This is a genomic window from Candidatus Steffania adelgidicola, from assembly GCF_020541225.1.
Classification (GTDB): Bacteria; Pseudomonadota; Gammaproteobacteria; order Enterobacterales; family Enterobacteriaceae; genus Steffania; species Steffania adelgidicola.
In genome coordinates this window covers 173,015-230,685 of record NZ_CP045889.1, presented here as the reverse complement: position 1 = coordinate 230,685, position 57,671 = coordinate 173,015, and the positions used below count along the sequence as shown (strand labels likewise).

35 protein-coding genes and 3 tRNA genes (2 of these 38 running past the window's edge) are annotated in these 57,671 nt (G+C 36.5%); 19 read left to right on the top strand and 19 right to left on the bottom strand.

Annotation, left to right across the window (positions count from 1 at the left end; translation table 11 throughout):
- The 4 genes from rof to lolC form a co-directional block, all read right to left on the bottom strand.
- Positions 1–137, bottom strand: the 5' portion of a protein-coding gene (rof, locus tag GFK82_RS00590; RefSeq protein ID WP_226811316.1) for a Rho-binding antiterminator. It extends 124 nt beyond the left edge of the window; only the first 137 of its 261 coding nucleotides appear in the window; the start codon lies at positions 135–137; its stop codon lies off the left edge, out of view.
- A gap of 2,241 nt (positions 138–2,378) precedes the next feature.
- A complete protein-coding gene (gene lolE, locus GFK82_RS00585) occupies positions 2,379–3,620 on the bottom strand; it encodes a lipoprotein-releasing ABC transporter permease subunit LolE (RefSeq protein WP_226811010.1) in 1,242 nt (413 codons plus the stop codon).
- Complete coding sequence (gene lolD, locus GFK82_RS00580) at positions 3,617–4,306, bottom strand: lipoprotein-releasing ABC transporter ATP-binding protein LolD (protein WP_226811009.1); 690 nt, start codon at positions 4,304–4,306, stop codon at positions 3,617–3,619. Before lolD ends, lolE begins: the two co-directional genes overlap by 4 nt.
- Entirely contained in the window at positions 4,299–5,501 is a 1,203-nt protein-coding gene (gene lolC / locus GFK82_RS00575) for a lipoprotein-releasing ABC transporter permease subunit LolC (protein ID WP_226811008.1), read from the bottom strand. Before lolC ends, lolD begins: the two co-directional genes overlap by 8 nt.
- Positions 5,502–5,712: 211 nt before the next feature.
- Between lolC and mfd the strand changes: the two genes are divergently transcribed.
- The 3 genes from mfd to tyrS all read left to right on the top strand — a co-directional run bounded on the left by mfd (position 5,713) and on the right by tyrS (position 12,893).
- Positions 5,713–9,165, top strand: coding sequence for a transcription-repair coupling factor (mfd, locus tag GFK82_RS00570; protein WP_226811007.1), 3,453 nt, complete (start codon positions 5,713–5,715; stop codon positions 9,163–9,165).
- A gap of 1,671 nt (positions 9,166–10,836) precedes the next feature.
- Entirely contained in the window at positions 10,837–11,487 is a 651-nt protein-coding gene (gene pdxH, locus GFK82_RS00565) for a pyridoxamine 5'-phosphate oxidase (protein WP_226811006.1), read from the top strand.
- Between the two features lie 128 nt (positions 11,488–11,615).
- Entirely contained in the window at positions 11,616–12,893 is a 1,278-nt protein-coding gene (gene tyrS, locus GFK82_RS00560; RefSeq protein WP_226811005.1) for a tyrosine--tRNA ligase, read from the top strand.
- 1,203 nt (positions 12,894–14,096) lie between these two features.
- On the opposite strand, the gene GFK82_RS00555 is transcribed toward tyrS, so the two are convergent.
- The 9 genes from GFK82_RS00555 to proQ form a co-directional block, all read right to left on the bottom strand.
- Positions 14,097–14,181 (bottom strand) — tRNA-Leu (locus GFK82_RS00555).
- Positions 14,182–14,195: 14 nt separating this feature from the next.
- Positions 14,196–14,269 (bottom strand) — tRNA-Cys (locus GFK82_RS00550).
- A 1,715-nt stretch (positions 14,270–15,984) separates the two neighbouring features.
- On the bottom strand, positions 15,985–17,001 hold the full coding sequence (gene gpsA / locus GFK82_RS00545; RefSeq protein ID WP_226811004.1) for an NAD(P)H-dependent glycerol-3-phosphate dehydrogenase: 1,017 nt from the start codon (positions 16,999–17,001) through the stop codon (positions 15,985–15,987).
- A gap of 4 nt (positions 17,002–17,005) precedes the next feature.
- A complete protein-coding gene (secB, locus tag GFK82_RS00540; protein WP_226811003.1) occupies positions 17,006–17,476 on the bottom strand; it encodes a protein-export chaperone SecB in 471 nt (156 codons plus the stop codon).
- Positions 17,477–17,543: 67 nt separating this feature from the next.
- Positions 17,544–17,792 carry a glutaredoxin 3 gene (gene grxC, locus GFK82_RS00535; RefSeq protein ID WP_226811002.1) on the bottom strand — a complete coding sequence of 83 codons (249 nt, stop codon included), beginning with the start codon at positions 17,790–17,792 and terminating at the stop codon, positions 17,544–17,546.
- Between the two features lie 1,451 nt (positions 17,793–19,243).
- The gene (gene htpX, locus GFK82_RS00530; RefSeq protein ID WP_226811001.1) at positions 19,244–20,128 is read right to left on the bottom strand and encodes a protease HtpX; all 885 of its coding nucleotides are present in this window, start codon (positions 20,126–20,128) and stop codon (positions 19,244–19,246) included.
- Positions 20,129–20,706: 578 nt separating this feature from the next.
- Positions 20,707–21,108 (bottom strand): S41 family peptidase, encoded by a 402-nt coding sequence (locus tag GFK82_RS00525; protein WP_226811000.1) that lies wholly within the window; start codon positions 21,106–21,108, stop codon positions 20,707–20,709.
- A 344-nt stretch (positions 21,109–21,452) separates the two neighbouring features.
- Positions 21,453–21,767 carry a hypothetical protein gene (locus GFK82_RS00520; RefSeq protein WP_226810999.1) on the bottom strand — a complete coding sequence of 105 codons (315 nt, stop codon included), beginning with the start codon at positions 21,765–21,767 and terminating at the stop codon, positions 21,453–21,455.
- Between the two features lie 525 nt (positions 21,768–22,292).
- Positions 22,293–22,964: an RNA chaperone ProQ gene (gene proQ / locus GFK82_RS00515; protein WP_226810998.1), complete on the bottom strand. Its 672-nt coding sequence runs from the start codon at positions 22,962–22,964 to the stop codon at positions 22,293–22,295.
- A 2,841-nt stretch (positions 22,965–25,805) separates the two neighbouring features.
- Between proQ and trmA the strand changes: the two genes are divergently transcribed.
- From trmA to pcnB, 6 genes are all read left to right on the top strand, one after another.
- The gene (gene trmA / locus GFK82_RS00510; RefSeq protein WP_226810997.1) at positions 25,806–26,918 is read left to right on the top strand and encodes a tRNA (uridine(54)-C5)-methyltransferase TrmA; all 1,113 of its coding nucleotides are present in this window, start codon (positions 25,806–25,808) and stop codon (positions 26,916–26,918) included.
- A gap of 2,035 nt (positions 26,919–28,953) precedes the next feature.
- Positions 28,954–29,886, top strand: a complete 933-nt coding sequence (gene rfaD, locus GFK82_RS00505; protein ID WP_226810996.1) for an ADP-glyceromanno-heptose 6-epimerase — start codon at positions 28,954–28,956, stop codon at positions 29,884–29,886.
- A 31-nt stretch (positions 29,887–29,917) separates the two neighbouring features.
- Positions 29,918–30,982 (top strand): lipopolysaccharide heptosyltransferase II, encoded by a 1,065-nt coding sequence (gene waaF, locus GFK82_RS00500; RefSeq protein ID WP_226810995.1) that lies wholly within the window; start codon positions 29,918–29,920, stop codon positions 30,980–30,982.
- Positions 30,970–31,941, top strand: coding sequence for a lipopolysaccharide heptosyltransferase RfaC (rfaC, locus tag GFK82_RS00495; RefSeq protein ID WP_226810994.1), 972 nt, complete (start codon positions 30,970–30,972; stop codon positions 31,939–31,941). The genes waaF and rfaC overlap by 13 nt, the downstream gene beginning before the upstream one ends.
- Before the next feature lie 1,006 nt (positions 31,942–32,947).
- A tRNA-Val gene (locus GFK82_RS00490) sits at positions 32,948–33,021 on the top strand.
- Positions 33,022–34,012: 991 nt separating this feature from the next.
- The gene (gene pcnB, locus GFK82_RS00485; RefSeq protein ID WP_226811315.1) at positions 34,013–35,407 is read left to right on the top strand and encodes a polynucleotide adenylyltransferase PcnB; all 1,395 of its coding nucleotides are present in this window, start codon (positions 34,013–34,015) and stop codon (positions 35,405–35,407) included.
- Between the two features lie 2,030 nt (positions 35,408–37,437).
- On the opposite strand, the gene pyrF is transcribed toward pcnB, so the two are convergent.
- Entirely contained in the window at positions 37,438–38,190 is a 753-nt protein-coding gene (pyrF, locus tag GFK82_RS00480) for an orotidine-5'-phosphate decarboxylase (protein ID WP_226810993.1), read from the bottom strand.
- Between the two features lie 1,154 nt (positions 38,191–39,344).
- A complete protein-coding gene (gene trmB / locus GFK82_RS00475) occupies positions 39,345–40,064 on the bottom strand; it encodes a tRNA (guanosine(46)-N7)-methyltransferase TrmB (protein ID WP_226810992.1) in 720 nt (239 codons plus the stop codon).
- Positions 40,065–40,234: 170 nt separating this feature from the next.
- On the opposite strand from trmB, the gene mutY reads away from it, so the two are divergent.
- The 10 genes from mutY to ihfA all read left to right on the top strand — a co-directional run bounded on the left by mutY (position 40,235) and on the right by ihfA (position 51,382).
- Positions 40,235–41,275 (top strand): A/G-specific adenine glycosylase, encoded by a 1,041-nt coding sequence (gene mutY, locus GFK82_RS00470; RefSeq protein WP_226810991.1) that lies wholly within the window; start codon positions 40,235–40,237, stop codon positions 41,273–41,275.
- Positions 41,276–41,324: 49 nt separating this feature from the next.
- The gene (locus tag GFK82_RS00465) at positions 41,325–41,597 is read left to right on the top strand and encodes an oxidative damage protection protein (RefSeq protein WP_226810990.1); all 273 of its coding nucleotides are present in this window, start codon (positions 41,325–41,327) and stop codon (positions 41,595–41,597) included.
- A 57-nt stretch (positions 41,598–41,654) separates the two neighbouring features.
- The gene (gene mltC, locus GFK82_RS00460; RefSeq protein WP_226810989.1) at positions 41,655–42,749 is read left to right on the top strand and encodes a membrane-bound lytic murein transglycosylase MltC; all 1,095 of its coding nucleotides are present in this window, start codon (positions 41,655–41,657) and stop codon (positions 42,747–42,749) included.
- Positions 42,750–44,211: 1,462 nt separating this feature from the next.
- On the top strand, positions 44,212–46,143 hold the full coding sequence (thrS, locus tag GFK82_RS00455; protein ID WP_226810988.1) for a threonine--tRNA ligase: 1,932 nt from the start codon (positions 44,212–44,214) through the stop codon (positions 46,141–46,143).
- 3 nt (positions 46,144–46,146) lie between these two features.
- A complete protein-coding gene (gene infC, locus GFK82_RS00450) occupies positions 46,147–46,695 on the top strand; it encodes a translation initiation factor IF-3 (RefSeq protein ID WP_226811314.1) in 549 nt (182 codons plus the stop codon).
- 77 nt (positions 46,696–46,772) lie between these two features.
- The gene (gene rpmI, locus GFK82_RS00445; RefSeq protein ID WP_226810987.1) at positions 46,773–46,970 is read left to right on the top strand and encodes a 50S ribosomal protein L35; all 198 of its coding nucleotides are present in this window, start codon (positions 46,773–46,775) and stop codon (positions 46,968–46,970) included.
- A gap of 46 nt (positions 46,971–47,016) precedes the next feature.
- Positions 47,017–47,373, top strand: coding sequence for a 50S ribosomal protein L20 (rplT, locus tag GFK82_RS00440; protein WP_226810986.1), 357 nt, complete (start codon positions 47,017–47,019; stop codon positions 47,371–47,373).
- Between the two features lie 311 nt (positions 47,374–47,684).
- On the top strand, positions 47,685–48,668 hold the full coding sequence (gene pheS, locus GFK82_RS00435; RefSeq protein WP_226810985.1) for a phenylalanine--tRNA ligase subunit alpha: 984 nt from the start codon (positions 47,685–47,687) through the stop codon (positions 48,666–48,668).
- Between the two features lie 16 nt (positions 48,669–48,684).
- Complete coding sequence (pheT, locus tag GFK82_RS00430; protein WP_226810984.1) at positions 48,685–51,078, top strand: phenylalanine--tRNA ligase subunit beta; 2,394 nt, start codon at positions 48,685–48,687, stop codon at positions 51,076–51,078.
- Between the two features lie 4 nt (positions 51,079–51,082).
- Positions 51,083–51,382, top strand: coding sequence for an integration host factor subunit alpha (ihfA, locus tag GFK82_RS00425; RefSeq protein WP_226810983.1), 300 nt, complete (start codon positions 51,083–51,085; stop codon positions 51,380–51,382).
- A gap of 1,337 nt (positions 51,383–52,719) precedes the next feature.
- On the opposite strand, the gene ychF is transcribed toward ihfA, so the two are convergent.
- The 4 genes from ychF to ilvC all read right to left on the bottom strand — a co-directional run.
- Positions 52,720–53,811, bottom strand: coding sequence for a redox-regulated ATPase YchF (gene ychF, locus GFK82_RS00420; protein ID WP_226810982.1), 1,092 nt, complete (start codon positions 53,809–53,811; stop codon positions 52,720–52,722).
- Positions 53,812–53,926: 115 nt separating this feature from the next.
- Positions 53,927–54,511 carry an aminoacyl-tRNA hydrolase gene (pth, locus tag GFK82_RS00415; RefSeq protein ID WP_226810981.1) on the bottom strand — a complete coding sequence of 195 codons (585 nt, stop codon included), beginning with the start codon at positions 54,509–54,511 and terminating at the stop codon, positions 53,927–53,929.
- Between the two features lie 588 nt (positions 54,512–55,099).
- On the bottom strand, positions 55,100–56,245 hold the full coding sequence (locus GFK82_RS00410) for a glycosyltransferase family 4 protein (RefSeq protein ID WP_226810980.1): 1,146 nt from the start codon (positions 56,243–56,245) through the stop codon (positions 55,100–55,102).
- 1,370 nt (positions 56,246–57,615) lie between these two features.
- On the bottom strand, positions 57,616–57,671 hold the 3' end of the coding sequence (gene ilvC, locus GFK82_RS00405) for a ketol-acid reductoisomerase (RefSeq protein ID WP_226810979.1). The gene runs 1,423 nt beyond the window's last position; only the last 56 of its 1,479 coding nucleotides appear in the window; its start codon lies off the right edge, out of view; the stop codon is at positions 57,616–57,618.

The window sequence follows — 57,671 nt, the reverse complement described above, 5'->3', positions numbered from 1 at the left end:
CGGATTTCGCATGCTGCGCCGCTAATAGTTTCCCCAGTACGAAGCGTGAGATGCAATACCCAATGACGCGTACAAGCGAGCTCAAGATTATCGTAATCATCACAGTTAATGGGTTGATATTCTTCATTCATAGTCATCATCGCTCACCTACATTATATTGGGCGGTAATGCCGCCTATTCCCTGAGGAAAAGATAACCCGAGATTTTCCCGGTTATCCTGTACATCAATTAACAATTATTACTTAAATCACTATACCATAAAGCACCTCCCTGTCTGAAAGAAAAGGGAAAGCTTCATAGGAAAACAGCTCAATAACAGTGATCTTACCAAGCAATAGGATATAGCCTAATTACGTCTTTGCAACAAAGAGACATACATCGAAAACAGCATTTTTATTTTAAAACAAACATTTTATTCACTCTCATCTATTTCTACTCACATTTTTAACATATAGCTAAGACACTTGATTTAGATTAAATTATTTATATAACCCATTTAATTAACATTCGAATTTGATGTAATGTTTATATGGAAAGACCGAGGTTTTAAATTCTCTAATAGAAGAATGGATTTATTGTTTTCATAGTATTTAAGTTACCTAAAAAAGTGTACAATATCTCTATACAACAAAGAAGACCCATTAATCTAAATTGAAAATCATTACATAATATCCAGATACTTAAAGGAATCAGAACACTTATTTAGAACTTGTAATAATATAACTTAAAAGTCTTGTAAGAAGATGAGATTCACCCTAAATATCCTTATCCAGTTTGAAACGAAAAAGTGATAATTTCTCTAAACTAAAAGTTTAGAGAACCATATTATAATGTAATAAACTCAATTTAATTTAATGAAAGATCATAGCATCTTAATGATATTTTTCTGTTATTAATATAAATGGCTATCCTAATGCTTTATGAAAATCACATTTATTGTGGTGAATCATTCTGTATTTTATAAAGAAAATGATATTTAATAATTTATTATTTAATATGAAAATCTGGTAAATAATTTCTTATACACTTTCTCATTTTACTTTTTTACAATATATTATATGCAATAAAAGAGAGAACTTTATTGTGATACAGGGTTCTATACTCAGTATATATCATTCATTTTAAATCAATCTGCTAAACCATGGTTAAGAACCATTCCAATAGTTCCTTTATATAGCACAAAACATACCTACCTAGTTAATTTTAACTATTCTCTACAAGAACAAGCTGAGAATTTAAACGCTAGAATATCAATTCTTTACCACGGTTATAAGATATTCCGTAAATTTTACTCTCTGTAAATATTATTAATTTTAGTATCAGCCGACCGTCAATATTTTTGATGGGATATATGATTTTTATCATACTTACAACATAGTAAAAATAGATTAACGTTTCAGCTAAAGATATATAACTTGGATTCATAACAGGATAACCTCTATGTCTCTCTATTCAGTCTATAACGAGAATAAAATTAATTAAATCGTTTATCTAATGTCTGAAAGGTTCTTAAATTATAGCCATATGACTCAGCTGGTTAATTTTTTATTACATCACACCAGCTGAGAATACAGTTTTTATCTCGTAATGCAGCACTCTTTTCATCTTCACTTATAACGCTTGCACTAAATAAATATAAGGAATAAAAAAACACAAAGATAAGTACCGTACTTTTCTGATGAAGCATTATATTATTTCTCTAAAATTAGAGATATTCGATATCTAAAATAATTCACAGTGTTCATATAAATATATATATTCAAAATGAAGGAATATGGTTATATATGTCATAGGATGAGATAAATTTTTATCATTCTATAAATCAAAACCCTAATTAACATATAATAAAATATCGTAAGTTTAATTAAATATCTTCTATAAGCAGGAATCAGCTACTGATAACACATTAAAAATATTCAAACTATTTTCTGCTCTGTAAAAACTCATCGATAAAAAAATCTAGATATCAAAATATCGGCTACATCTAAAATAGAATGCATAGTAAAACACTATCCTTTCTATCTTAATACAGTGATTGAGATCAGAGTAGTATGTTGAACTCGTACCATACTTGACTGATCTTCATCAGTCTGGAGGGGAAACATACTATTTTCTCTTCATACTAGACGAAATAAAATAAGAATTGAACTTTAAAAAAATCATTCTGCTTTCTTAAAAGTGATACTGGATTGAAACTAATTAAGTATAACTTATCGATAGAAAAAAGAAGAATACTTGCGGGATTTATGAAAAAATGTAAAGGTCAATGCAGGATGTAGAATACATACTACATCATCTTGAAGCGATCCTATTATTTCAATAGGGAAATAACATCACACATGAATACAAGCATGAGTAAAATATAAAACATATCTATGTTAAGTGCTTAATGCCTTGGCTGGTGAAATGCGGCTTGCACATCGTGCTGGATACCAGCTCGCGAATAAACTAAGCAACAGCGCAGTCGCTAACACGCTGATAACATCTACCAAATGCAATTCACTAGGTACAAAATCAATAAAATAAATATCACTAGATAATAAATGGCAGCCTAGAATCTGCTCAATCTCCTTCACTAATATCGTTAGGTTAAGGGAAATTAGCACACCAACTATTGTACCGATTACACTACCTGTTAGACCCGCTAGCAATCCGTACCAAATAAAAACACTACGGATAAGTCCATCTTGGCTACCCAGAGTGCCTAAAATTGCGATATCGACGCTTTTATCTTTAACCGCCATCACCAACGTAGAAATAATATTGAAACAAGCAACACCTATTACCAAGATAATCGCTACATACATAATGCCACGGATTGTTTGAATATCATGGTACATATAACCATAGCTATCCATCCAACTGCGAATTTTAACATAAGTATTCGTTACCTTTCCCGCTTTCCTAACAAGATTAGACGCATCAAATACATCATTGACCTTGATGGCTATACCTCCTATATCCTTGCCATAATTCAGATACTTTTGAGCATCCGCTAGCGGTACTATAGCAACACCGTGATCCATCTGGGTAGTTAGTGCTAAAATGCCACTAACCTGGAGGTGAATCCATTTTGGTTGTAAAAGCTGCATCTGGGGATTGGTATTAGGAATCATCACCGTCAGCCAGTCTCCAGGCTTAACTTTTAACATTTCTCCGACCTTTTTACCAATAATGATTTTCTTCCGTCCAGCTTGAAAATCTGACCAAGCATTATTTTGTACATAATCGGGTAACCCGCTCAATTTCATTTCTAAAACCGGATCAACACTTTTTATCTGTATAGCCTGGAACTTATCGTCACGCTCTACTAGGCCACTAAAGTTTAGATAGGGTGCTGCAGCGAGAATACCGGGTACCTGTCTAATACGTTTCAAGACTCTCTCCCAGTTATCAAAGTGAGAGGTCATTGGCTCAATCTCTCCATGAGGGACCACTGACAATATACGGTCCTTTAGCGCACGCTCGAATCCATTCATAGTACTCAGACCAATAATCAAAGCTGCAACCCCCAGTGCGATTCCGAGAGTGGAGATTATAGAAATCAATGATGGCATATCACCCCATTGACGCCCCTGACTAAAACGAAACGCGATCTTTAAGGATAGCGGTATTTTCATGGAAGTGTTTCTATCAGTTGCCCATCGTGCATTTCCATCTTCCGATTTAACCTCTCAGCTAGCTGAATATCATGGGTTACCACTAAAAAGGTAGTGCCATGATGCATGTTCAGCTCACACAATAATTGAAAAATACTCTGAGCATTAGGTTGATCTAAGTTGCCGGTCGGCTCATCGGCCAGCACCAGTGAAGGGTGATTTACTAGTGCACGCGCAATTGCTACCCGCTGCCGCTCACCCCCAGAAAGCTCTGCTGGACGGTGCTTGGCTCGTTTTTCAAGCCCTACTGCTGCCAGTATTTCCCCTGCTGCTGTTTTTGCTTGACTCGAACGCATACCGCCAATCAGTAATGGCATTGCCACATTTTCAAGCGCGTTAAAATCAGGTAAAAGATGATGAAATTGATAGATAAAACCTAAACGCCGATTACGTATCAGTGCACGATCGGTAGAAGAAAGTTTATTTAATAACTGACCCTCAAAAATAACCTCGCCACTAGTCGGTTTATCTAGTCCACCTAATAAATGAAGCAATGTACTTTTACCGGAACCCGAACTGCCGACAATCGCCATCATTTCGCCGTACTTCAGCTCAAAACTCACCTTCCGCAAGACATCAATGTAAACTTGCCCCTCCTGATAACTTTTACTGAGTTGGGAACACCGCAGCAACACAGTATTATTCATATCGTAAAACCTCAGCGGGATGGACGGATGCGGCATGCCAAGAAGGATAAATTGTAGAAAGCAGTGACATAGTTATTGTCGAGAACGTAATGGCTGCTACCTGTAATGGTTCGATGACTACTGGCAGAACAGCAGTACCAATTAATGGCCCGAGACCTGGTATGAAATAATGCAATTGACATGACAACAAAACCCCAAGACAGGTACCCAATATTGCGCCGACAATGCTACGGAAGGCGCCCTGAGCAATAAATACCAGAATCACCTGTTGGCGAGTCATCCCCTGGGTTTTTAGAATTGCTACTTCAACCTGTTTTTCCATTATCACCAACCCTAGAGAAGTGATAATATTGAATACTGCCACTATGATAATTAAACTTAACAACAACCCCATCATATTCTTTTCCATGCGAACCGCCTGGAATAATTCGCCTTTACGTTCTCGCCAATCGTGCCACACTAACCCATGAGGTAGCAATTGAGTACATAATTGATCTACTGCCAGCGGTTTCTTTAACCATAAACGCCAACCAGTAATATGGCCAGATGGATAACGCATCAAGCGAGACGCATCATCCTGATTAACTAGCAATTGGTATCCATCAACTTCACTGTGGGCAGTAAAGGTACCGATTACAGTGAATAAACGCTGAGTGGGAATGCGACCTACGGGAGTAAATTGACTCATCCCCGGCATAATCAACCGTAATCTGTCGCCACGCTTCACATTGAGCGTATTGGCAAGTTCATAGCCCAAGATTACCCGGTATTGGCCAGCTATCAAGTCATCCTGGCGAACTTTTAAGAAATAATGAGATAAGGGTTCAGGATCGTTTTGGTTTATACCTAACATCACGCCCATCGCTACGCCACTGGCGCTTTGCAACATCACATCGCTGGTGGTTAGCGGTGATACATGCGTCACACCCAAAAGAGCATTGAGTCCTACAGCTTTAATATTTTTAGGATCTAGTCCACCTTGAGGACTTGTCAGCAACGCTTGGGGGATTAAGCCAAGAATGTTTTTTTCTAGTTCTCGTTCAAACCCATTCATGACGGATAATACGGTTACCATCGCCATGACCCCAAGCGTTATAGCAATGGTAGAAAGCCAGGAGACAAAACAAGCAAAGCTACCTGGTTCCTTTTCACGCATATATCTAAAACCAATATACAATACCACAGGTTGATACATTAATGTCTATCTCAGCACGATTTCAAAAGAGAAAATATCCGAAGATATTAAAAGGTTATTTCAAACAACAAAACTATTCAGCGCTATAAGCACCAACTTTTATTCTTGAAAGCGCTGACATTTTTACTATTTCCCCCGCTACTAAGCTATTCTAGCGCGGGTTATCCCGCCACACTCCACTCATATGAGAACAAGAGATGTATTATTAGCCATGTTAGAACGAGATTGTTATACCTTACCAAACCAAGCTAATCAAAAACTAGTTTTGGGTGAACTGGAAGGCGCCGCCTGTTCCCTAGAGTGCGCCGCGATCGTTAATCGTCACCCAGGACTGGTGTTGCTCATCGCTACAGATATGAAAAACGTCCGTCGATTACATAATGAGATTCAACATCTCACGCCTCATCCCGTATTAACTCTGCCCGGTTGGGAAACGTTCCCTTACGATGTTCTGTCGCCTCATCAGAAAATTGTTTCAAAAAGAATCACCGCACTATACTGGCTTCCGACACTTAAACGCGGCATTATCATCATGTCTGTAAACACTCTAATGCAACGAGTGTGCCCCCATTCTTTTTTACATCGACATACACGATTAATGACAAAAAATCAGCACTTATCAAGTGATATATTACGAAATGAACTAGAACAAGCCGGTTATCACAGTGTCTTTCAAGTGATGCAGCACGGTGAATTTTCTATCCGATGTGCATTGCTGGATCTCTATCCCATGGGCAGTGACAATCCTTACCGTGTCGATTTTACTAATGAAAAAATTCATGATATTCGTATCTTTGATATAGATACACAACGCACACGACAAGAAGTTTCTTCTATTAGTCTGATGCCAGCTCATGAATTTCCAACCGATAAAATCGCGATAGAACGGTTTCGCCGTCAGTGGCGAGAACAGTTTGATGTACGCCGCGACGCTGAACATCTTTATCAGCAAGTAAGCAACGGTAACCTCCCGGCAGGAATTGAATACTGGCAACCATTATTTTTCAACGAACCCCTGGTTTCACTGTTCCGATATCTACCGATGACGACACTGATACTCAACACCGGAGAGCTTGAGGCTGACGCCGTTCATTTCTGGGATGATACCTGGATGCGATTTAAAAGTAGACGTCTAGATCCAATGCGCCCACTTCTACCACCCGAAAGTCTATGGCTAGAAGTGGATACCCTCGTCAGAGCACTTAAAAAGTATCCACGCGTTCAGCTTAGCACGAAAACACTATTGGAAAACTCTAATCAGCATAATATGAATTGTCGAACGCTACCGAATTTATTAATAGATGCAAAAAACAAAGCTCCCATGGAAAAACTATGCCGGTTTTATAAACAGTTAGACAGTTCAGTGATCTTCTTGGTAGAAAACCAAAGCCGATTAGAAATCCTTAGTAAACTTCTTGCTAGGATAAATATCCTGCCCAAACAAATATACCGTCTTGAAGATTCTGTTGAACGAGGTGCTTATTTTATTATCGGTGCTAGCGAACACGGTTTTATCGATATACGACGAAATCGAGTTGTAATTTGCGAAGGCGATCTGATGAAAGAACGAGGTGGTTACCATTGCCAAGATACTCACTACACCACCAAGAATGGTGTCTTAATCCGCAATCTAACAGACCTTCATGAAGGTCAGGTAGTAGTACATCTAGAGCATGGAATTGGTCGCTATGCTGGCATGACGACACTAGAAATCAGCGGCATCAAAGGTGAGTATTTAATACTAATATATGCCGATAACGATAAACTCTATATCCCCGTTTCTTCCCTACATCTTATCACCCACTACGCAGACGCTACCTCTAAACATGCGCCACTGCATAAACTGGGCGGGGGCGTCTGGGCAAAGACCCGAAAAAAAACAGCTGAGTGTGTTCGTGACATAGCAGCAGAGCTTCTTGATATTTATAGTCAGCGTGCAGATAAAAGTGGCTTTCCCTTCCAATATAACCAGGAACATTATCAAATATTTTGCGAAGGTTTTCCGTTTAAACTCACAACAGATCAAGCTCAAGCGATCAACGCAGTAGTACAAGACATGTGTCAACCTATAGCCATGGATCGTTTAGTGTGCGGCGATATCGGATTCGGTAAAACAGAAGTTGCAATACGCGCCGCTTTTCTAGCTATTGAAAACCAGAAGCAGGTAGCTATCTTAGTGCCCACTACCCTGCTTGCACAACAGCATTTCGATAATTTTTGTGACAGATTTAATAACTTGCCAGTGTGTATTGAAATGATTTCGCGCTTTCGCTCTACCCAGGATCAGGCTCGGGTACTGAAACAAACTGCTAAAGGTAAAGTGGATATACTGATTGGTACTCATAAATTACTGCAAAACGATGTCAAATGGCATGATTTAGGTCTTCTTATTGTAGATGAGGAACACCGCTTCGGCGTACGTCATAAAGAGTTTATTAGAGCGATGCGTGCCAATGTCGATATTCTGACTTTGACGGCCACGCCTATACCACGTACGCTCCATATGGCAATGTGTGGAATGCGCGATCTATCGATTATAGCTACCCCACCAGCACGCCGATTAGCGGTAAAAACATTTGTGCGCGAATATGATGCAGTAGTGATACGTGAAGGTATCCTACGCGAAATACTGCGCGGCGGCCAAGTTTATTATCTTCATAATGATGTGAGGAATATTGAAAAAGTTGCCTACCGCCTAGAAACTCTAGTGCCAGAGGCACGCATCGCCATCGCGCACGGTCAAATGCGTGAGCGCGATTTAGAAAGAGTCATGAGAGATTTTTATCATCATCACTTTAATGTACTTGTATGTACTACAATCATCGAAACAGGTATCGACATCGCTAACGCCAACACCATTATAATTGAGAGGGCAGATCATTTCGGATTAGCGCAGCTCCATCAACTTCGCGGACGTGTTGGCCGTTCACATCAGCAAGCCTATTGCTATCTGCTAACACCAGCGCTAAACATTTTAAGCCAGGAAGCACATAAGCGCTTAGAGGTAATTAAATCACTGGAAGATCTAGGAGCCGGATTTACGCTAGCAACACATGATCTTGAAATCCGCGGCGCTGGAGAATTATTGGGAGAAGTTCAAAGTGGTCAAATAGAAACAGTTGGCGTGTCCCTCTATATGGCACTGCTAGAAAAAGCGTTAGATGCTCTCAAGGCAGGCCGGGAGCCATCTTTAGCTGATCTACGAAACCAACTCAGTGAGGTTGATCTCCGAATATCTACAATCTTCCCCGAAGAGTATATTCCGGATGTTAACACCCGTCTATTACTATATAAACGGATTACTAACACCCGTAACGACCGTGATATTCAAGACCTCAAAGTTGAGCTTATCGATCGTTTTGGTCTACTACCTGAATCGGTATATTATTTACTGGCGATAACCAGTCTTAGACTACGGGCCACAAACCTAGGGATCCAGCGTATCGAGGGGGGAAATAAAGGGGGCTTTATAGAATTTAGCGAAAGTCATCGTATTGACCCAACTTATCTTATCGATTTGCTACAGAGAGAACCAGAGACTTATCGCTTAGAGAGTCAGACTCGATTAAGATTTATCTGCAATCTGTCGAATAATAAAACACGCCTAAACTATGTCGACAAATTATTGGGGGGACTAGAGCAAAATATATTAACAACAGTATAACGGGAGAAGCATGACAGAGAAAAAAATACATCTAAGACAGATAGATATAATGGCAGACCCTACACATCTAGAATCTATTAAGTGATACACTTTAGTTTATGTATCTCTAGTTAACTTAAACCAATGAAATTTAGGCGGGATTAACAGTATCCCAGGATAATTCTTTGAATTTAATGTTATTGTTCACAACAAGTTGCATTTACAATGTATTATTTGGTTGTAGAGATTAATGATATTGAAATACTGAACATTAATTAACTCACACATTAGTTTTATTTTATGACTTAAATGACACATAGTTATATGAACTGTTATGACTATAACATGCATCTTTTCTGATCTTTAAAATGATATTATTTTATCTTTTAAATCTGTTTGTATCAATTTTATGCATATTGATTAATCGATAATATGCACTATAGCTCATGCGTTCATAACACGCAAAACAGTTACGGAGGATGATCTTTTTCACGAAATCTGAAAAATATTTCTTTTTTCAGTAATCTCTTGATAGTGCAGGAGTTTCATTTATATTACTGATTTCATACTGCGAATCAAATCTTGATATTGCATCACACATATCTTTGTGCAATTTCTCTTATAATCATTTCTACTCAATTAGTCTTAGCTCTAGAAAATATATACAAAAATACTTTATTTAATATCCACCATTGATCATGCGTTATAAACCAATATACCTGAAGGTACCAAAGATCTCTTCCAGTATGATTATGCTCTTTTAAATCGCCTACTACGCGAAGAATTAACATCATGTGTACCCTTTCTAGAAAAACATTTTCTAATGCGATACGCTATCTAAAAATTATTCACTGAACATTCATGATTATTTTACTACATGGGCAATAAATGATTTTTGATAGAGATAGCAGACTGATCATCTTCCGATACATAGAATCAAAGGGGGGAGTACATATCCATACCTATGTGTAATCTAATGCTGAATAAACATTAATAATGTTTCAGTAGTTCTTTTTTTCTCAAAAAATTAATTACTGAACCAGTATTCTGTAAATCATTACATCAAAAAACTATTAAAACTACAGCATCTATCTGAAATAGATAAATTCTTCTTTTAAGGATCTCTGCTATATTTTGATATGATAAAAATCATAGTTGATTTACAAGGAATTTTAAGATTCTCATCATCTATTTCCTATTGAGGATTAATATCAATTAAGGCTAGTCACTTGATAAATCTACAAAGAAAATATCCTTAAATAATTTAAATAGAGTATAATATATATTTTCAATAGCCACCATATTACTCTTCTCGCAAGAATCATGAGATTCTGCTGCAAATCACGTATCAAACTTTATTAATAAATTAATACTCTAAAAGATATAAACTAACATAATACCATTTCAGTCTGTCCGGGATGAATCACAGTACAAAACTCAACTCTTAAAAAGAAGATCTCTATAGATTTTGAAAAGCTTTAATTCTTAAAAAGAACCGATAATCTTTATAAAATGCCCCCTTCCTGGATCTAGATATATATCTAGTTGCAAGACGAATTTCTTTTATTGCACTCCAGGATGCAATCCTTTTAAACTATATATGTCACTTAGAGAGAAAAAATATAAATATTTGCGATTTTTAAGATCACAGGGCACACTAATAACTTGATATAATATTTTTATTCACACAACATGATAAAACAATCAATCGATATCTCTACTTTACGTAGAGAATATACACAGCGTGGATTACGCCGCACTGATTTAACATTAGAACCCATGCAGCTTTTTGAACAGTGGCTAAAAGAAGCCTGCCTTGCACAGCTTCCCGATGCCACAGCGATGAGTCTGGGTACTGTAGATACTAATGGTCAGCCCTATCAACGTCTGGTTCTCCTTAAATATTTTGATCATCATGGGATAGTATTTTATACCAATCTTACTAGTCGCAAAGCGACCCATATAGCATATAATCCGCGTATTAGCCTACACTTTCCCTGGCACGCGCTAGAAAGGCAGGTGTTAATGCTAGGGCAAGCGGAACAGCTCTCATTTAACGATGTAAAAAAATACTTTCGCAGTCGCCCTCGCGATAGCCAGATTGGCGCTTGGGTCTCGCGACAATCCACCCCCATTTCTTCGCGCGACGTACTAGAAAGTAAATTCTTAGAACTAAAAGGAAAATTTTTTCAAGACGAAGTTCCAGTACCAAGCTTCTGGGGTGGTTATCGAGTAACTATTGATACGCTAGAATTCTGGCAGGGTGGTCAACACCGACTGCATGATAGGTTTCTATATCGATGGGAGAATGACGGGTGGAAAATTGACCGACTAGCCCCATAATCAAAACAGAATGACTCTTAACGATCCGAAATCATGGAATGACCGCGTTTTTAAAAAAAATTCTTCGCTCAAAACCGTCTATCCAGATCAAGATATATTGTTAGTTTTTCTTAAAAATGGAGTCTTTGATGGTAAATCGTAACCTAATAAAAGAATTACGGGAGCGGGGGCTGATTACCCAGGTCACAGATGAAAAGGGACTGAATGAGCGCCTCACAGCAGGACCGATCGCTCTGTATTGTGGTTTTGATCCTACCGCTAATTGCTTACATCTAGGGCATTTAGTGCCATTACTATGTCTTAAACGCTTCCAGCTAGCCGGTCACCGTCCATTCGCGCTGATAGGTGGTGCAACCGGTCTTATCGGAGATCCGAGTTTTAAAACAAACGAACGTATGCTAAATCCTACTACAACCGTTAAGGGATGGGTGGAAAACATTAAATCCCAGGTGGCATCATTCCTTGACTTTCATTCCGGCGACAACAGCGCTGTCATGGCTAATAATTATGACTGGTTCAGCTCCATGAATGCACTGATGTTTATTCGCAATATCGGAAAACACTTTTCTATCAATCAAATGATTAATAAAGAAGCAGTGAAACACCGATTGCACCGAGATGATAGCGGTATTTCCTTTACGGAATTTTCTTATAATTTATTACAAAGCTATGATTTCGCATACCTGAATAAAAAGCACGGTGTAGTACTACAGATTGGTGGTTCTGATCAGTGGGGTAATATCACTTCTGGTATCGAGTTAACACGCCGACTGTATCACACTACTGTCTATGGCCTCACGTTGCCGCTTATTACTAAAGCAGATGGTAGCAAATTTGGAAAGACAGACGGAAGCGAAATATGGCTAGATCCCACAAAAACCAGTCCCTACAAGTTTTATCAATTCTGGATCAATACAACTGATCGCGATGTCTATCGCTTTTTGAAGTTCTTTACTTTTTTAGAACTTTCCACTATCGAATCGCTGCAACACGAGGATCATCTTATTAACGATAAAGGACCGCGTGCCCAATCTGTATTGGCAGAAGAAGTAACCCGTATCGTACACGGTGAACAGGGATTAGGTGCAGCGAAGCGTATCACTGCTAGTTTATTTACCGGTATACCCGCAGATCTTACGGAGAATGATTTCAAACAACTAACCCAGGATGGCATGCCGACAGTAGTTATTAAGCGAAGCTCAGATTTACAACAGGCGCTAATAGCAGCGGGCTTAGTTCCCTCGCGCAAGCAAGCACGCACTATCATAAGTGCAAACGCCGTAACAGTAAACGGAGAAAAACAGCTATCAGCTGAATATGTGTTTAACGATGCTGACCGGCTATATGGCCGTTATACTTTATTACGACGGGGAAAAAAACACTATTGCCTACTTGAATGGCAATAGTGCGCTTTTAGAATTTTATATACATGTTCTCAACATGGTAAATTTTATGTATGCTCGTAAGAGCACATGGTTTTTTAAAATCCGTAGTTATTTTTATTTTTTATGGATTTTAATGATTTTTTTATTATTGCATAATGGTTTAATCAAAGGAGAACATTTTCTTGGATTACAAGACAGTCTCTAAATTCTTTTTGATTTTTCATAAAAAACCTTGTTCATACTTAAAATAACAATGTTAATTCCACTCTTATTCCTTTACTCATCCAGTGCTCTAATATAGACCTAATTTACCTGGTAAAATAAATGCATAAATATTCTTTATATTTAAAAGAAATTATATTTTATATCATGTATCTACCTACTTTATTAGCGATAATGAAAATAACAATTTTCCTTCATAACTGCATCATATGAATATCTATTTTTTAAACGATTTGTTTATCAAGAAAGAGGGGGAATTTGGATAATTAAATTATATCCCTAGGATACCGCTATTGGTATCATTTACGATGATTCTAAAATTCAATCAGTCCAATATAACTTTGTAAAGTTATGATCTATTAATCCTATTATAATAGATTTTTAAATTTGTCTGAGAGTCTTTCTTGAGATGTATCAATGTCAAAAATAAACATGCGCACTCATATTTATCTAAGAATAGATGTAAAATATCTAAAAAACTCAATCTTATTTAATAGGGTTGCAAACCGTATACTCATACCAGCCTATCTTTCTATTGGAGCATAGGTCGTTTGGACGACTTATTATAAGTGGCGTTATTCAGCAGCATCAAGCTGGCTTCTCTTTCATATAAGATGTTATCTTTAGTAATTGCTTGTTTATAGAGCATTCCAGTTTTTACGAAAACCATAAGGATCTAAGTTACTAACCAAATCTAATAAAGAAGATATCCAAACCAAAAATATCCTGTATAATACGGATACACTGCTTTTTGTTTACAGCATTTTATAAAAATGCTAGTGCGTTAGGTATATTTTTGCGAAAAGTGAATAAAATTTAATATAAACGATAGTCTCCAGTATGGAGATATGAAATTTTTGAAGTTTAAAATAACGATGAATTTGAAATAACGATGAAACATAAGGAAGCATTATTTTAGGTAGTATTCCCTTGTATAAAGTATCAATATTAACACTATTGTACTAGTAAATATAATATAGTTATATTCATAACTTTTCTGTTTGGTGCCCGGGACGAGATTTGAACTCGTACAGCCAAAGCCGAGGAATTTTAAATCCCTTGTGTCTACCAATTCCACCACCCGGGCATTTCGCTATAAAATGGAGGCGCGTCCCGGAGTCGAACCGAGGTAGGCGGATTTGCAATCCGCTGCATAACCACTCTGCTAACGCGCCTTATTTTATCTTTCCTGTCTTCGTAAGACTTACGACACTCGCCTTATACTCTAGTATCTTTAAGATACTAGGAAACATTTCCTAGTAAATGCATTCTTATACCAAAATTTGATGAAATATATCATAAAAAAATTAATTTCACAATAAAAATTCCAATTCCAAATGGGATAACTTGAATAATTCTCATGTCGAAATCTTAACATTCTTAAAGTGAAGACTTAACCTGAGTTTTCTATCAAAAAAAAGAACCACCAAATATTTCTCAATACAAATATATAAAATTTATTTCCGTCTAAAATGACGCATTAACTGTATACTAAAAACACTTTAAATATTTATATAAACAACACTGATTTAGTAACTTATACTTTCTTACTAATAATTTGTTGTAGTATATATTAATGCATTGAATCATCACTGTAATAAATTAAAAGAGAAGTTTAGACTTTATCTAATGTTTTATATTCTCCGTATTTTTATTAATACACTCAACTATACCATATTTTTTTGTTCTGGAATTAGACTAAAATCGTCTTGTATATGTATTACTAAACACATATAAGCTATATTGGTTTTACTCCATTTTACCTAAATTTTTACTATATATCTATAAATTAGACTCCATGAATACCTTATAAACTTTCAGCAAAATCTACGATAAAGCATCTTCAATACGTCATTAATCTTCAATATTACCATATTTGTAATATTTATCAACTATTAGATTACAGTGTTTATAAAATGCCTAGTTGAAACTTATACAAGGTTGTGATTTAGCCAAAGTAAACTGCTAATCGTGGGAGTGGCGATGGTTTAATATAAAGGAAAATTATTAAAAGAAGATGCCTTCGGCATCTTCTTTAGCACACTTTGCATACAAATGGAAAAAAGAGAGATTAAAGAACTATAAGAAAGTTTACTTGTGATTGCTTATTCCGGAATTAGTAACTGTACTACTATAGTAGTACACTGATTTTTATGACTATTAAATCCTTATAAAAACACGACACTAAATACCTATTAGCTAATGAGGAGTTACTAAATATCATGACCATAATAATTAAAACAAATCTTCTTAGAAAGATTAAGATGATAAAAATTTAAAATAATAAGTGCATATCTGGCTATTCTGTAATAATTGAGGGAATAAAGTTCGAAAACAAATATCATCCCCAAGCGATATAGTATGACTTATTTCATACGATTTCGATGCGTATTTATAATATTTATTACCTACGAGACTGCATTGGCTGGAGAGATATAGTTTAATGCTATATCGCTACGTTCGATATTTAAGGTGCAAAATAAAACACCTTCTCTAATTTCTTCTGCCAAATGATTTTTATCGGAATAATTTATTATTTTCACTATTGAGATTCCTCGAATCCTTTAGGACACAAAAGCTACATTAATGCTCTCTTCCAGAATGTCACGCATAGAAGATAAAATTCTAACTAGATCGGTGAAATAATGCTTGTTGAGTACTTGTCTGATAGTAATAGCTGAAAGAATAGAATTCTGAAGTGAATGACTCTAAAGATAACTTAATAAATCACGAAGATTTTCTTGCAGTAAAGAGATTATGTAAAAATAAGCCTAGATAGGTGTAGTGTAATCTACCAATCACACTTCGACTTGAATATTATACAGGTATAAGTTGCATCCTACTCTCCCTATATCTCCATCTTTTTCTCTATTGCTAACCCCCCCTTTTTTTAGCCACGGCTATTTTCATCTTCCTGTGCGCAACCCAGGAGTGTTAGCGCCGCTTGATACGCATTTTTTTTCTGATAAAGCACCTGATAAATCTGCTCGGTAATAGGCATTACTACTCCATACCGACCAGCTAACGCCAATACTTCCTTGGTATTACGGTAACCTTCTACTACTTGCCCTATTGTTGCCTTTGCATACTCAACACTGGCGCCCTGCCCTAGCAGCATACCAAAACGGCGATTACGTGATTGATTGTCAGTGCAGGTAAGTACTAAATCACCCAGTCCTGCCATTCCCATGAACGTACTGGATTCGGCGCCCATTGCCTCACCTAAACGTGACATTTCTGCCAACCCTCGAGGGATTAATGCAATGCGCGCATTGGCGCCAAATCCAATCCCATCAGAGATACCAGCACCAATAGCGATAATATTTTTCACCGCTCCCCCTAGTTGAACACCGACGAGATCAGGATTACTATAAACCATAAAATTTTTTCCACAATGTAACAACCGCTGTAAATCGTCGCTAAATTTAGTATCAGTGGCCGCCAACGCGATAGCGGTAGGTAAGCCGGCTGCTAATTCATGTGCAAAAGTTGGCCCAGATAAAACAGCAAGAGGTATCTGCTCTCCTAGAACCTCCCGTGCTACCTCCTGCAACAATCGACCAGTGTCCGATTCCAGACCCTTAGTGGCCCAAACAATTCGAGCATCCTGACGAAGATGCGGTTTAAGTTGCAAAAGTACGCTGCCGAATACATGACTTGGTACCACAATCATTACATCACGGCTAGCCGTTAACGCTTTCTTCAGCGAAGATTCTAAATAAAGAGTTGGTGGAAAAGGCACATTAGGTAAAAAAGCTTGATTGCAACGCGCCACTGCTAGCCTTTGAATATGAACCGGATCATATCCCCACAACAAAACTTTATGACCGTTGCGTGAAAAGGTAATGGCTAGAGCAGTGCCGTAAGAGCCAGCACCGATAACAATTATGGAAGCATGGGTAGACATACCCTTACACTTCCTGAAACGGATAGGTATCGTTATCAGTACACGTATTTTGAAGATAATGCACAAACAGTGCATCAAAGTTAACAGGTGCTAAATTTAATTGCGGAAAGGTACCGCGGGACACCTGACTGCTAATACACTCGCGCGCATAAGGAAATAAAATATTTGGACAATACGCACCTAGACAGTGTGACATCTGTGTGTCCTTAACCGAGGAGATACTAAAAATTCCCGCTTGGTGCACCTCGCATAAAAAAGCAATATCTTCTCCTAGCATTACCGTTACAGTAACTCTCAGCACGACTTCATAGATATCTTGCGCCAACTTGCTAGATTCTGTATTGATATCTAATTTAATATCGGGCTGCCATTCTTTTTGAAAGACACTAGGCGCATTAGATGTTTCAAAGGAAACGTCTTTTATATAAATACGCTGAATCTGAAAGGTCATCTCGGTATTATTTTTCTCTGACATTGAAAGCTCTTCGGTTAAAGTGCAGTAGATGAATACCAAGGTGACTGATAATGTTATTTTTGTTTACTTAGAAACAGAATTTCAGTCCACCATTCTCATCTAGCTTGTATAAATCGTCACAGCCACCGATATGTTTTCCACTGATAAAAATCTGCGGTACTGTAGTAGAGCCACTACGTTTTATCATTTCTTCCCGGAGATCTATGTCACTTTCGATAGAAATTTCTTGAAAAGAAATTTTTTTACGCGTAAACAAAACCTTAGCTCGATGGCAATAAGGGCAAGTTGCTTGGGTATAAATTTCAATTTTAGTCATCGTTTATATGTAAGTGCATCCCCTTAATACAGATCTCTTAATCTGATGTTGATAAATAAATTAGCGTATCATACTCAATGTTTTCATCTTAATCAGTGCTCGATTTTATATGATTATCTTTTTTCTTGGGAGTCTTTAGAAAAGAGATTATTAAGGTTAGATATACTTGCCTTGTCTATATCATCAAAATAGCACCCAAGAAGATTTTTCTACATTCACCTTTTACGTACATGAATGACAACAGACATTGTTGCCTCAACAGTTAGTGAGGTTCTATATGGTTTTGTATAGTATCATATTCTACATATTCTCTATCTAATATACTATTCGGACCAATTTATTAGACTTTTAGTCACCAATTATTAGATGGATTATTCAATATTATTGATGACAGAATAGTGTACTAAAAAAGATTATTAAAAGTACAATGTCATTTTTTTATTTTCATAGCAAGCAAAATAGTTAAATTTTAACTATATTTCATAATAACAGTACTGGAATGTAATTCCATATTCTTCAAAATAATAATCAGCATACTTTATGTCGATTAGTTAGTGTGATTAACAATATTTTACATGATTTTCTAATTCTATTTAGAATATAAATAAACAACCCTGGTCTATTCAACGCTAGAATAGCCTTGAAGCATTGACTCATAACCTTCGCTAACATATGAAGAGAGATAAAGACATTAGGTTGCTTCACGTCAATAAGCATGCATCTTAAAATAAGAACAGTCGTCAGCATCTTAATAATTATAAACGTTGCTATATTTTGCACTATTATATTTTTACATTTTCTAAAACTCAGATTTTGAAAAAGCTTGCTAAGGAAAGCTCAGATTGAGCCACACTAAAGTGAAGTAAGAATATAGAAATTAATAGTCATGTTATATAGAAACTCAGTATTACAATATATTATTATATATAACTTAGCAAGTACCCTGTTATATATAAAATTGAATAATAAGAAATAAAGACACTAAATGATATAATCATGATGGGCAGTAGGTTTTATAATAAAAGGAATGATATTCTATAAGATCTTGTCAATAATCTGATCTCTACTATCACACTAGTAGATATATTCACTATATCTCACGCCTATAAAACATAGGAGAAAAAAATAAAACTAAAGATGTTTTTTTCTTTAAAACATAAACCTTATTCTTAATCTATATAAGACAAAAAAATAATGTTTATTCTGAGAATTTCCATCATAAAATGCTAACTATTTTAAGTATGAATGTTACTCCAACTAAGATTATGTCTAATCTATTAGGGTATCTCGGAAGCGTTGTAAAAATCAGTAGGGTAAATGAGAAGTAAATAAGAACCTCACATAGTGAGGTTCAGGTTATGCATTAGTTAATTGAAGATAATAAACATCACGTAAATTTTTAGCTCTTAAGAATAACCACCTGTATTCTATTATTCTCTTTCTGTGCCTACTTACTTTAGATACACCCCTAAACGCAATGCTTCAATCCGTTTATCTAGAGTAGGATGAGACATAAATAATTCACTCCATGTCTTTTTTTTACGGCCATGAATATAAAAAGCCATCATGCTACTCTCTTCTTTCGGTTCATAACTGGTTTTCAACCGTTGTAATGCCGCAATCATTTTCTCCCTTCCTACTAATTTAGCTGAGCCGGCATCAGCATAAAATTCTCGATGACGTGAGAACCAAAGGGTGATAATACTTGCTAACATGGTAAACACAATTTCTAATATCATAGATACAACAGAATAGACCAGTGGGTTTCCGTTACTATTTTCATCTTCCTCGCGGTCTGATGATAGCATCCTTGTCGTCAGCTGTGCTAAGAGACGAGATATAAAAATAGTAAAGGTATTTACCACCCCTTGCATTAAAGTCATGGTAACCATATCTCCATTGGCAATATGGCTGATTTCATGCGCAATAACAGCCTCCGCTTCAGCACGGTTCATATCCTGTAATAACCCCGTACTAACGGCTACCAACGATGCATCACGGCGTGCACCAGTGGCAAAAGCATTCATATCATGGGCGTGGTAAACCACTACTTGCGGCATAGTGATATTGACCCGTTGAGCTTGATGTCCCACAGTATTTAATAACCAACGTTCTGTTTCATTGTGCGGCTCTTGAATCACGTCCCCGTTGACCGAGCGTATCGCCATGGATTTTGACATCAATAGGGATACAAACGCTCCACCGAAACCAAACAGACCAGCCATAATAACTAAACCAGCAGTACTAGAAGACTGAATCCCAGTAATATTTAATATAATACTGAGCACGATCATAACCGCTAGATTAGTGAGAAGAAAAAGAGCGATACGCATCATAAAAGGCTTACTTCCTTAAAATCACCATGCTTGTTAAATAATGTTTATTCTAAGGTCTTGGCGGCTATTTTCAAGTATTCGAACCCGATAAGTCGATAGAAAAACATAACTTTAGATTTCATTGGGTTTTTACAGATATTTTATTAAAACCACTAATCAAATATATACTTTAACCAATGCTATTTCATACATATTAATAACGCAGGGTACTTAACCTTAGCATAAGCACGATCCAAAACAATCTGCATTGTTTCATCTAAATATAGACCCGGCTCTTTATAATTCTTTGAAACAAATTCTAGATCCTTCACTGATTACTTACCCTGATGTATTAAACATTCAATAATGCGTACAAACGCACAGCGTTTACCTCCTTTGTTTCCTTCTCTCTCTGAGAAAAATTCAGGGATAACAAGTGACGCTTATTCTGAATATCATAAAAACTTGCGATATCCTGTCATATTATACTGAAATTCAATATCTTTCACGATACGTGCTAAATGTAGTGTTATTATTTTAGAAGAAATCTTCTGTAAATTACCGCGTTTGGTATAGGTAGGCGCTTTAATACTGTCTCATCACCGGGAGTTATTTTTACATCTCTTGCTAGTTTCGATACTCTCGGTACCAGTAGGGATAATAATACCCGGAAGCGCCCCTTGATGCTGGGTGCTCCCGCTATTAACCCGATGAAATTTCTGAATTGTATACTGGATAACTCCCAATCTTGCCCATGCTGGACTCAACATCTGATCGTAGATACGATTTAATCCACAATATTTCTGAACAGTTCCTTTACCTAAAATCAGCTCTTTCACCACGATGCCCCAACCATAATCTTGTATTGATAAAGCAAAAATCTCTGACGCGGAGGCACTAAAGCGATCAACTAACAATACCAGCGGTCTTTTATAACAAACAACCCAGGTAACGATACAGATTAACTTAGTGCACCCCCCTACTCTCAGAGCGAAGATCAATAAGAATACTCAATATATTCTGTTTTTTAACTCCTTTAACTGTACTTTTACATCCTCGGTAAAGCCAACGTAAAAACCAGGGATATTCAGAATACCAATATTTTCCTTACGGATAGTGTGTATCGAAATTTGCACTTCCTGATATTTAAGGCGGATACGCTTTCGGTAAAAATAACAAGATGTATTTTAGTATCTTGACTAATTGGTAAAATTTTGAGTCGTACTTTATACCTTGCGGTCCCTGCAATAGGGACACAACGTGATCGAGACACCAATCACTAACATCTAGAATGGATTCTCCCGTTTAACCTATACCAATGACTATATCTTCCTCGGTAATAGATTTACTTTTTTTCCGGGCCGAGTGGGGGGGTAAGCGTATGTATTAGTGGACAATCGTCATTCATCTGTAGTGCCGCACCGATGTCATCCAGTAACAAACTCAAATTACTGTTGAATTGCTCGGTATTACTCAGCGACAGGTAATTCATATGCGGATCGATCTCATTAGCACAGGCATTCATGAACAATTTAAAAATATCTTCACTATTATTTCTTAGGAGTCGTCGCATGCTTAACTGATAGCGCTTGGTTAACATATTGCAGATCTTTTTTTCGTCTTTTCCGCGAAGCTTAAGATTTAGTGCGTCATACTTCACCTTAGCGTCCTATAACATCTCTAGCTCAGTGAGCGTTTTAGACCAAGAGGTTTTGCTTGAGTTAACTTCAATACTTCTATTTCCATTCAAGTTTATGGATTTATGCAATTATGCTAGAGAATAATTATAATGCTCAACCTGTTGTTTGTTTACCAAGTTGCACTTTACGTCCGGAAGGTCTGATTTTCCACTGTATTAGCGCATTTGCCAATATTGATTTTTAAGTGGCAAACTTCGCAATATCCGAAACCCAAAAAATATCGTATCTATAATCAAACATATTGAGATAACGATTAAAAATCTTACGAACGAAAACTACGTCAAGATTAAATGGGAAATAATGGACATGTGTAAACATGCACTGATTCATCGAGTTACCATTTTCTATTGTAAATCTTCTTTTAATACTGGAACCGGATGCAGGTGGATGATCTCCTTTTTTGTCAGAACATCTCCTACCACCCATAGTATCCTCATCATCATAACTACTCTATAAATATATCCACACCCTAGTTAGCCTCCGTATTAAAACTCTAGGTGTTCTGGCCGGATTATGAAATCTATCCCAGAAGGAATCTGTACACGTATTCCTTCTTTAGCTATATTAATAACAGTTGCGTCTATAGGATTATTACCCACCTTTACTTTAATGGCCTGGCCTATTTGTAACATGGAAACATTGGTAACAGGAATTCTTGTAAGGAGTAATTTTTTATGCGCAACTTGCGGGTGTTCTTTTTTTACAAGCGGTTTACATGGAATAACACTATCACTTTTTGAGAATCGCTTGATTACACTCGGTCGAGATGATGCAGTGGCTGCATAGTTTTCAGATTTTTTCGATTGCTGAGCGACGCGCTGAAGCTGAATGCGTGTCTTCGTTTCTTCCAATTTTCTTCGTGCATGTTCAATATGCTGCGTTTCAATCGCACCACAGAGGTTGCCGTCAAGATCTACTCGTTGTATGCCACACGTTATCCCATAAAGATAACGCCAAGTTGAAGTATATAAGCGTAATGCAGAACGCAATTTCGTTTTGCTAATGTTTTTTTCATCCTCCATTCGTTTCAAGATATCATGAAAAATACCAATTTTAAGCGGTCTCTTTTCACCTGTTGCAGCGAAACAGAGAGGGAATCGTTTCGCTAGAAAAACTATGATTTCTTTATTTCCGTTAAACTTAGGTTGATTTTCCATACATTTTCCTGATTACAACGGATTTACCAATCCAACATAGGCATGAACAGATACTATTATAATGACGCCATCGATAAATGCCACGTTATCCGTATATTATTAAATATATAGCAACAAGTCTCCATATATTCATAATTATTACTGCCTACTAGAGGAAACATACAACCGCCGATAGCATATCTTCACCATTCTGTTAAAAACATGGATAAATCGCCATTTTAATATTCGCCATATCCCATTTATCATTATTTTCTCATTTTGAGATTATGTCATTGTAAATATATTTACACATGAAATAATAAAACATTGTATTACAGAAAATAGCTAAACTATTTAATTTTAAATTAATCATATAAACCACATCCAAATATACGCCATGACATAAAATCGTTCTGTCACTTATTTCTTCTGCTTAATTATGTTTATATTTTTATATATGTATCTTAATCCAGACTCATGCATAATTGATCGTTACATATCAACAACAGTCTTATTGTTTGATTTTCTAATTGGAAGAACTAAATTGATATCCATGAGGTACATTCAAGTTATCGTGTTCTATCCGATAGTTATATCTATAATATATTGATAATATCATAAAAATACCCAATAAAACTCTATAAACACACACTGCGTTAAATAGAACTTTCCCGTAAAGCTACCTAATCTTGTCAATGATTTATAGAGTCTTTTTATCAGTTCAAAAATGTGTAGTAAGATTTTATACCTAATCAAAATTACAAAACATAAATTAAGTATTCAGATACTTAGCACATTGGATACCCAGTATTTAAAACGATTTTTAAAAATTCATATTTCTTATAATTAATAGAGCATTTCACATGCATCATACAATGCAGCTTAAGTCAATTAACTTCGCCAATTTATGACGTAATTAATTAGTTTAAACATATCGGTGATATGCCCTACAAGATTCTAGTAAATTTACAACCGTGAGTATGAAGTCACATATCAAATAGAACCAATAAACAACCTCATTAGATTATAATTTTCCTATAACGTAATAGGCGTTACTTCTATCGTACATACTTCTTTGCATATAAACTTTCGTATTACTTTCCCTTTAACACTGCTTCTTTTATGCTATAAATAATCTCTGAATTCTTTATAATGACGCTACCAGTACCCAAATAGATAACCAGGATAAATTCTTAGTGAGGATTTAAAAAAGTATGTCAAATTTATGTCACTTTTCGTTTCCTAGAGATAACAAAAATCTATCGAGTCGATAGAAATGATCATAATTTAGAAACGGCTTTATAAAATATAAGCATATGCCATTTGAAGAAAATATTTTATAGCCATATATATTACTCCCTCGTTTTTAAATGAGTTATATTTTAGTTCACATATTTTTTCTAAATTACGTATCTATTTTTTAATTTTTCACTTAGATCCCATAGCACTATTCGACACTCATATGTCTTCATAAGTGATTTGATCAAGTTTAGTTAAAACAGATATAGGCTCATTAAATTTTCTACAGAAAATTAGATATTTAAGGTGCTCTATTTTACTCTTATTCATTTCTTTCAGTCACCGTTTTCCTATAAATCAGAGTGCGTCACGCTCGCTAGCGTAATACCATAAAACAGAAAATTTTCATTTCAAGTTTAGAAATATATATAAAAAAAACCTATGACGTTTCTTACATATTCCATTATTAATCATGCCAGATACAAACACTTCATAATCAAAACCATATAAAAATTAAAAATAAATCATATGATAAAAAATAGATAACTTATCTGGTAAAAAAATACCCGTGATATACATATCTAGGAATTTAATCCTACATTTCTTTTTAGATCTTCGTCTCTTAGACTGGTTCATAAAATAATCATCGCCGAGAAATTTTCTCTAAAAAAGAATATTTTAATAATTTATATTATCCATATTCCACAGGATTTAAATTCAATGTAATCATTGAGGAAGAAACTGGTGCTATCTTTCAAGATAGATAGATTATATCCCACTTGAGCATTTCTAACGGTTGTAGATTCATTCCTGAACTCTGCATGCCTCCCAGAAAACTTGGGTTACCGATTCAGCAATCACAAAATAAAAAAATATAAATTGAAAGAAGCGTATAAAAATAAAGTATTTCACAGAAATACATCAATAAACTATACGATCCTTAAGCTAGGTGTAAATATACATATAGACCATCTTTCAAAAATTCTAAAGGCTAGTTACCTAAGCAATACTTGTAGTAAAGAGATCGCTATACTCGATGATTTTCTCTCTTTCTATAGAAAACCAAGAATACAGAAAGCATATAATGCTAATTATAAAGATAATGATTAACATCTCAGATGTTATCTATTGAATATTTATAGTAGAATAAAAAAGCAAAAATATTTTTGGTTGAAAAACGAGTTACCATATACAATATGTACATGATCCTTTATATTAAAGAGTTTCATATAAAAAAGCATGAGAGTACTCTTTTAACCGATAACTCTGTCTGAAAAAACCGAGCATACTCAAGCAATTTTATCGGAGTAATAAGAAAATATTTTGTAAGACTATCATTTGAATAATACTAAATAAGAAAAAATACCGTATCGATATATTTAGCTGTAGAATTAGATATTGCCTCAATCAACTTTGAATAATCAACCACCATTAAAACATATGAAACATTACCACAAGTTTAATCTGCATTATTTAAAAAGATAAGAGACTATAATGCAGGAAATAAGATTATAGAAAAACACCATGCTAGAACACATATATATTATCACACTCGATATCAATGGGTGATTCACTACACTCTTTATCAATATCATTCATGATTAATATTAATAGATAAAAAACATGACGCCTATAAGGTTATCTTTAGACAAGTATGAGCAACAGTTAGCGGAAAAAATACACCATCTTCGTCAAAAAACGCGAGCATTCCAGGCTCCTGATGCACAGATATTCCGCTCAAAGCCTGCACATTATCGCACACGAGCCGAATTCCGCATTTGGCACGATCAGGATGATCTCTATCATCTCATGTTCGATCAGAAGACCAAAAAATTAATTCGCATCGATTATTTTATGGCAGGCAGCATGCTCATTAACGCACTCATGAGCGAACTACTCGACGTCATACGTTTAGAACCTATACTGCGCACTAAACTATTTCAAATAGACTACCTTACAACGCAGAACAATCAGGCACTAATTTCGCTTATTTATCACCGCCCACTATACGATCCCTGGTATAATTACGCTGTGAACCTGCGTAATACGTTACGTGACCGTGGATATAACATTCAACTAATTGGGCGTGCTAAAAAAAGCAAGATCTGCCTTAATTGCGATTATGTCGATGAATATATTCCAATCGCCGGACGCATGCTTATCTACCGACAGATTGAAAATAGCTTTACTCAACCTAATTTTGATATAAATATTCATATGCTTGAATGGGCATTAGCTGCTACAAAAGATGCTAATGGTGATCTATTAGAGCTTTATTGCGGAAATGGCAATTTTTCTCTAGCAATGGCCCATAATTTTAATGGAGTGCTGGCTACTGAAATAGATAAACTATCAGTGCAAGCTGCACAGCATAACATTGCTGCGAATCATGTTAGCAATGTTAAAGTAGTTCGCATGTCTACGGAAGAATTTACTCAGGCAATGCAAGGAGAACGCAAGTTCATTCGTCTAAAAAATATTAATTTACAGCAGTATCGTTTTGAAACAATTTTCGTCAATCCACCACGAAGAGGACTCGACAATAGAACGATAGGTATGGTACAGACATATCCGAGAATCGTGTATATCTCTTGCAATCTTGAATCCCTCTGCCAAAACCTGATCATCTTGTCAAAAACACATACTATCGAGAAACTAGCGTTATTTGATCAATTCCCCTACACACCGCATATAGAATGTGGTGTGTTACTTGTGCGTAAGATGACAGCGGTGTAATCTTCTTAACCACGGACTGCTATTTTATTCAGGGAATAAACCGTTTATTCAATACGTATTTTCAGTCTAATTATATTATTTAAACCCATATAGGGTATGCTATACCCTGAAAGTAGTATAGTGATGCTCCCAATAACTCAAGTTCACTATATTTTAATCTTTTATAGACTAAAAACAATTAACTCACTAATACTACCTATGTCGAAATTAACTTCGATGACTTACACATTAATAAACATTTAAACTCAAACAACGAAAAATGACTTTGTTGAAACAACTTGTAGACCTATTACATCTCTTAACATAGGTTTTACTATGAGATAAGCTCGATCAAGTACAATACTATTACATACCTTTCGATTCACGAAAGCATCTGCATTTATTTCTTCTTGACAGTACTGTTTTTTCTAAAAACAATCTATTAATTTATTGTGATTATCGCTTAGTATTCTATGGATAGTTATGAGGGATACTATCTGAATGTTCTTTAAAACATATTGTTTTCACCTATAGATTTTTTTTGTGGGAATAAGTAAAAACGATAATACAAACTCATGAATACCGACAAAAAGGTAGTCCTACCTCAGGCATCTTTATCAGTGATGGAAAATACTATACAATCCAGATAAAAGTGATTTTAAACACTGCATGCTACAGTTTTAATATATTCTGATTTATTTTATCCTTAATTTATACAGATAGAGAGCAAAATACTCATCGTGACCTACTAAAAAACAAGAAGTCACGATGAGTACTTATACAGAATTTAAAAATAGAAGATGCATTCTAAGAAAATTATCTCGGAGTATTCTACATATAAAATCAAACTATCCCAATACGATAGACAATGTTTTAAATTTAACACAATCGCGTTTTTTTCTCTTTATCAATATTCATGTTATATCTCGACAACTCTGACTTAAAGTAGATCAAACTGATTAGTCAGATTCACTGAAGTCCTAATATTAGGAGTGTGTTTTAGATAACTATAGTTAGTCGTATATCATAACTTAAAAATCAATACGATTTTTCTTATTCCCAAACTTAATTAGAACAAATAAAAATAGATAGCCATTACAACAGAGATACTCATGTTGTGCAATATAAGAAACGTAGCTTATATTTATTTAGTTCAAAACAATAAAAGTCATAAAATATAGTTGGTCCCGATGATTGAATTTTAATAAATATACAAAGATATTCTTTATGGAATAAATAAAATTCTTAATTATTTACTGCATGGTTATGCAAACACAGAGTAAGAATTTTTATACATTTCTTAATAAAAAATAATCTTAGATGTCTAATCGTTAATTCTTATATGAAATGTTATCAGACCAACTCAATCATATGAAAGACAACACACACGCAATACATATCAATCGAGAAAGATTACTGAAAGTTAAATACTCATATCAAGTATCTTACTTATATATCATCCATGTTTTCAAAAAAAATAAATTCAAATAAGATTTTTATATAGAATATTATTGTGCTTTCATTATCTAAATTTCATCTCCAGCTCTCTTTTGATCAATGCCTCCTTCACGAAGAATAAATATGGATGATATTATTAATGTTAACACCATATTTTATATGCGCAGAAATAATATAGATCTTATTTTCTCAGATACTTCATTCTCTATCTGCCCATCAAGATATTACCTTATATTAAAAAAACGTGGAATAAATTATACACATCCATCATAAAAATTCAGGAAATTGGCTATCTTTTCTAAAGATAAATCACCATGAAATTTTACTATCCATAGTACTGTTCAGTATTTCTTGTGGTATACAAGAGACTCAATCACAAGAGTTTATGCCTTATTCGTCACACCACATATAATCAATCAATCGAATTCGAGGTCCCTAAACCACATGATTGCAATAACGATAAGTATCTTTCGATTATGCGAAATACTTCTTTTTCACTCAACCGGAAAAATATAACATGTACTAAGCACATACCATGATATAAATATCATTATAAAGTAATATTATACTAGCCTCGTCAATCATAAAAGGATAACTCATGATAGTGGTTACAGGTGGAGCTGGTTTTATCGGGAGTAATATTGTTAAAGGACTTAATAAAATTGGCTATAAAGACATTATCGTAGTCGATCACCTCAAAAACGGCAGAAAATATACCAACCTAGTCAATTTAAATATTATCGATTATATGGATAAAAGAGATTTCATCGAAAGTATGATTACTAATAAACACCGTAGCAATATTGATGTGATATTCCATGAAGGCGCTTGTTCTTCTCCTGCTGAGTGGGATGGAAAATACATGATGGATAACAACTATCAGTACTCTAAATACCTTCTTCACTCTTGTATCGAACATAGTATTCCTTTTCTTTACGCCTCTTCCGCAGCTACCTACGGTGCGTGTTCAGAAAATTTCTCTGAGGATCAACAATATCAAAAACCATTAAATGTTTACGCGTATTCCAAATTTTTATTCAATCAATATGTACGCACCTTCTTACCGCTAAATCAATCACAAATTTGCGGCTTTCATTATTTTAATGTTTACGGTCCACACGAAGGCCATAAAGGCGAGATGGCAAGCATAGTTTGCCAGATAAATGATCAAATCAATGCTGGTAAAACTCCACAACTATTCCTGGGCAGCGAAAAATTTAAACGTGATTTCATTTATGTCAGCGACATTGTGGCGGTTAATCTCTGGTTCTGGCAAAACAACATCTCTGGCATTTTTAACTGCGGTACTGGGCAGGCAGAATCCTTCCAGGATATAGCATACCTCGTTTTGGATTACCATAAAAAAAATCAACTGGAATACATTCCCTTTCCAAAAGAACTTAGAGAACGCTACCAAACCCATACCCAAGCGGATTTAACGCAATTACGCGCGGCGGGCTATCATCAACAATTTAAAAGCGTTACCGAAGGGGTGCCTGAATATTTACGCTGGCTCAACCATACACCTTGATTTCCTTCAAGGCACTAACGAGAATAGCAATATGAAAATACTGGTAATCGGACCATCTTGGGTCGGTGATATGATGATGTCCCAGAGTCTATATCGCTTGCTGATTCAACGCTATCCTGGCGCACAGATTGATGTAATAGCTCCGCCCTGGTGTCGCCTTTTACTCAGTCGCATGCCAGAAGTTAATCAAGCACTATTGATGCCGTTCGACCACGGCATACTGGCGCTAAAAAAACGATGGCGACTCGGGCAATCACTTCGGTACACTGGCTATCAGCAAGCACTAGTACTTCCTCATTCCTTTAAATCAGCACTCTTGCCGTTTTTTGCTAATATTCCACATCGTATCGGTTGGCGTGGAGAAATGCGATATGGCCTGCTTAACGAGATCCGTATACTAAATGAAAAAGCCTTTCCGCTGATGGTCCACAGATACGCAGCTTTAGCCTTTAATCACAAAACAATACGAAGCGCTGCTGATTTTCCCACTCCATTTCCTTGGCCACGATTAACAATCAACTCCACAGAAGTCAACGAAACTCTAAATGTTTTTTTACTCAAAAGTACCCGCCCTATTATTGGTTTTTGTCATGGCGCAGCATTTGGTCTAAAAAAATGCTGGCCGCATTATCATTATTCTGCGCTTGCCAAGATCCTGATCTCTCGAGGCTATCAGATAGTGCTGTTCGGCTCGGTAAGAGATCAGCCGATAGGCGAAGCCATCAGTGCAGCACTGTTACCAAATGATCGCCGTTACTGCCGAAATTTATCTGGTAAGACCTCATTAGAGCAAGCAGTAATACTTATCGCTGCCTGTCAGGGGATTGTGAGCAACGATTCCGGACTGATGCATGTTGCTAGTGCGCTTGATCGGCCGCTAGTTGTTCTGTACGGAGTTACTAGTCCGTATTTTACTCCTCCACTTACCCATCAGGCCCGGGTGATTCATTTAGTTAGGGGTGACTGTAAAATGCGACAAGTCGCCGCAGAACAAACCTACCATCAGAGCTTAATTGCTATCCAACCTGCTCAGGTGATTAATGAGCTTGAAACTTTATTACCCTCCCTTAAAAAGGAAAACACATGCACGTCCTAATTATAAAAACATCTTCAATGGGTGATATATTACATACGCTACCTGCGTTAACTGATGCTATGCAAATGTTACCAGAAATTTGTTTCGACTGGGTTGTAGAAGAAAATTTTGCTCAGATTCCTGCTTGGCATCCAGCAGTGCGGCAGGTGATTCCAGTGGCAATTCGTCGCTGGAGAAAAAACTGGTTTTGCTCAGTGACACGACAGGAGCGCTATAAATTTAAACGAAAACTACAACAAGAACGCTACCATGCAACTATTGATGCCCAGGGTTTAATAAAAAGCGCCGCACTTATAACTAGGATATCACATGGCGTAAAGCACGGTTTAGATTATAAAAGTGCTCGTGAACCTCTAGCCTGCTGGTTTTACCATCGGCAACACACAGTGTCTAAACAGCAGCACGCCATAGAGCGCATCCGGCAACTTTTCGCCGCCAGCCTTGATTACCAGCTTCCAGTCACACCTGGAGATTACGCTATTGCTAACCAATTTTCACCCCCTCCAGATGCAAAAGGTTATTTAGTTTTTCTACATGCCACCACCCGTTCCAATAAACACTGGCCAGAAGCACATTGGCGTGCGCTGATTAAGCTTGCTGATCATGCCGGATATCGGATTAAGTTACCTTGGGGTGAACAACATGAATATCTGCGCGCGCACCGTTTAGCCGAAGGGTTCAACTTAGCTGAAGTGATGGCGCCATTGATGTTATCGGAGATTGCTACTCAGCTTTCTGGCGTGGCTGCGGTAGTGTCAGTAGACACCGGCCTTAGTCATTTAGCTGCCGCTCTTCACTGTCCTAATATAACATTATACGGCCCTACTGAACCGAACTTGATCGGTAGTTACGGATATCATCAGAAAGCATTGCGGGCAAAAGATAAAAAAATGGAGAGTTTAACAGCGGCATATGTATGGCAGACATTACAACCAATGTTGCCGCCAAAAAAATCATGATAAACATCATAGTATTAATGTTTTTACTACACCTGTTATCACAACTTATTAAACAGATAATAAAGTAACCATCTGCTAGACAAGATAGTTAAAATCGAAATTTATTTTTATTTCCATCTGATTACACTACCTTAACAATATTAGATGCAATTAATAACCGGTTATCAAATATTAACATGTTGACAATAATTAATGAAGTTATCTGAATGCTTGGCACTACGGAAGATGTAGGGGGATAATTAACTATTATCCTTTTATAAAGGATAAATTTTTAAAATGCACTCGGCTCTTCTCAAAAACAGGTTAACTCTCGCTATTTGCTTACAATCCATTTTTTATATTAGCAATAACTTTTACCTATATATATAAGAGATTACCACAAATACTTACCTTAAAGTGATACCTTGAAGTATTTATCTTCATATGAAAACCATAAGAAGAAAAGTCTAATCATTAGAGTAAGAAAGAATTAGTATAGAAAATGAGTGTATTTTTTGACACTATATAATATGAAAAACAGAATTACCTTTACTCAAGGTGGTATATTTTGCGATTTCTTTTAATTATACTAACTTTAGTCTACCTTTGATGATGCTATAAAAAAGCACTGCCTAAAACATCAGAAATAGATGACAACCCAATCGAGTATAATAATACTCCTTTGTATAAGAGGAGTATATTGATACTATAAAACTTATACTTAATTTTTGTCGAAATATAAAGACAAAGATAAAGTATAAGTAAAGGACTTGGTTTTCAGTCTATTCAATAGACAAGTTACTAGTTATATCAGTTTTATCTTTTTTCTAGTGTCACCCTAACAGCACTCTAAATGCTATTATAAAAACTCAGAGTGCTAAAGTATAAGTAACTAAATAAGTATAAGTAACCAAATATTTTGTTAACCAACAAACATTAAATAAAAAATATATTTTCCACTTGCAAGACACAATTAAGCTCGGTATTATCTATATCCTATACGAAATAGGCGGTTAAAAGAGAAAAAGCGTTCTTAGCTCAGTTGGTTAGAGCACCACCTTGACATGGTGGGGGTCAATGGTTCGAATCCATTAGAACGCATCAATTTAATTTAATGTATATACATTAACAGCATACAATTTTACGTGCTCTTTCATAATTTCATCCTGTATTGTTCCATTTTAACAAAAAGTTTTTTAAACAAATCCTTATAAAGTTAATATACGTAGCATTACAAATAATACGGTAGCGAAAAAATGATAAATCTAAACGCAAAATATACCTGCATTCTTATCAAGAAGACAAATAGATGTTCTTATGTAAATAAGAACATCATTTCTAAGTCTCGTAACACGCACAGATGAATTACAACTTTAATAGTAAGAAAAGATTTTCATACTAACTAAGGCGAGAGCGATATAAATTTAACAAGTCATCCTACCTTACAGACAGGGGAAATGTTCAATACGGTATCATTAATATGCAATCTCTGTTACGTATTAATTTATATATTCGCTTTACCTTCCTTATTTTCATCACTAAAACCATAAAATAAAAACATATTTTTTCGACATAGATACTCTTGACTCAATCTATATTCAGGCAATAAAAATCATAGTGTTTAGTGGATATAATTACTAAATAGCGCACACAACTGTCATCACTTCGTTCCAGAATATTTTCTTCACTGAAGAGGCCATGTATATACTTATCAACCGTGCATATAGATATATACCATCTTCACGATCACTTTTAGGCCAGTTGATTACTCTCTTATTACCAGCTATGTTTTTACTGCTATTATGAGTCATAAAGTTATAATCTATCCATAATACTGAAAGCGTGCTTTAAACATAATTAAAACATTAACTAATTATGCATCTGTATATCCGAGTTACCCTTCAATAGCACACTATATCGCTTGAGTGTATATTAGACTAGATGATAAAGAGTTTACTCCTTAATACCATTCCGGTTAAATCCGTTCCCTTACAGGACAATAGGGCTCCCATTTTCAAACTGCATGGGACCAATTGTTATGAGTTTCTGTTTTACCTTATTTCTATGTATTTATTACCGTTTGAGGTGTACTATTTTTACCCGAGTAGCCAATTTCCTCCGTAAGGTGCTCAATCGTGAAAGTGGGGAAACAGCACCAGAGGATAGACGCCCCTTGACGATTATCCTAAGAAACCACCATTCCATCTCTCGTAAAGAGATTAGTGATAATGCTTTAAAGGTACTTGACCGCCTTAATAAGGCTGGATATGAAGCTTATTTAGTTGGCGGTGGCGTTCGCGATCTTCTTTTGGGTAAGAAACCCAAGGACTTCGATATCAGCACCAGCGCTACACCCGATCAGATGCGAAAACTATTTCGTAATTGCCGACTAGTTGGTCGCCGTTTCCGACTAGCCCACGTCATATTTGGAGGCGAAGTTATTGAAGTTGCGACATTCCGCGGCCATCATACAATCCAGAACCCACAGGAAAACATGAAGAGCGCCGCTCGTCTCGGCCAGAATGGTATTCTACTTCGCGACAATATCTTCGGGTCTATTGAAGAAGATGCTCAACGGCGAGACTTCTCTGTGAATAGCCTTTATTACAGCGTATCTGATTTCACCTTGCGCGACTATACCGGTGGATTAATAGACCTAAAGAAAGGTAATATCCGTCTGATTGGTGACCCAGAAACCCGTTATAGGGAAGATCCGGTACGAATGCTGCGCGCGATACGCTTTGCAGCTAAGCTGAAGATGACCATCACACAAGAAACCGCCGAACCGATTCCTCGATTGGCAGCGCTATTATACGACATTCCTTCAACTCGTTTGTTTGAAGAGGCACTCAAACTGCTTCAATCTGGATATGGTGAAGCCAGTTATCATCTCTTATGTCAATATCAACTATTCCAACCACTCTTCACGCTTATCAGCCGTAACTTTACTAAACATGCTGACAGTCATATGGAAAAAATGGTGCTCCGAGTACTGGGAAACACCGATCAACGTTTTCGTAACAATATGCGAGTTAATCCCGCCTTCTTATTCGCTGCCATGCTTTGGTATCCGCTATTAGCGCATGCAAACATACTTACCCAAGAAAATCATTTATCTTATTTAAATAATTTTTCACTAGCAATGAATGATGTTCTTGGAGAACAATGTCGCACTCTAGCCATCCCTAAACGCTTAACCACGCTGATGCGTGATATCTGGCAACTTCAACTTCATCTATCTCGTAGAGAAGGCAGTCGAGCCTATAAGATGATGGAACATCCTAAATTTCGTGCTGCCTATGATTTACTCATACTTCGCGCTGAAGTGGAAAACAATGAAGAACTACAGATTCTTAGTAGCTGGTGGGGGGAGTTTCAGGTCGCTGAAGTCCCCCGACAAAAAAACATGCTTACCTTATTACTGAATAAGGAAGGCTATTTATCTCCATACGACCATCGTCCACTATCTAATCATGATTGTATCTGATGCATCGTGTCTGATTGGACTGCGCCCCTAGGTACTAACTTAGGTGAAGTATTATAGTCTTCAGCACCACACCTACGCAACGCCATCCACACGCTAGCAAGCAAATCTACCACACAGAGCTTATCCCATTCTCGTCTTATTTAAGACAGTCGCCAGTTAGTTTAGATAAGACCAACCAGCTTTTTTTGAACTCCGTTAAACCTTGCTGTTATTCTGGAATAATCTAGCAGCTCATATCCAGGAGATCGAACCAAAGCGTAGGTAAATCTCATCAGAAAATCCGATAGGGAGAAAAAACCTAGTTCTGGAAAACTTACACCCTTCATAATCGAAAATTCATGCTTTATCCTTTTGCTAAAATTGGCACAGCACTCGAGTTAACACTTCCCCAAAAATCACTCGTTAACTGGCATCTACACTAAGTTCTGCGTTATGACCTTACAGCCCAGTAAATCTGTATACTTTAATCCATGAAGGGTTTATATTCTAAACTCTTTTAAAGACTGTATTTCCCGATTTGCTTATGCTATAGAGAGTACCCTGCGTTCTGCTTCATCATCAGCAGATGTTACCTTAAAACAAGAACCTTTAGTCCATACACATACGTAACTTACCACCACAAGAGATCAAGTTAGTATCTAATCAATATACTGTCATATATATTGCTGCATAGGAACACCTATGATTATTAAGCTTTTTTATTGAACTTCGGCCAATAAAAAAGTTAAAAACGACTATTATTATCCCCATTACTTTCGTATCAAAACTCAAATTAATACTATCCCGATACCATAAACTTATCAAGTTAGATATTCCACACCTAACACAGCTAGTTTTCTGCAGTTATATATAGAATTTGTCGAGGATGCTTTACCGGGTTACACCCAGATAACAGGATGCATAGCATTTACATTCTTAACACAAAAGATTAAATTTTTTCCGTTTTATTTCTCCTAACTTCTCCGTTTTTATCTTCATAAAACGCGATCCACGTATGAGTAAAAAGTGGCATAAGTTTTTTGCATTAACGTATAACCGACAAAAATCATTAATCAATTAAAAAAGATACCACTAGTTTTTTTAGAAACTAGCACTCTGATTCCCAAAAATAAACAAATAACCATTTCTAAATGATTATGAAACCGATCTTTATTGTCAACATCATCTTTCTCTTGTGACTCTGAGCGTAATAACAATCATCAGCTGGCTCTAAAAACCAATCATGATGATATCATGCGCTCGCTTACCATTTTTACTCAACATGTTACTGTAAATAAAATACAGAAGTAAACTTGAAGAGCATTTTATAGAATAAAATTCTAATAATCTAAAAATGCGGTAGTATACCAGTATTTATGATGTGGATGGCTACATTGACAATATTCCGGAATAGGGCTAGTAGTGCTTCTATATCATAACTCATAATTTTTATCATCCCTGTATGACTTTCATTACTATTAAAATTAAAATTGCGATTGAGGATCTACACAGTCTGTATAATCTATAAACCGATTAAACCCATCATGAGTTTAGTGTTTATAGTAATCCTGATGACCGCTCCCATTGTATACGTACAACTAGTCAAAAGATAAATCGGAAAATCACTATTAGCAATAATCTTATTGTAAAGATTTTTAACTATATTTGAGGTAGATGACATCTATTTCTTAAAAACCTTATTCTCACCACCCAAGTACATGTTGAAAAACAACAAAATAAGATTTAACTTAACTATTCGCTAAGTTAACCTTTCATCCCTTCATTTCTAATAGAAACTTTAAATAATCATATTTATCACCTTGGATTTCAATCATACCGTCTTTTACCGAACCACCGCTAGCATATTTTTCAGCTCAATATCAAGTGTCTTCAACGCAAATGGATTCTCATTTAAACTAATAATTAAGTATACACTCTTACCTTGTCTACCCTGAATCTAAGGCCGAAATATACAATATTGCCTCATACTGACTGATCTTCAAGCGCACCAATCCGCCCTATTATCTCTTGCATATACCAATCGACGTGAATCAGACATGTTTTTTTTCAATAGGTAATGTGTTTAAGATAGCAGACAGTGCGGCGCCAGGATCATCTGCTTGAGTAATAGGGCGCCCGATTACCATATAATCTACACCAACCTGCTTCGCCTCCAATGGCGTCATAACTCTACACTGATCTCCTGCATTGCTACCCTCGGGTCTGATTCCCGGTGTCACCACTTTAAACACTGCACCACAGTTTATTTTTAGTCGTGTTGCTTCCCAGGTGGAACACACTACACCATTCAAGCCACATTTTTTTGCGAGTATCGCTAGACGGATGGTATGATCTTCCACAGTGCCGGAGAAACCTATCCCCCGCAGATCCTGTTCATTCATGCTAGTCAACACCGTGACAGCGATAAGGATAGGAGCATTATTTCCAAACGGTATTAGCGCCTCTCTTGCCGAGGCCATCATACGTTCACCACCGCTAGCATGTACATTGACCATCCATACACCTAACTCCGCTGCCACACTAACCGCTTTAGCCACCGTATTAGGGATATCGTGGAATTTTAGATCTAGGAAAATATCAAAACCACGCTTTTGTAAAACCTGCACCAGCGTTAATCCTGAATGGGTAAACATTTCGCTACCAATTTTTAGTCGGCACTGCTGCGGACTCACCCTATCAGCAAACGCTAACGCCTGGTGCACATCATGATAATCCAACGCCACGATTACTGGCGAGTAAACATGTTGTTGAGCTAACATGGAAGATATTTTCGTAGATGTCATTACATATCTCTGGTTAACAACCATAAACTTTAAATATATTACTATATTAGCATTCTACTACCTCTCACTTTAAAAACTCAATGTCGCATTGCTGATATAAATAAGAAACCAGATCATAGCAACATTGTCTAATATGAGTTAATAAGTTGATTTTAAAGAAAAGCCATCTTTTAACAGATAAAACTAAGCATTCAGTCTTTGAAAAAGACAAAACTATTTTTAATTAACATAAATTCCGTATCATATTGATTTTCATCTGCAATTAAACCTCTTGATTAGCTCTATTTATACCAAGATACTTAGCAAAAGATAAAGTCGAGGGTAAAATACCATCATGCTTCTATAAATAGGGAATGCACTGCTCACCAGTGAAGTTTATACTTCAAACCATTTAAAAAATCACACACACTTAGACTAGCTTCTAAAACTCTTGAACTCACTCCCCACAAAATAATCAAAACATTATAATAAGGCAGCATAGCGTCAAAACTTATGCCGATTTATTTTCCATATCAATACCTTGATAACCATTTATTTTTATATCAACAGCACCAAGAGAATATTTCTTGTTAAATTAATTTATCTAAAAAAACGGAAAGATGTTTAAAGATTGCGCAAATCAGCAGAGGAAAAGATCAATGAAATCTGACTATTGAAAAACTTGCTTTACTAACTGACTACGAGAGAAAATGAGATCGGTGTTTTCTCATAAATGTATTTTTAAAACACACAAAAAAAATCAATTACCCCAAATTAGGGGACGAATTTATTTAACCATAAAAAAGAATATCATGGATAAAGAAGCCGCTTCTGAAACCGAGAGTGACTATAAAGCAGATAAACAATAGTCTAAGATAAGTTTTCAACAACACTCTAAGCAAATACTTACACTCATTATCGCATCAGTGAAAAACTTCTCTCATAGCTTGATATAAAGAAACATAACAACACTGCTATAATATCTGAAAACTATATAAGACAATCCTCATGTATTTATATGAAAATAATTATGTTTTATAATTCCTTATTGAATTTCATAATTATTAATTAGCTACAAACATAGCCAGAAGATAGAACGAGATAATCGGAATACTTATATCCATAAGTAAGATTTATCTTCAAAATCATATTACCTAAAACACGATAAAATCAGATCATGATTTTTTTTCGAAAATCAAATCCCAAATAGTATGACCTAATCGTTGACCGCGACGTTCAAACTTAGTTAAAGGGCGACTTCCTGGACGTAGGATATAGTCACCTGATGAAGAAAGATTACGGAAAGAATCAGTTTTAGACATCACCATTACCATATGTTCAGCGTATGGTTGCCAATCAGTTGCCATATGAAACACTCCGTGTTTAGAGAGTTTTTGGGCGACTAATTTAACAAATGGCACTTGTACAATACGGCGTTTATTATGTCGCGCTTTCTGCCAAGGATCAGGAAAAAACAGCTGCACCCGCGCTAAAGAATTATCCGGGATCATGTGCTCGAGAACTTCCACCGCATCGTGACATATCACGCGTATATTACTCAGGTTCACTTCTCGGGCACTAGCGAGACAGGCACCAATGCCTGCTAGGTAAACTTCGACACCGAGAAAATCTTGCTCAGACTCCGCTTGAGCCATGACCACTAGAGATTCCCCCATCCCAAATCCAATTTCTAGCGTCACCCTTGCTGTTCGGGAAAATAGAATATTAAAATCTAGAAATTTTACCTGATAGTCTACTCCCATCACCGCCCAAAGCGTATCAAGCGCCTGCCTTTGCTTCTTGGTCACCCGACCATCTCGTCGGACAAAACTGCAAATTCGCCGAAGCGCACAACCCTGATGATTAAATGTAGGGAAAATGATGTTTTTACTCATTACACTTCACAATATGAAATGGTTGCTTAGTATTTATTATACAATAATAAAACCAATGAATCTTCATAGAACAGAGGTAAATTCTTATTTACAGTCTATCTGCACTATGCTCAAATCATACATTATTATTAATAACGTGAATTTTGGTCTATCTAGACGATACTTTCTCCATGACGGAAACACTGCTATTCGCACAACTCGTTCTAACCTGGTACCAGCAAGTCGGGCGAAAAACACTACCTTGGCAACTAGAGAAAACGCCATATACAATCTGGTTATCGGAAATCATGTTGCAGCAAACACAAGTGATCACAGTTATCCCTTATTTTCAACGCTTTATAACTGAATTTCCTGATGTCTTCCAGTTAGCAGCAGCTTCTCTAAATGAAGTTTTGCATTTGTGGACAGGCTTAGGGTACTACGCTCGCGCACGCAATCTTCATAAAACAGCTCAGCTTATCGTGAAACAATATCATGGTGAATTTCCTTCAAACTTTGATTCTATTATCGCCCTGCCTGGCATTGGCCGATCTACCGCTGGCGCAATCTTGTCTCTCGCTTTTCATAAGCACTATCCGATTCTTGACGGTAATGTAAAACGGGTCCTCTCCCGATACTATGGAATTTCTGGATGGCCTGGTAAAAAAAAGGTAGAAAACCATCTGTGGCAACTTACTGAAAATCTCACTCCGGCTAAAAAAGTGGCCCAATTTAACCAAGGCATGATGGATTTAGGTGCGATGGTCTGTATCCGCTCTCGACCGAAATGCATACACTGCCCATTAAAAAAGGGTTGTCAGGCCTATCTAACTAATAATTGGACAAAATATCCTGGTAAAAAAACCAAAAAGATCTTGCCAAAAAAAACCACCTGGTTTTTGCTTCTGCAACACAAGAACCACGTGTGGCTTGAACAACGCCCTGCACTGGGTGTGTGGGGTGGTCTGTTCTGTTTTCCCCAGTTTTCGGCTCTGGAATCATTAGCTATCTGGCTCAATCAACATGGTTTTCCATATGACCAATTCCAACAACTGAGTTGTATACATCATACTTTTAGTCATTTCTATTTAGACATTATACCAATCTGGCAGAAGGTGCGTAGCATTCAATGCTCCATGGATGAAGGTACCGGACTCTGGTATAACTTAACTACACCGTCGCTGATCGGACTGGCAACACCGGTGAGGCGATTGCTGTTTCAGCTTCACTAGCTTCAATATACTACCTTATCTCTAATAACTGATAAAAAGAGGAAAAAATATGGCTAGAATAATTTATTGTGTCTTTTTGAAGCGAGAAGAAAAAGGACAGGATTTTGAGTTTTATCCAGGAGAACTGGGGAAGCGTATTTATGAAAATATTTCTCAAGCAGCATGGACGCAGTGGAAAATAAAACAAACGATGCTTATTAACGAAAAGAAACTTTGTTTGATCAAGGCTAAAGATCGTAAAACATTGGAAAAAGAAATGATAAATTTTCTATTTAAGGATCAGGATGTACATCTGGAGGGGCATACCCCATCAAGTGCATAACTTCTTTCCATAGCGGGATAAGTTCTTAAGACTTCCAGTCTTGATACGGCTCATCACATGAAAAAACTATTGTTTTTATTAATTATTTCCTCATTATTGATGTCATGTTCTAGTATAAAAAATAGAGTGAAAAACAAAACGAAAATCAAAGACACTAACGGTTTTGATGTCTTGATAAATCAATTTTCTTATAATATTGAAAATCTCTGGGGGCCAAATGAAAGTGCAATTACTAGACCCAAAGACCATATTACATATAGTGATCAATATAAAACTCGAAGTGACCTAAACATGGATACCGGTACCATCACGATTGAAACAATTGCCGATGACAATCCGAGAGAGCATTTACGCCAATCGCTTATTCACACCATGTTAATGGATATGGATCCCAGCATAATCGATCTTGATTTAGATACAGGTAACGTTCAGGTCAACAAAAAAATATTTCTTCATGAAAATCAAATTCTTGATGATAAAGGGGAACCTATTCGATGGAAGTGGCATGCCAGTCATTTTGCCGATTATCTTCTGAATACCTGTTTACAGAAACGCACAAATGGCTCTAGAAAAATTTTTTTTATTACCATTCAGCTAGTACCGAAACATATGGAAAAACGTGCTTATAAATATCTCAGTATAATACGTAGAGCCTCAAAACACTATGGTGTTGATCAGTCACTAATTCTCGCGATTATACAAACAGAGTCAAATTTTAACCCCTATGCGGTAAGCCACGCAGATGCACTAGGTTTGATGCAGGTAGTACGAAAAACCGCAGGACGTGATGTATTTAAAATGAAAGGAAAGTGGGGTCAGCCTAACCGTAGGGACTTATTAGATCCAGAAAACAACATTGATATTGGTACTGCCTATTTAAGCATGTTACAAAATAGCTACTTAGGTGGTATTGCTAATCCCGTATCACGGCGCTACGCGGTGATTACCGCCTATAACGGAGGCGCCGGTAGTGTGCTAAGAATCTTCGCACGCGAGCAAAATCAAGCCTTCCACATAATTAACGCCATGCGTCCAAACGAAGTATATAAAATATTATCCACGCAACATCCTTCAATTGAAGCACGACACTATTTATATAAAGTGACTCATTTTCAAAAAAATACAGATATTAATGGTATCGACAAGCCCTGAATCTATCGCTATAGAAGTAAAAACAAACCATAATCTTCTCTACTCCCTTTGATATAGACAGCATCAAGAAGGAGACACTCTCAACAATCGCAGATATAACAGCAATAACGTATCTTCTAAATAACCGTGACACTATAGAAAAGTATCTTGCTATATATAAACCCATTGCTAACCTAGTTAGGTACTTATAAAATAAGTCCGATGCTTTTCCGTATTAGAAGTGATACTTAAAAAATTTAATTTTACATCCAGCCATAATATTTCTATTTTTTACATTATTCTCATTTAACTATCTCACTATTTTCCAATATCATTAAGCCGCTCAATCAAGATCAAATAATTTAGATAATTAATTAAATTTATTACAAATATAAAATAAAACTACTATGGTAAATAACCTTTATCTTTAGATATGGTACATATTCTATAAACCGTTATCAGGTATCATTCCTAACTATCTTTTACCAGATTTAAACTTTATAAAAAACAGGAAAAACTAAAGAAGATATCTATCTTGAGATAGACCATTCCTTCTTAGATAAAATCTATAATAAAATCAAAGTTGCCGAAACATATCCTTTGTGAACTATTTTGATATGAAACAAACTAAGTAAAAAATGTATAAAAAATAATTTTCACATAATTAATTATAAATCATCATCTCGTGTTTAAATTAAAAAATAAATGGCTAAAAACATTCTTTATGTGAATAAAACTTAAGATGAAATTATTATTTTAGATGTTATACAGTTTTGTTATGTTTTCCCGGTTATGTAGTAAGAAAAAACACTTAATAGATAAATGAACATCATTTAGATTCATATCTCTATATCCTAGTTCTTTCTCGTATCGCACAAGTATTTTGCTTTTTTTTGAAATGAGAAACGATATAAAACATGTATCATCAGATGATGTATGACAACTCCCTATGATAACAAACTGAACTCATACGAAAAGAATGCTGCATGGTTTGATTATGCAAATCCAAAATAACACGATATGGTCGTTACACATCAAACTCATGAACGTAACGAGTTACAGTATTGTCAATAACTCACTGAGTTATATAAATACTCCACTTAATTCTATAAAATTAAAGCCATAAGAGCCTTCCTAGTTAGCTAATAAAACTGATAAATGAGTGAATTTTATAGAGTAAAATTATCTTGATTACAGCATCATCTAGCTTAGAGGTACTTATTTGAAATCAACGATAGTTGAAAAATAGATAGCGGTAAAGATAGCTTTGAGAACCAATCAAAAATCTTTGCCAAAACAACCCGATTTTATAATCCAAGCATATTCAAATTCAACAAGTTAAAATATAAGACAGGGAAAATAGTCTATATATATTTCAAAAGGTATAGCTGGATAGCATTTTTGATTTGTTAAAATTTATTTTTTTACTTTTTCTACGTGATCTTATGTATATACATCACCACTGCAGTTTAAGGAAAGCCACATGCCCGTTATCAGTCTCCCTGACGCCACTCAGCGTCAGTTTACAGAGCCGGTATCCCCTATTGATATTGCCCGAACTATCTCTCCTCGATTAGCTAAGGCCTGCATTGCTGGCCTGATTAATAAAAAGGACCTGATCGATGCTGGTGATACAATTGATTACGATACTCAGCTTACTATCATTACCTCTAAAGATAAGACAGGATTGGACATCATCCGCCACTCCTGTGCACATTTGCTAGGCCATGCCATAAAACAATTGTGGCCAAATACGAAAATGGCAATGGGTCCAGTAAATCATCAAGGTTTTTATTATGATGTCGATATTAGTCATACCTTAACCCAAGCTGATCTAGGTCTGATAGAAAAACGGATGCACCAACTCGCAGCAAAACACTACGACGTTATTAAGACAAAAGTTAGCTGGAAGCATGCCAGAAATACTTTTTTATCTCGAGGTGAAGATTACAAAGTGGCTATTCTCGATGAGAACATTAGTCATGATACTTCTCTAACACTTTATCATCATGAAGAATATATAGATATATGCCGGGGCCCACACGTCCCCAATATACGCTTCTGTCAGTTTTTTAAACTGGAAAAAATCTCTGGGGCATACTGGCGTGGTGATAGTCAAAATAAAATGCTGCAACGTATTTACGGTACCGCCTGGGGCGATCAAAAACAACTGCATGACTATTTAAAGCATTTAGAAGAAGTGGGAAAGCGCGATCATCGTAAAATTGGTAAACAACTTGATCTTTATCATATACAGGAAGAAGCGTCGGGTATGGTCTTTTGGCATAACGACGGATGGATTCTTTTTCGGGAGCTAGAAGCTTTTATTCGCATGAAACTTCAAACCTACCAATATCAGGAAGTGAAAGGGCCATTCATGATGGACCGTATACTATGGGAAAAAACAGCCCACTGGGATAATTACGCCGAACATATGTTCACCACATCATCAGAGAATCGGGAGTATTGCATTAAACCCATGAATTGCCCGGGACACGTACAGATTTTTAATCAAGGATTAAAATCCTATCGAGATCTACCATTGCGTATGGCTGAATTCGGTAGCTGCCATAGAAATGAACCGTCTGGGTCTCTACATGGCCTAATGCGAGTACGAGCCTTTACTCAGGATGATGGGCATATTTTTTGCACTAAAGATCAGGTGCGAGATGAAGTAAACAATTGCATCAAAATGGTGTATGATGTTTATGCTACTTTTGGATTTAAAAAAATTATAGTTAAACTCTCTACCCGTCCAGAAAAACGTATCGCTAACGATGAGGTCTGGGATCAAGCAGAGGAAGACTTAGCCGCCGCCTTAAAGCAAAGTGGTGTGATATTTGAATACCAACCAGGCGAAGGAGCTTTTTATGGTCCTAAAATTGAATTTACCCTTCTTGATTGCCTGGATCGTGCCTGGCAATGTGGTACGGTTCAGCTAGATTTTTCGCTACCTGGTCGTTTAAACGCATCTTACGTTGGAGAAAATAACGAACGCATAGTTCCGGTCATGATTCACCGCGCTATTTTAGGATCAATAGAACGCTTTATTGGCATTCTGACAGAAGAATATGCCGGTTTTTACCCAACCTGGCTAGCACCGACACATGTTATCGTAATGAATATTACTGACAATCAAGCAAATTATGTTATAAAAGTAACGGAAAAATTGTCAGCCGCTGGTCTTCGGGTGAAAATGGATTTGAGAAATGAAAAAATAGGCTTTAAAATCCGGGAACATACTTTACATCGAGTGCCATACATGTTGATCTGTGGAGATCGAGAAATGGCAGTAGGAAAAGTCGCTGTTCGTACGCGCTTTAGTAAAAACTTAGGCAGTCTTGCCGTTAGCGAAGTTATTGAAAAGCTGCATTATGAAATCAGCAGCCGTAATCTTCATCAACTGGAGGAATAAAGTATTAAAGGCGGAAAACGAGTTCAATCGGCGCGGCCTCATCGTATTAATCGAGAAATCCGCGTCTCCGAGGTTCGTCTGACGGATATCGACGGCGAGCAGATTGGTATTGTTAGTCTAAATGAGGCGCTTGAAAAATCCGAAGAATCTGGCGTTGATTTAGTCGAAATTAGCCCCAATGCCGAGCCGCCAGTGTGCCGAATCATGGATTACGGAAAGTTTCTCTATGAGAAAAGTAAATCTACTAAAGAACAGAAAAAGAAGCAAAAAGTCATCCAAATTAAGGAAATAAAATTTCGACCTGGAACTGATGAAGGCGACTATCAGGTAAAACTACGAAATCTAATTCGTTTTCTGGAAGACGGTGATAAAACCAAAATCACCCTGCGTTTTCGTGGACGTGAGATGGCGCACCAACAGATTGGAATGGAAGTACTTAACCGCGTTCGTAACGATCTCAGCGAATGGGCGATGGTGGAATCTTTCCCCTCCAAGATTGAAGGCCGACAGATAATCATGGTACTCGCACCTAAAAAAAGCAATAAGGCCTGACATATAAAACGCCTCTTCGGCGTTACCTGCCTCTCGTTGATTTATATTTATTAACAATGCGGAGTAGAAATCCACTCATGCCAAAAATTAAGACAATACGCGGCGCTGCAAAGCGCTTTAAAAAAATAGCGTCAGGTAATTTTAAACATAAACATGCTCATTTACGTCACATTTTAACTAAAAAATCCACAAAACGTAAACGTCAACTTCGACCAAAGTCAACACTTTCTAAAGGAGATCTCAGTTCAATCGTGCGTTGCTTACCTTACATATAAGGATCACTTTAACGGCTTAGCATAAACAAACTTAAGGAGGGAATATATGGCTCGCGTAAAACGTGGTGTAATAGCGCGCGCACGGCATAAAAAAATCTTGAAGCAAGCGAAAGGTTACTATGGTGCCCGTTCACGTGTTTACCGTGTGGCCTTTCAAGCGGTTATCAAAGCGGGTCAGTACGCTTATCGTGACCGTCGTCAAAAGAAGCGTTATTTCCGTCAGTTATGGATTGCGCGCATCAATGCCGCGGCCCGTCAAAACGGTATTTCTTACAGTCGATTGATCCATGGCTTGAAACGAGCGTCAATTGAGGTTGACCGTAAAATCCTAGCGGATATAGCCGTATTCGACAAAGTCGCCTTCACCGCTATCGCTGATAAAGCAAAACTTGTCATAGGATAACATTTAGTAAAAAAGAGGCGAAACCTATCTCCGGCTTTCTTGTCATACATAAAAGGATGTGATTTTTAGCACAATATGAAATAATTCAAATATTATATATGCATACATAAATATTGCTATTTTTTATTGTTTTTTTTGCTTTTATACCTGCTTCCTAGAGGCTTACATCTACGTCAAGAAGCGAAAAAGTACTGAGCCTCCAAGCGTGGAGGCTTTTTTATTGCTGAGTCAAGGTGCATAGCGCACACCCAAAGAGCAAGGCTCCCTCATTTTACGCTTAAGCCATCAACAGCAGGCAGAAGAGGAAAGTAATGCAACATCTCTCAGAGTTAGTTGTACAGGCTCAAGTAGCCATCGAACAGTCTCAAGACTTAAACACATTAGAGTTAATACGGATTCAATATTTAGGTAAGAAAGGATATTTTTCCCAAGTAATGGACACCCTCCAAAATTTGGAACTCCAAAATCGACCTGCAGCAGGTGCTCTGATAAACCAAGTGAAGCGAGACTGCCAAGAAGCCATTACCAAACGCAAAATCCTATTAGAACAGCTAGCCCTAAAAGCAAAGTTGGTAGAGGAAACTCTAGATGTCTCCTTACCTGGACGACGTATCGAAAACGGCGGTTTACACCCAGTATCAAGGACCATTGCACGTATTGAAAACTTCTTCAGTGCATTAGGGTTTTCAGTCGCCACTGGTCCTGAAATCGAGGATGTTTATCATAATTTCACCGCGCTTAATATTCCCACTCATCATGCCGCTTGCACGGATCACGATACATTCTGGTTAGATGGCACTCACCTATTGCGCACGCAAACTTCTTCTGTACAGATTCGTATTATGAAAACACAAACACCACCGATTCGTATTATTGTGCCAGGACGGGTATACCGTAACGATTATGATAAACTTCATACCCCCATGTTTCATCAGATGGAAGGACTGATTATCGATAGCCATATCACTTTCACAAACCTCAAGGGAACACTATATGATTTTCTCCGAAATTTCTTTGAAGAAGATCTTCAGATTCGTTTCCGTCCATCCTATTTTCCATTTACTGAGCCCTCCGCTGAAGTGGATATCATGGGAACACAGGGTCGCTGGCTAGAAGTAATAGGCTGCGGTATGGTTCATCCGAATGTGCTTTGCAATGTCAACATTGACCCAAAGATTCATTCTGGTTTCGCTTTTGGGATAGGTATAGAACGGTTAACAATGCTACGTTACGGCATCAAGGATTTACGCGCATTTTTCGAAAATGATCTACGTTTTCTAAAACAATTTAAATAAAAAATAGGATAACCGCATGAAATTCAGTGAATTGTGGTTGCGTGAATGGGTAAATCCACCTATTTCTAGCGAGGTACTAGCGGATCAATTAACCATGGCTGGGCTAGAAGTAGAGAGCGTAGAGCCCGTCTCCGGTCATTTTACCGGTATAGTAGTAGGCCAGGTGGTGGAATGCCGCCCTCACCCAAAAAATGAAAAATTAAAGATTACCAAAGTTAACATCGGTAGCACTCGACTACTGGATATCATCTGCAATTTATCCGACTACCGCATCGATATACGGGTCGCAGTAGCCACTCCTGGTGCTTTTCTACCAGGAGATTTAATAATAAAAACAACAAAATTATATGGTGAGCTATCGGAAGGCATGCTGTGCTCGTTTTCAAACTTGGGTATTTCTGGTGAGAAAGATGGCGTTATTGAACTACCAAAAGATGCTCCTATTGGTAAGAATATCCGAGATTATCTTAAGCTAGAAGATCATAGTATCAATATTAGTGTCACACCGAACCGCGCTGATTGCCTAAGTCTACTAGGTATTGCTCGAGAGATAGCAGTATATAATCAGCTACCACTCTGTTTCCCTATCATTAAAAAAATATTGCCGATTATTAATGACACAATACTGATTCGCATCGATGAAACCGAAGCTTGTCCACGCTATTTAGCTCGCGTGATAAAAAATATCGATTTTAGTACCAAAACACCGTTATGGATAAAAGAAAAACTACGACGATGCGGCATGAAATCAACAGACGTGGTGATAACGGATATTACTAATTATGTATTATTAGAACTAGGACAACCTATACAGACTTTTGATCGCAATTGCATTGAGGGAGGTCTTGTCGTACGTTATGCAAGACCAAATGAAGGTCTAACCTTAATTGACGGCAGCGCTATCACACTCTTACCTGATACACTTGTGATTGCCGATCGCAAAAAAGTGTTAGCGCTAGCAGGGATTGTTGGTGGAGCTTCTTCTCACATTACTCCAATTAGTCGTGATGTAGTCTTAGAATCCGCTTTTTTCTGTCCATTAGCCATTATTGGTCGAGCACGCCAGTATGGATTACATCCGGATCTAGGGAATCGTTACGAACGCGGCGTAGATCCGACTCTTCAACTTCGTGCTATAGAGCGGGCGACCTCACTATTAATAACCATTTGTGGAGGGGAACCAGGGTCAATTATTGATGTCACGTCTAAAACTTCGATTAGAAAACCAGCTACTATTATGCTATACAGGAAAACTCTAGATCGCATAATCGGTCATTTTATTCCAGATGAAGATGTAAACAATATTCTAACACGTCTTGGCTGTCAGGTTAATCGCATCGAAAAGGTAGGCTGGAAAACCCTCGCTCCAAGCTGGCGTTTTGATATAGCTATTGAAGAAGATTTAATTGAAGAAGTCTTACGCATATACGGTTATACTGCCATTCCGAATGTGCCGGTGCGTACCGATTTACTAATGCCTCATCATCCTGAGACATTAATGCCACTATCTCGTGTAAAAACACTACTGGTAGATCGCGGATATCAGGAAGTAATCACTTACAGTTTTGTTGATCCAAAAAGTCAGATACTCCTCCATCCTCAACAGAGAGCATTGGAATTATCCAGTCCGATTTCTAAGGATATGTCTACTATGCGTGTCTCATTATGGACTGCTCTTCTTAAAGTGGTAGTCTATAATCAGAATCGTCAGCAACAGCGAATCCGGATCTTTGAAAGCGGATTCCGCTTTATCCCTGATAAAACCGTAAATCTAGGCATTCGTCAGGATCTGATGCTAGGTGGAGTCATTGCTGGTTTGCAGTTCGATGAACATTGGAGTCAAACGCGACGAATAGTAGATTTTTACGATGCCAAAGGTGATCTTGAGGCAATACTTGAGCTTACTGGTAAATTAAACGATATTGAGTTTAGAGCACAACAACATCCTGCGTTACATCCAGGCCAAAGCGCTGAAATTTATCTTAAGAATGAAGCTATTGGATTTATTGGTGTTATTCATCCAGAGCTTGGGGCTAAACTCAATTTAAATGGCCGTTCCGTAGTATTTGAACTTCTCTGGGAGAAGATTAACGATTATAAAGTGACGGAAACAAGTCATATTTCTCGTTTTCCAGCTAACCGCCGCGATATCGCTGTGGTAGTATCTGATGATATCCCTTCTGCAGAGATTATCGCACAATGCAAGAAAATTGCTAAAGGTCAATTGGTTAATATAAATTTATTTGACGTATACCGGGGCAGTAACGTAGCGAAAGGTTTTAAGAGTTTGGCTATTAGCCTGATCTTACAAGATACCGCTCGTACACTGGAAGAAGAGGAGATTGCTGCAACCGTTGCGAAATGCGTAGCGGGATTAAAGCAACGATTCCAAGCATCCTTGAGGGATTGAACTTATGGCGCTTACTAAAGCTGAAATGTCAGAATACCTGTTTAAAAAGCTTGGACTAAGCAAACGGGATGCTAAAGAAATAGTAGAACGATTTTTTGAAGAAGTACGTCTGGCGTTAGAAAATGGAGAGCAGGTAAAATTATCAGGCTTTGGTAATTTTGATTTGCGCAAAAAAAATCAGCGCCCAGGCCGTAATCCAAAAACTGGGGAGGATATTCCAATTACAGCCCGCCGGGTAGTGACATTTCGCCCAGGTCAAAAATTAAAAATCCGTGTGGAAAATTCTTCACGAAAGCAGATCTAAAAAAGGTGTACTACAGCATCAGCCTTTGGGTCATGACATGGCTAATATTGCTCCGTCATTATCAATCAATCCGAGTCATGACCCAAAAGACAGTCAGTATTTTTTGCCATTATCCATTTATATTAAATAAACAACTGTAGGGGAGATTCAATTCAAATTTAACAAAGTATAGTGCATTGATAATAATTTCAGTTTGTTAATATAAATTAACACGAAGCCGTGATCTTAAATTGAATGTAAAAATAAAATTTTAAAATTTAAATCAATCATGTACATTCTTACCTAATACTAAATATTCTATAGATCTAATCTAATCCAATTATCTCGTGCACTACTCGTTGCATATCCGGTAGATATCTATATCTAGAATAGGATAAATCGATATGTTCAAAAAACAAAAACAGAAATTTCTATTTTGATAGAAATATAATTTACTTCGTTTGAAAAAATAAAAAAACAATCTTTACTATACTAAAGACATAAATATAGATCCACATCTATATTTTTTGGTTTACTGTATATACACTCTCTATATAATTTTAAAAATCTATTTATTAGGATGGATATCTCTTTGTTTACCTTTTCTTATTACACCGCTCTTACATCGGGTCCAAGCACATCTAATATATAGATAAGCATTTTACTAATATCCTAATTTGATAAATGTTTTTAACATATCCTTTTTAAGGAAAAATCAGGGAAAGATTATTTTTGATGAAGAATAAAATATCACTTAAAAATATTTCTATTGAAATAACATTTCTTAGCTTAACACTTATATTGTAATAATGATTACTGTTAGATTTAAACGTTTTTCCTGTTTGTTAGGTAGAGCTACCTAACGGTTTTTTCATACCTTTTACTAACTTCACTAGGTCGAACCTCGCGTGATATCTTTTTAATGATTGTAGAGTCATCCTATTCATTTCATGAAAACAGACATAAATAATATGAAACCAATGCTTTTCTAAATCTCTTATCTCTCTTTCTCTCACAATAAATAAAATTTATTCTTATGTTAATATCTATAAAAACCATAAACTTTGATTATATCATCTATTTTCATTACAAGTGTAATCTTCAATTAGAGATCATTAATGACAGATGAATTTGATAAATTTCAGTGTATTTACTATAATTCAGAAGCAATAATATATATATTTTAATAGAAAAAATCCCCTAAGTTTTATTTTAAATAACATACTAAAATCGGGATAAAATTTATTAAAATAATTTAATTGTTATCTAAAAACATTCTTAAAAGAGTATTACGATTCACATGATCAATTAAATAGCATACCAGCTTGGCTTCACTTTAAATGAGAGCACAAAAGACACTAAACGTGAAATAGAAAATGCATTACATCACCATCATGAACTATATATTCTTTCCCTTCAGAGCGCATCTTTCCAGCTTCTTTAGCTCCTTGAACCCCTTTATAGGTTATAAAATCACTAAAGGAAATCGTCTGAGCTCGAATAAATCCCTTTTCGAAATCGCTATGAATTTTACCTGCAGCTTGAGGAGCAGTCGTACCAACCGGGATAGTCCACGCTCGTACTTCTTTCACACCAACAGTAAAATACGTTTGCAAATTTAATAACTTATAGCCTGCTCGGGTAACACGATACAGACCTGACTCTTCAAAACCCAACTCTCGTATAAATGCATCACGTTCTTCTTTTTCAAACTTAGTAATATCAGATTCTATAGCGGCACAAACTGAAACCACCACTGATCCCTCACCTGCAGCAATAGACCGTACCTTATCTAAATGATGATTGTCACTCAAACCATCCTCATTTACGTTTGCGACATACATACTAGGTTTAAGTGTCAGAAAACTAAAAGAGCGGATAGCCTTTTTCTCATTACTTGAGAGATCTAACGTTCTTAACATTCTGGCATTACTAAGATACTGAAAACATTTTTCCAGCGTTAACAATTGCAGTTTAGTATCCTTATTGCTACTTTTAACGCACTTGTTTACCTGATAAATAGCGTCTTCACACACGGCTAGATCAGAGAGGGCTAACTCGGTATTGATAATATCAATATCTTCTGATGGATTAACTTTTCCATGCACGTGAATAACCTGGTCGTTTTCAAAACAACGTACCACATGACAAAGAGCTTCGCTTTCACGAATATTGCTTAAAAACTGATTACCTAAACCTTCTCCTTTTGATGCACCTTTTACTAGACCAGCAATATCCACAAACCGCATACTGGTAGAGACTGTGCGCTTAGGTTTAACTATTTTTGCTAACTGTTCTATTCTGGGATCGGATATGGGAACAATACCGGTATTAGGTTCTACAGTACAAAATGGGAAATTTTCCGCTTCAATACGCGCCTTAGTTAAGGCATTAAACAGGGTGGATTTGCCCACGTTAGGCAATCCTACAATACCACATTTGAAACCCATGTTACTTACACCTTATTAGTTTGCTGTTATCAGCCGGTGCATTTCTGTTGCCGACATAAAATCATTTACAAAGTTTGTAATACACATAATCAGAGTATGATGCGAGATCAAACTTTTACATTGGACGGTAAGTATGCAGGCGATTCATAGCCTTTAGGGAATTCTGTGTGATTAAAATCTCTGTACAATTTACCGATTCCTCAATAGCGGCATTAATCAACTGTTGTTCCACTATCGATGGTTTACCGAGTACAAAACCCGCGACCTTGTTTCTATCTCCAGGATGCCCAATACCAATACATAAACGCTGAAAGAAAGTATTTTTGCTAAAACAACTAATAATATTCTTTACACCATTATGACTGCTCTTACTTCCCGCTCCCTTCAGTCTGGCATAACCCGGCAACAAATCTAGTTCATCATGTGCCAACAAAATTTCTTTTGGATCAATATGGTAAAACCTAGCCATTACTGTCACTGCCTTACCACTAAGGTTCATAAAAGTAGTGGGTACGAGAAGACGAATATCCTTATCCTCTAAGGTAAAACAACCGGTGTAACCGTAAAATTTTCTCTCCTCTTTTAACGTTTGATCATAACGTGCTGCGAGTACCTCTACATACCAGGCACCAGCATTATGCCGAGTTGCGGAATATTCGCCACTAGGATTAGCTAGTCCTACAATTAATTTAATTGTCACATATTCCTCTCATCTAGCGCTTTTCTCGTTTATAGACTCTATTAGAATTAGATATTGCAAATCGATAGAAAATTTAGAGGGGATTGTGATTTAAATTTATTGATGAGGGTTTAGGTTTATCTTATAAACTCTTAGCATATCTCCTCTTTGATGAGGAGCTCTATGTAAACTAGTTGTGATTATCTTCATGAAGAAAGATACCATATATCCCTTGTAATAATTTGTTTTCACTGATAACTAAACACTTAGTTTTTCCTTCTCCCCATTTCGAATGCAACTCACTATTTAGACAAGAATTCAGTAAAGGAGCTTTATATAGAAGTATAACAGTAATTACTGAAGAAATAACCCCCTCTATTTGTTGCATAAAAACACACAAGAAAAGAGCTAAGTGATCTATGCTATGATAAATATATGATGCTACTTTAACAATTCCAATCAAGAATTTCTATCACTGACGATTAATGACCAATAGTGAATGACAAATAAAGGAATGGAGTGTGAGGACTATCTTTTTCGTTAGAAAACATTAAACCTAACGAAGGATAACATGTTTTATCACTTCTTTATTAAACGTGATATAAAACACTATCTTATAGAACAAGATAGGAGTTGCTGATATAGCCCAATGAGCTGATGTGACAAATTTTCGGGGGTATAAGTGCTAACACGTTGGCGTGCTGCCGTTCCCATGGTGGGGTCTCGATCTCTACATGGTATTTCGGCCGCAAACGCTTGTAAACTACCGATATCCAAAGCATCGCACACAAAACCCTCTCGACCCTGGTTGATAAACTCTGCCCCTCCACAGGTTTGACTGGTAATTACCGGTAAGCCGCAAGACATACTCTCCAGTATCACGTTTGGAAACGGATCGTATAACGTCGGTAAAATTAGTGCATCTGCCGCATGATAGAAAGGTAGAACATTTTCTTGGACTCCTATAAAACGGACTCTATCCTGGCAATCTAAAGTCTTTGTCAAAGCCTCATAACGACTTTGTTGCTTATCTTTTCCGACAACGATTAGATAGCGATTAGTAGGAGCTACCGCAAAAATAGCCTGACGCAGCCCTTTACGTGCAAAACCGGAACCAACGAAAATTAGCGTACAGGCTTGCTCTGGAATCGATAAAATCTCTCTGGCAACCCGCCTCTGTCCTTCGACAGGGGGGGGGAAATGCCGCGAATCAATAGCGTTATAAATCAATGCGAATTTGTCTTTAGTTACCCCATAATGACACATGATCTGGCTTTGTACCATCGCTGAATTACAAATAATTTTCTTTAGTTTTGATGAATGAAACATTTCTTTTTCTGCTGCTAATACGTAGCGATGATAACGATTAATTTTCGTTAGGTAGCGCTGATAAGAAGGAATAATCCGCGCTCGTTGTTCCAACCACGCCCGGTGAACACCATCACCAGCTCGGAATATATCACAATCTACAATGCGTTCATGGCTCTGCACTAGATCGAAGTTCTGCTTTTTCCAATACTTCCGGGCGGCAATATTAAAACCTTGCAAACGTGCAATCCGACTTCTCCCGCCAGGATTGCAAATATGTACACACCAGTCTGACTGCGTTTCACCCGACCACTGTCGGGTGATGATGTTTAACTCTAATCTGCTGTCATGCAGCGCTTCTAAAGTGCGAGAAATAAAACGTTCGGCACCACCATCAACCCGATACCTTTGCCGCACTATCGCTAAGCGATATTTGTCATACCTCACGTCCTTTTTCCGTTAAGCTCCATAGGGCTATTTTTAATAGGAAATTTGTTTTATAAAGTGCAATGATATTATTTTTTCGAATCCCAATTAAAGTCATCTCAGATGATAACGAAAAACAGATCAATGCAGACTACAATTCAACCTTCAACAAGTATAACACAATCGATTTTTCATCATATTTTATTTATATAAATATGCTCAGTAAGCCCTAAAATAAAAACTTATTTTTTTGTATCCTTAGTTTAGCTATTATATAGATTTTAAAATAAAGAGATGTGGAAATTCACACATAACTGCCAACGTAATTATCAAATTCATTCTTATTTCTGAATATCAGTATTAATAACGTCCTAATACTTAGGAATATTGAAGTTAGACGCATGAGCTGCCAATACGTTCCTCAAAAATAAATTTTTACAGTATCCTGTCTTTAACTATATGTATTTATAATTATTTCATCTAAAAAGATGAAATGAAATAGGACGTTATGTAACCATCTAGGATGAAAAGTTAAACGTTATAAAATTAATTATTTACTCACAAATAAAATAGAACAACTTCTTTTTATTGATAATGATAGTTATCTATATAATACCCCTATTAACTTATATTGATTTGAGAAATTTAACAGAATTTCTCTCTAAAGAAAGATGGCACCAATAAAAATATGATAAACAAGATACTTTAGTATACTTTACAAGTATAATAAAAAAACTAACCTATCGACCATATATACAGCGTTTTTTAAAACAAACAATATATATACTCATAACCAACATTTATTTTATATCAGCCAGTGTATATATAATTCACCTCTCCAGAAAAAATGAGACATTAAAACTTTCTCTATGTTTCCTCGATACTTTATGCCTTACCTAACACCGAATGATTGTTTGTTTACATAAACTTTCTGATTTTTTTTGAAATTTAATTCATAAATATACGTTTGTATCTAAATGGTGTTATACAATGAAATAGCTAAAAATGGACATATTAATTCGCTTTTCAAGCTATAAAATAGCAAAAAAACAATGTCACTAAACCATATCTCTTATATAATCTTGGGTTAATGTTTTTATTCTAAACTCGGGCATAATTGCAGAAATAGAAAGAGGACTTCTATATCTATAACCCGATATTATTCGGCAATGAAATACAGAAGCATCCAAAATCAAACCCATTAGGAAAATTCATAGTAAAAACGAGAAAATCACCTTGATATGTAACTCACAATAAGAGTTAAGAGAGTTAATATCATCTGACATAAGACCATAAACAGAGGGCTGAATTTGTCCATCTGCAACAAAAAAAGCCCTCGCTAAATAGCAGCGAACAATATCTCTAGGATTGATGATGCTCTATTGTTCCTATCAATTGGCAACTGCAATGCGTTTCATATCTTTCATATAACTGCGTAGTTGAGTAC

Coding starts and splice junctions, on each gene's coding strand:
- lolE (WP_226811010.1), bottom strand. CDS start 3,620: ATGAAAATACCGCTATCCTTAAAGATCGCGTTTCGTTTTAGTCAGGGG.
- lolD (WP_226811009.1), bottom strand. CDS start 4,306: ATGAATAATACTGTGTTGCTGCGGTGTTCCCAACTCAGTAAAAGTTAT.
- lolC (WP_226811008.1), bottom strand. CDS start 5,501: ATGTATCAACCTGTGGTATTGTATATTGGTTTTAGATATATGCGTGAA.
- mfd (WP_226811007.1), top strand. CDS start 5,713: ATGTTAGAACGAGATTGTTATACCTTACCAAACCAAGCTAATCAAAAA.
- pdxH (WP_226811006.1), top strand. CDS start 10,837: ATGATAAAACAATCAATCGATATCTCTACTTTACGTAGAGAATATACA.
- tyrS (WP_226811005.1), top strand. CDS start 11,616: ATGGTAAATCGTAACCTAATAAAAGAATTACGGGAGCGGGGGCTGATT.
- gpsA (WP_226811004.1), bottom strand. CDS start 17,001: ATGTCTACCCATGCTTCCATAATTGTTATCGGTGCTGGCTCTTACGGC.
- secB (WP_226811003.1), bottom strand. CDS start 17,476: ATGTCAGAGAAAAATAATACCGAGATGACCTTTCAGATTCAGCGTATT.
- grxC (WP_226811002.1), bottom strand. CDS start 17,792: ATGACTAAAATTGAAATTTATACCCAAGCAACTTGCCCTTATTGCCAT.
- htpX (WP_226811001.1), bottom strand. CDS start 20,128: ATGATGCGTATCGCTCTTTTTCTTCTCACTAATCTAGCGGTTATGATC.
- proQ (WP_226810998.1), bottom strand. CDS start 22,964: ATGGAAAATCAACCTAAGTTTAACGGAAATAAAGAAATCATAGTTTTT.
- trmA (WP_226810997.1), top strand. CDS start 25,806: ATGACGCCTATAAGGTTATCTTTAGACAAGTATGAGCAACAGTTAGCG.
- rfaD (WP_226810996.1), top strand. CDS start 28,954: ATGATAGTGGTTACAGGTGGAGCTGGTTTTATCGGGAGTAATATTGTT.
- waaF (WP_226810995.1), top strand. CDS start 29,918: ATGAAAATACTGGTAATCGGACCATCTTGGGTCGGTGATATGATGATG.
- rfaC (WP_226810994.1), top strand. CDS start 30,970: ATGCACGTCCTAATTATAAAAACATCTTCAATGGGTGATATATTACAT.
- pyrF (WP_226810993.1), bottom strand. CDS start 38,190: ATGACATCTACGAAAATATCTTCCATGTTAGCTCAACAACATGTTTAC.
- trmB (WP_226810992.1), bottom strand. CDS start 40,064: ATGAGTAAAAACATCATTTTCCCTACATTTAATCATCAGGGTTGTGCG.
- mutY (WP_226810991.1), top strand. CDS start 40,235: ATGACGGAAACACTGCTATTCGCACAACTCGTTCTAACCTGGTACCAG.
- GFK82_RS00465 (WP_226810990.1), top strand. CDS start 41,325: ATGGCTAGAATAATTTATTGTGTCTTTTTGAAGCGAGAAGAAAAAGGA.
- mltC (WP_226810989.1), top strand. CDS start 41,655: ATGAAAAAACTATTGTTTTTATTAATTATTTCCTCATTATTGATGTCA.
- thrS (WP_226810988.1), top strand. CDS start 44,212: ATGCCCGTTATCAGTCTCCCTGACGCCACTCAGCGTCAGTTTACAGAG.
- rpmI (WP_226810987.1), top strand. CDS start 46,773: ATGCCAAAAATTAAGACAATACGCGGCGCTGCAAAGCGCTTTAAAAAA.
- rplT (WP_226810986.1), top strand. CDS start 47,017: ATGGCTCGCGTAAAACGTGGTGTAATAGCGCGCGCACGGCATAAAAAA.
- pheS (WP_226810985.1), top strand. CDS start 47,685: ATGCAACATCTCTCAGAGTTAGTTGTACAGGCTCAAGTAGCCATCGAA.
- pheT (WP_226810984.1), top strand. CDS start 48,685: ATGAAATTCAGTGAATTGTGGTTGCGTGAATGGGTAAATCCACCTATT.
- ihfA (WP_226810983.1), top strand. CDS start 51,083: ATGGCGCTTACTAAAGCTGAAATGTCAGAATACCTGTTTAAAAAGCTT.
- ychF (WP_226810982.1), bottom strand. CDS start 53,811: ATGGGTTTCAAATGTGGTATTGTAGGATTGCCTAACGTGGGCAAATCC.